Here is a 42244-nt window from a genome sequence, read left to right as displayed (position 1 = left end):
GGTCGGCGTCTCCGGCGCCCGGGTGGTCGGCGTCTCCGGCGCCTGGGTGGTCTCCGGCGTCTCCGGCGCCCGGGTGGTCGGCGGCGGCGTCGTTGTGGTCGAGGAGGGACCGGGCGGGGTGGTGACCGACGATCCCGGGGTCTGCGCCGAGGGAGGGGCACTCTGAGTGCTACCGGAGGCAGGGCCCGTGCCGGTCGGGTGACCTGGGGCGGTCGTGACCGGGGCCGTTGTCCCGGTGGTCGATTCCCCCGCCGAGGGGGCCGACGGACCGGACGTCCGGTCGACCGACTGCTCCCGGGCCGCCGCCGCCTGAGCCGGTGGGGCGGGATGGTCCTGCTCGCCCATCGTCGCCCGGGGCCGGACGACCACTGCGTCGTCGTCCGGGACCTGGTTGCCGTCCTGCACCACGAGGACGAACTCCACCACGGGCGCCGGTGCCGGTTCGATCACCGTCACCCGCTCGGGCGAGAAACCCGGCCACGGTGCCGACTCCGCCTCGTAGCTGGATGCGGGCTGGCCATCCGGCGGTCCCAAGGGGTTGCCGCAGGCGCACCTCACTTGCGGTGCCCCCCGCTCGTCGATGAGTACCGCCGTTCCGGCCTGCAGGATCGACTGGACGGGAACGGCACGGCCGCCCCGATAGTCGTGGTTGGTGACGGCCGTGTCAGTGCGGAGGGTCACGGGCGTGAGCCTTCCGAGGTAGGAACGGATGTCGTTGGGCTGAATCCCCTGGGCGTCCGCCCAGGCGCGCCCCGGCCCGGGGTGGGTCTCCAGGTACGTCGCCATCGCCACGGGATCGCAGACGTTGTTCCCGGTACCGCCGTAGATACCGGGGGTGTCCCCGGTCACGGTTCCGTGTGACGGCTGCACCGGGAGCTGCCCTGGGTCTGTGCTGCCGGAAGGCGGCGTGAAGGGATCTGGACCGGGTGAGGGAGCAGGCTCGGCCCGGACAACGGTGGTGCCGGACGAGCCGATGAGGAACACGGCCGTCACCACGGCCGTCAGAGCGAACACGAGGACGACCGCGCCGACCAGCAGGCCGAGCGCTCCCCCGGTGCTCACGAGCCGGCGTGGCGGTGGAGCCTCGCGCCAGGTCCTGGCACCGCGAGCACCACGTCCAGTGCGGTCTCCTGGCTGCCCACCGGAGTCGAGGAGCGGTACCGCTGCAGGCTCAGCCTCGCGAGCGGCCGGGACCGACGGATCGGGCTCGGTGGCGTTCGCGGGGCGGGGCTGGGCGGCGTATGGCACATCCTTCGGTGGAGGGGGTGGCAGCACGCCGGGGGACGGGCGGGTGCTCACTGGCTCGGCGCCAGGTGGAGCCGACGGTGAGCCGTTGCGCTGGGCGCGCCGCGCCTCGGCCTTCGCCACCCAGTCATGCTCGGCGACCACGATCCGCCGGCGGCCAGCCAGGACGGCCTCGAGATCCGTCTCGGATCTCCAGGCAGGGTCACAGCAGGCGCGCAGCCGTTCCGCGACCCGGTCCACCTCGGGGTCCTCGAGCGCGGCGAGCTGCCTCCAGGCGGCGGTGTCGAACGGGGCGGCGAAGTCCTCCCGGCTGAAGATCAGGTTGTCCTCGTTGTAGAGCTCCCAGGGCCGTGGGCTACGCGACAGCGCGAGAAGCGACAGGTAGATGACCAGGGCGGGGAACGTGTCCATCCATGGTCCCCACTGATCTCGTGTCCGCTGGTAGTTGCGGTGACCACTCTCCTGGGGCGGCTTCTTGCCCTCGAACGAGGGGATCCAGGCGCAGTCGAAGTCGACCAGCCGCAGGGTCCCGCGCTCGTCGACGAGAACGTTGCCGTGCTGGAGGTCGCCGTGCGCGAACCAAGCCGTCTGCATCCGCCCGATGAGGTCGCGCCACAACGCGGCGAGCGCTGCGATGGCCCCGAGGTTCCCTGTCTGCACGAGGTGGTCGGCGTACCGGTCGAGGGTGCGGCCCTCCACCCACTGCATCCGGATCGTCGGGTACCACTGCTCCCCGATCCGGATCGCCCGGTCCAGCCACTGCGCCGTCGCGACGTCGGGGCCGAGTCCGGCGTTCTGGAGGTGCCGCCCGAGCGCCGTGTACCGCTCCCTGGTCGATGCGTCCTCCCGGATGAAGAAGCGCAACGCCTGGTCCTCGCCGGACACCTGGGCCTTGAAGACGACCGCAGTGCTCCCCGATGCGGGCATCGGCACGCCGAGTAGCGGGTGCACGTAGAACCGGGCGTCCCGCAGGTCCTCGTCGGCGAAGGCGTACGCGGGGCGCTGGACGGCCCTCACGTAGTCGTCGGCGCTGGGGTAGTCCATCACAGGCACACCACCGTGCGATCCGGGGCGGACTCGGAGACGAGCACCCTCATCAGGGTCACGTCGTCGTTCCTCATGCAGCGGGCAGCCCTGCTGTCGGCGATGAACCGGGCGAAGGTGTCGGGGTGCCAGACGCTGGACAGGAAGCCCCAGACGCGGTCGTCCCCCTGGTGTTCCCGGGCGCGGACGATCCACTCGGCGAGCGCGTCCGTGACCAGGAACAGGTGGTCGCCCGCCTGGAGCCCGTACTCGGCGAACCTGATCCGCTCCATCATCACCGGGAGGGCGGCCGCCCCGGTGTGGACACCATCGGGATCGAGCCCGAAGTCACCGGCGCCGAGCGGCGGGAACTGGACAAGAAGGCGGCGCTGTCGGACGTGGAAGAGGACGACATCGCCGAGCGCGACGGCCCTCCACGAGGGGGCGGGCCCGTCGAGGTCCTCCAGCTCGCAGCCGAGCAGGGTGGCGAACGACCCCTGAGCGAACTTGCGTTCCTCGAAGATGCTGGCAAACGCGGGCGGGGCGGCCGCGACCCAGGCCTGCTGCACGGTCGCGAACCAGCGCAGCATCGATGCGGGGACCAGCTCCGGAGCGGCCCCGTCGTGGTCGATGAACGAGGTGACGAGATGCTCGACCCACCGGATGGAGTCGTAGGCCTCGGTGGCACCGTCGGCGACCACGAATCGGGGGTTGCGGCCGGACCGTTCGTCGCCGGGGTCCCCCGCGGCGCCGTCCTCCCACTCATGGGGAGCGCTGCCGTCCTTCTCCACCCAATAAGTCACCATCCGGGCGCGGAGCATGGGTCGACCCTCAGCGTCCCGGGATCTCGGCGACACGGGTCCCGATCTCGAGGAACTTCACCAGTGCCTCCAGGTCGGCGTTGAAGCACATCGCCCGGGCACCCGGCTGAACCGGGACTCCGGCTGCCTGGGCGTGACGCACCATTGGCGCCGGCAGGACGCTGCTCATGTCGAACAGTTGCGGCCCCGGCTCGGGGAAGGCGTGCCCGCTCGTCGGGAAGAAGGCCGGGTCCCCCTCGGAGGACAGGAACACGTTAAACAGCAGGGTGGGTCCGTCGACCGTCTCGACCGTGGTCAGCCGCTTGGCCCACTCGGTGAGGTCAGCTCCGTCGTAGGGGCTGTCGGTGACCAGGCCGTCGGTAATGTTGATGACGATGGGTGGGAACGAGTCCGGGTGGGCCTCGACCCACTCGAAGACGTGCGCCCCGGCGACCGCGATCGCCTCGCACATCGGAGTCCGGTAGCCGAACACCGGCTCCACCCAGATCGGCACTCTGGTGACCGCGGCCATGGCGTCCACCGACGGCTCCTCGAGGATCGCCAGCGGCGCGCTCGCGAGATCGGACAGCGGGATGATGCCTCGGCCGGTCAGCCTGCCGCCGAACGCGGACTCGACCCCCTCCCCGCCGGCCACCGGCGATGCCCCGTAACCGAGCACGAGAACGTGGAAGTAGTCACGAACCGCCCCGCCGACCTCCTTGGTGGACTTGATGCACAGGTCGAGCAGCAGGCGGTTGATCGCCCTGGCCGCACCATCGGCGAGCGTCATGCCCGAGTTCCGCCACTGCGCCCCCATTGACTCGGACCGGTCGAGCAGCACGACGATGCAGCCCGGGTTCTGACGCGAGAACGTCTGGTCGTACATCGGAGTCCTCCGGTCATCTTCCGGCGACGCCGGGTGCTTCGGTCCGCGCCCCGGTCGGGGATAGACGAGGGTTCACGCGCACTGCCGGCCACGGCTGATCCGGGTGCCAGTGCCAGCCGAGCCCGCAGGTCCGGCACTCGAATCCGTATCCGGGCGGAACGGCCTCCGCGTCGAGCTGGAAGCTTCCGCAGCGCGGGCACTGCGCGATGATCGACGACTGCAGGTATGTCTCCAGATCCGGCGGCGGGGCGTGCCCGGAGGCCGGAGCGGCGCCGGGTGCGTGCGCGGAGGGGTTGCCCCGGCCCCACCACTGGCCGCTGGGAACCGGGAGCGCCAGTTGCGCCTGCTCGCCGTTCGGCGCACGAGGCTCCGCGTCGAGGGGACTCGCAGCCGGGTGCTCGGCGGCCGGGTGTCGGCTGGCCGGCGGCTCCTCTGCCGAATATGCAGGAGCGGAGCGGCCCATCTGCTGCTCGTCGCCGTCCACCGAGCGCCCGTGGACCACGGCCGCGGATTGGTGCACCAGTTCCGCGTGGACCAGGATGATGCCCGCCAGCGCGATGAGCCCCAGTCCACCGAGCAGGATCGGCGCCGTGGGCAGCCACTCCGGGTGGCCGACGGTGACACCTGCGGCTCCGCCGACCACGGTCGCGACGACGGTGGCAGCGGGCAGTGCGACAGTGGCCAGCGGACGGCCCGGAGAAGAGGTCATCGGCTCCTCCCCGTGAGGAAGGTCAACGTCGCCGGCACTGCACGGGGATCGGACCAACCGCCTTGGCAGGCTGTTCGTTCGGCAGCCACTCCCGTGGCGGCAGCCACCAGATCCGGCGCGCCCGGGGGGACCGCCACCTCCCACCCGTCCGGGACGGTGATGCAGAGCAACCGGTCGACGAGCGGCTCGTCGACCGACTGCACGGGGGCCGGCGAGAGGGACGCTGGCGGGCGCACCGGCGCGAACGTGCGCGGGTCCTCCGCGACCGTCGCCAGTACCGTCCAGAGGACGTGATCCCTCACGGCCGGGTCCGTCGCCGTGACCGAGAAGGTGGGTCTGCCGTCAGTGGCCGCCGTGAACGACGGCGGCGTGGCTGCGGAGGTCGGCGCCGCACCCGGGGACGGCCCGGTCACCGCCAGCCTCGGGGGCCGGTCAACCAGCGAGCTGGTGCCCGCGCCGAGCAGGAAGGCCAGGACCAGGGCATACAGCGGCACCAGGTAGGGGTTCGTCACAGCCCGGGCGAGTGCCCGGCCACCGTCACGGGTGGCCGATCTCGCGGATGCGCTCATCTCTCAGCTCGCTGCAGAGGCGGTACAGGCGGTTGGCGAGGGTGATGCGCCTGCGGTCGATGAAGACCGACACGAGCAGCCCTTCCCGGATCCAGATGGCCAGGCCGCTCTTCACGAACCGGTAGGTCAGCCTCACCACGAGCGGCACGAGGAGCAACGCGATCGGGAGGACCAGCAAGGGGACGAGCAGCGACCCGCCCAGTCCGATCGTGTAGGTGAGCGCGGCGGCGAAGGTGACCAGGATCCACACCGTGGCAGGCAGGTACAGCTTCAGCCGCGACGGCTGGAAGATCACAGAACTGTTGACGTACTCCAGTGAGCCGTCCTGGTAGGTCACGGCACCGAAGAGCCCGATCCTCAGCGATGCGACGCGCTCGGTCGTGACCGCGGCGAAGCTGTGGGTACCGATCCCCCACATACCCATGACGCCCATGTAGCGCGTCTCGACGATCTGCTCCTGGGGCGGGACGAACTGCGCGAAGAGGATCTCCAACGCCCGCGGGTCGTCCGCCTTGGCACGGGCCATCACGCCCTCCGCGAGGGACGGCGACGCGGTCGCAGGGGACGGCGGTCGCCCCGGGCTGCCACCACCCGCCCCCGAGGTGGCGACCGAGGCAGCCGTGTACCCGCCTGCCGTGGAGGGAGGCGCCGCGCTGCGAGGTGGCGGGGTGGTTGCGCCGGGCGTCTGGCCGCCCGACGGTGACCCGAACTGCGGCCCCATTCCCCCGGGGGGTGTGCTGCTCTGCGAAGAGGAGTGCGAGCGCGCGGCACGGCCGAAGAACTCCGCGCCTGGTCGGTGATCGGTCATGAGCTGCTCCGCAGGTTGCCGGGCGTTCTGGGGTGAGGTCAGTGCGCCCAGGGACGGAAGATCGGACCGCTCCTGGTCAGGTCGTCCAGGGACACGGACCGGATCGACTCTTCCGGTTGGGCGCCGGAGACGGGAGCCGCGGTCGGGGGCGGGGGCGGGGTCACCGGGACGTCGAGCAATCCCGCCACCGTGCTCGGAAGCCGACCGAGCTGGGGTCGCAGCGGGCGCGCCGTGGCCTCGAACCACTGGATCGAGGAGAGGAAGAACGCGAGCGGCCCGGTCAGCTCCGCAGTCCGGTCGATGCGCACGGTCAGCATCGGCTTGCGCTCCCGCGACGCGAGCTCGACCTCGCGGTACACCTCCGGCGACGCGCAGGAGCGGACAGAGAAGACGACGACGAGGAGGCGGCTCCGCCGGATTCCGTCGACGATCGCAGTGGCCCACTCGCTGCCGACCGGGATGTCCCGGGGCGCGAGCCAGCACCGCAATCGCGCCGCCTCGAGCACCCGGACGATCTCCGCTGCCTGGGTCGCATCGGCACTGGCGTGTGAGATGAAGGCCGTGGGCGACTCCGGCCTCTCCCACCACCTGACCCGGGGAGGGGACACCTCGACGACCTCCTATGTGTGCCGACGGTGACGAGGTCACCGGTGAGTGACGAGGGAGCAACGGATCGGCAGGTGTGACATCAATGTGATGACGGCCCCACTGCTGCGACCTAGAGGCGTTGGTCCTGAGGACAGGAGCGCGTGGTCCTCGACTAGATACGGTGGAAAGGGGCGGACGTTACGAAAAGCGTCGCGGTGCCACGACTCCCCCGCGCATCAGCGCAAGCGGATCTGGCTACGAGCTGGCCGTGGTCGGACGCGACCCGATCGAGACGGTCCTCGCTGAGCTGGCTGTCCACCAGGGGATCGTTGGATCACCGGAGGTCGACGACCTCCCCGATGTGCGGCGGGTTGCGGTCGTGGTCGCGAAGCTCCTGGCTGACCACCAGGAAGCGTAGGGCCGTCGCCCGGGCGATGCGTGGCAGGCGGGACCGTGCCCGCTGGAGGCCTCGCGCGGGTCATGCTCGGCCCCTGAACACCACGGATCGGCCGTTCGGACTCCACGTGGACGACGCACACCGTCGCCGTCGTCCCCTCCGCCGCGCCGAGAGCGACTCGGGCGCGCAGGGCCGGGCGGCTGGACGTCCCGACCGGCGGGGCGGGCTCCTCGACCTCCGCGTCCAACCCGGCGGGGAGGTCGACGACGCTCCCCACCGGCTCGGCGAGCGGCAGCCGAGTGGCCAGATCGACCCGTAGGCCGCTGCTCCCGTCCGCGCGCGGCGCCACGACCGTGGCGTCCTCGAACCGGCCCGACCGGGTGCAGACGTCGTGGAGCACCTCCTCGTGGAGGACCTCCTGGAAGCCGAGGACGTCAGCGTCCATGCGGCGCAACTGGTCCGCGGTCCAGCCAGCCTCCTCGTCGTACTCGGCCTCGGAGTACGACTCCTCGGGCGAGTAGAAGCGCTCGCGGGTCGGGCGAGATCCATCAGGTTGATGGTGTCGACCTTGACATGCATCCTCCTGACCTCCTTGCACCGTCCAGGCTCCACCGGGCTGGCCGGCGCGGCGACGCTAGGAGTGCTCCCGTCACGCCGGCGTCACTGAAGTGTCACCGCGCCGGTCGAACACCAACACCTCCACCCAGCTGAGAAGAAGCCTCCATGACGACCACGCCCTTCACCGCGTCATGCAGGGCGCCGCGGTGGTCTGGCCGGACTGGCGCCACGCGGTCACCGAGGAGACCCAGCACGGGATCATGCAGTTGGTGGCCCCTGCCCCGTCGGCCGCAGGGGCATCTCGTTGATGGCGATTTTCGCTTTCCTCGTCCCGAACGGCGAGACCGCGGCGCCGTGGGTGCCGACCCATGAGCAGATGCGCCAGCGGGATTAGCCCGATGCTGCCGTAGCTACTGCCGCCCTCAGGAGCGGCACGGGCTGAAAGCCCCTTCGAGCCTGCCGACGTGGCGGCGGCCCGACGGCTCGCCGCCGGGGGCGGGGTCATCCTCGACCCGGCTCGCTGACCGACCCCAGGAGCATGGCCGGGGCCCTCGCACACCGCGGGACATCGGTTCCCGCCGGACCACCCGGCCCCAGGTCGGCCAGGAGCTGCTCGAACGGGGGTCGGACGATGTTCTCCTTGAACGCCGAGACGTCGTTGTCCTGGTAGTGCTCGGCGATCTTCCAGCCCCGCAGCTCGGCGAGGGCCTCGTCATCGGCGGCCTGGCGGGCGACGTCGCGAGCTCGTTCTTCCTTTGTCGACCGAGATGCGCGCGTAGGCGCCGACGGTGAGAACCAGAGCCGGAAACGCCTCCTTGAAGCAGCTCGGGCCGCGAGGGTGAAGGCTACTTCTCCCGAGCCTCGGCCGTCTTCCTGTCGTTGGCCTTTTGGATGGCGTCGACCAGCTCGGCCTTGCTCATCGTCGAGCGACCGGAGACGTCGAGCCGCCTGGCGACGTCCAGCAGGTGCGCCTTGGTGGCGTTGGCGTCGACGCCACCCTTCGTCTCGCGGTTCGTGTCCCGCCCGCCCTCGGCCTGCGCGTCGCTCGGGCCCTTGTGGTCCTTGGGCTCCCAGTGGTCGCCGACCTTCTCGTGGGTGTGCTTGACCGCGGCCCACGCGACCTGGTTGGCGCGCCGCTCGTCGTCGTAGGAGTCCATCGCCGAGTCGTGCGTCTTGGCGAAGGTGCGCTGCGCCTTCTCGTCCGACCGCTGCAGGGTGCTGGGGATCTCGTCCTGCCTGGCGTCTCCGCTCTTCGTGGTCTTCGGCATGCCGGGCCGGTACCCGCCGCCCGCGGGCGTCAGTCGCCGTCCCCCAGCCAGGTGACACCGTGCTCCTGGGAGGCCCGCTCGTAGGCCTCGCCGGGGGACGCCCCGGTGCGGCTGGTCTCGGCCAGCAGGCGGAAGAACCCCTCGAACCCGGCCGGGGAGGTCACGCACAGCAGCCGGCCGGTCCGCGGGACCACGCGCCGGTGGGCGTGCGGCACGCCGTGCGGCAGGAACACCGTCCCGCCCGGACCCACCGTGAACTCCTCGTCCCCGCACACGAACACGTGCTCGCCGTCGAGGACGTGGTAGAGCTCGTCGGTCTCCCGGTGGACGTGGCGGGAGGTGTCCAGGATCGGCGTCTCCTCCTCGAAGAGGGTGAACGCACCGCCGGTGGTGTCCGCGGACGCCCGGACGACGATCGTCGTCCCCCAGAACTCCAGGCGCTCGCCGCCGCCGTGGTGCTGCGCGAAGGGAGCGGCCATGCCGGGACGCTACGCCGGGTTGCCCCCCTCGTCAGCGCGCGGCGGCGCGGCACCTGGAGAGCGCCCCCAGCCCGTCCTGGTCGCTCGCTGGCGCGCTCGCCGAGGTGTTCCCGGTCCTCTTCGTCAGGCCTGGGCGAAGCGGGCCCAGTGGGCGCGCTCGGCGTCGGTCAGCGGCCGGCTGGCGTCGGCGGCGAAGTCGAAGGCCACCATCACGACGTCGGCGCGGATGGCGACCGCGTCGTCCTGGAGCAGCTCCTGCCGGACGGTGAGCGACTTCGTGCCCAGCCGCGTCACCGTGCTGCGCACGCACAGCCGCTCACCGGTCCGGTGGTACAGCTGGCGCAGGTAGTCGACCTCCAGCCGGGCCAGGATGATCCCGCGGTCGCCCCCGGCCCCCTCGGCCATGGCCAGCCGCGCGAACTCGAGCAGACTGAGCGCCCGCGCGTGGTTGACGTGGCCGAGGGAGTCCGGATCCGACCAGCGCAGCTGGACGGTGTGCTCGTGCGCGGTGCTCAGGGCAGGTCCGCGGTGTCGGCGGACTGCCGGTGGCCGCCCTGGGCGTCGTCCGGGTCCGGGTGGATGGTCCGCTCCTCGGACTCGGCCAGGATCACCTCGGCGGCGACCTCCTCCATGCCGCTGCCGTGGATCTCCTCCTCCTCGGGCAGCAGCTCGGCTCGCGTCTGCACGTTGTGCTCAGTGACGTTGGCCAGCGCCTCGGGGCTGGGCTCCTTCTGCGTGGTCATCTCAGAACCGCTGCTGCTCGGTGCCGATGCCGAGGGCGCGGGCGACGTCCTGCACGTTGGCGAACTGCTCGCCGGACGGCAGCCGTCGCAGGTCGGACAGCACGCGGTCGGCGGCGTTGCCCTCCTGGGCCTTGGCCACGAGCGCGTCCTTGTCGGCCGGCCACACCTCCTTGCCAAGGGCCTCGGCGAGCGCGGCGCGGCGCTCGACGTCGCCGGTGGAGGTGCCGGGAGAGGTCGCGGGCTGATGCGGGTCGGTCATGTCGGTCTCCCTGGTCACTGAGCCGTGGGCGTGGAGTCGTCGGTGTAACGAAGGATCGCGGCGACCGGGATGTCGCCGGGCATCGCCGCCCGGGGGACGACGACGACGCCGGCCGCGCTCGCCACCGCGGCGGCGAGCAGCGCTCCCTCGCCGGGGACGACGGTGCCGTGGGTGCCCAGCGCGTCCATGTCGTGCTGGTCGACGCCGAGCTCGAGCGGCGAGCTCCCGACGAGCAGCGTGTCGTCGGGGTCCTGCTGGTCGGCGAGGACCAGGGTCTCGACCTGTCCCTTGCGCAGCGCCTCGACCACCGCGGCCTTGCCCGTCACGGCCAGGCCGTGGGCGCCGGCCGAGGCCAGCTTCTCGACCGCGTCGGCCTCCTCGCGGGCCTCGTGCTCCGCGACGAGCGCGGCGGCCCGCTGGTCGACCGGCTCGCGGTCGGCCCCGGCAGCGCGGCCGCCCTCGTCCATGGAGACGACCAGGTCCGACCAGAGACCACTGGCGCGGTCAGTCAGGATCTGCCGGGCCCGGATGTCGCCGGCGACGAGGACGAAGGCCGGGTGCAGCCGGCGCACCAGCGAGGCGATGCGCTCGGCGACGTTGTCGGCGTTGTGGACCCACTTGTTCTCGGCGTTGTGCTGGTACCGGTGGTGCGCCCAGCCGCCGCCCTGGAACTTGTGGATCTGGAAGCTGTCGCCCTCGACCTCGTCCTCGATCTCGGGTCGCCCGGCGAGGGTGGCCACCGAGATGTCGGCGCCCACCCGGTCGGTGACGACGACGACGTGCGGCACGCGCCCGGGCAGCTGCCGCAGGATCGGGAGCAGGTCCGGGGTCGGCGACCAGCTGGCGACCTCCTGCCGCGGCGAGTCGACCAGCGGCTGGTCCAGGACGACGGAGCCGTCGGCGGCGACGACGAGGGCCCGGCCCCGCAGCCTCGCGATCTCCCTACCCTGGTTGGCCTCGAGCAGCCGGCCGCGGACCGCCTCGACGACCGCCTCCGGCGCGCCCTGCCCGGTGAGCTCCTCGGCGATGCCCCGGACCCGCAGCTCCAGCTCGGTGTCGGCGTTCTCGGTGGTGTGCGTGACGTCGGCGCACACCGTGGCGTAGGGCCCGGAGGCGGTGAAGACCGGCGCCAGGAAGGACACGTCCATGGGTGTGGGACCACTCCTCGATCGCTGTGCGGCTCAGGGCTGGCGGGGCCCGCAACCCGGGCCGTCCCGCCTCCGCCGCCTACCCACCGGCCGTGCCCTCACACCCGGTGTCGATGGGCCGGGGCGGGGGTAGGCGGTCGGCCATGACCGAGCACGACCGACTGCCGCTGCCCGACTACGACCACCTCCCCGTGGAGGGGCTGGCGTCGCGGATCCGCACGCTCGACGCCACCGGCCTGCAGACGCTGCTGGAGTACGAGCGCGCGCACGCCGACCGGCTGCAGGTGGTGACGATCATGGAGAACCGCCTCACCGCGCTGCGCGAGGGCGCCCAGCCCTCCGGCGGCGACCCCGCAGCCGCGGCCGCCGACGACCCGGTCCACGCCGCGGGCGGGTCGAAGGTGTCCGAGGCGACGACCGGCCCGGTGATCAACCCGCCGTCCCAGGGCGACCCGACCAACCCGGCGCAGCCGCGCAGCACCGGCTGACGCCTCCGCGAGATCTGCACACTGGTGGCCATCGGAGCCCTGATGGCCACCAGTGTGCAGATCTCGCGCGGCGGGTCACCCCCCGCCGAACGCCGCCGCGATGTCGAGGACCGCGGGGCCGAGCAGCACGATGAACAGCGTCGGCAGGATGCACAGGATCAGCGGGAAGATGACCTTCACCGGGATCTGCATGGCCTTCTCCTCGGCCCGCTGCCGGCGCTTGAGCCGCATCTCCGCCGCCTGGGTGCGCAGCACGTCGGCGATCGAGACGCCGTACGCGTCGGCCTGCACCACCGCGCGGATGAAGCGGCGCAGGTCCGGCACCGCCGTCCGCTCGGCCAGCGCCAGGTAGGCCTCGCGGCGGGGCTGGCCGACGGCGATGTCCTGCAGTGTGCGCACCAGCTCCTCGGCGAGCGCGCCGCGGCCGTTGCGCCCGGCCCGCGCCATCGCCGCCTCGAAGCCGAGCCCGGCCTCCACCGCGATGGTCATCTGGTCGAGCGTGTCGGCGAGCTCGAGCGCGATCGCCTGCTGGCGCTCCTGCCCGCGGCTGTACAGCAGCAGCTCGGGGACGACGTAGGCCACGCCGGTCACGACCAGGGCCAGCGCCCCCGTCAGCAGCCCGGGGTCGGCCGTGACCACCAGCAGCCCGAGCGCCCCGGCGACGAGGGCGAGCACCAGCTTGGCCGCGACCAGCCGGGGCACCGGCCACTCGGCCGGGCGCCCCGCGGCGCCGGCCAGCCGGTTGAGCCGGGCCACCGTGCCGGCCGGGGTCAGCGCCGCGGCCAGCCGCGCCAGCAGCCGGGCTCGCGGCCGGCCGCGAGCCACGCCGGGCAGCTCCAGGCCGCGGGTCAGGTTGGCGCGGGCACGGGCGGCGGCGTCCTGCGGGCGGGCCAGCAGCGCCCAGCCCAGCAGCGGGACGGCGAGGGCGACCGCCAGCGCGGCCGCGAGCACGGGAGTCGGCAGCATCAGAACCGGATCGCCACGGTCTTCTTGAGCCACAGCCCGCCGACGGTCAGCAGCACGACGACGGCCGCGATCATCAGGTAGCCGGCCAGGCCCTCGGTGAAGCCGGCCAGGTAGGCGGGGTTGGTCACCGACAGGAAGCCGACGATGCCGAAGGGCAGCGTCATCAGCACGACCGCCGACAGCTTGCCCTCGGCCGACAGCGCCTTGACCTGACGGCGGATGGCGTTGCGCTCCCGGATGGTGTGCCCGACGGTGTCGAGGACCTCGGCCAGGTTGCCGCCGACCTCCCGGTGGATGCCGATGGCCTGGGCGACCCACCGGAAGTCGTCGCTGCCCATCCGCTCGGCCACCTCGTCGAGGGCGTCGCCGAGGTCGCGGCCCACCCGGGTCTCGTTGACGATGCGGGCGAACTCCTCCGCCGTCGGCGCTGCGGCCTCCTGCGACACCGAGTCCACCGCGCGCAGCAGGCTGTGCCCGGCGCGCAGGCTCGACGCCATCAGCTGCAGCGAGTCGTCGAGCTGGTCGGCGAAGGCCGCCTGCCGTCGTCCCCGCCGCAGTCCCAGCACCACCTTGGTGCCCAGCGGCGCCAGCGTCGCCAGCCCCAGCGCGAGCAGCACGCCGCCGACCAGCAGCCCCAGCGCCCCGAGGACGACGGTGGCCAGGCCCACCAGCAGGACGACGTCGGGCAGCGCCGTCGCCACCCCCGCCCGCTCCAGCGCGGCCGTGCCGCGGGCCACCCAGCCCCGCCGGGCCAGTGCCCGCTCCACCGCTGCGCCCGCGACGGCCGACGCGCCGGCCAGCGCGGACGCCGGCGGCGCCCCCGTGGGGTCCAGGCGGGACAGCGGCACCCGTCGCGGCCCGGCCGGGAGGACGACGAGGGCGAGCAGCAGCAGCCCGCCGGTGACCGCGAGCAGCCCGGCGGCCAGCAGCATCAGGACCACCCCCGCCGCGGCTCGACGGTGCCGAACACCCGCGGCGAGACCCGGATGCCCAGCTCGTCGAAGCGGTCGGTGAACCGCGGCCGCACCCCGGTGGGCACCGGCTTGCCGAGGAAGCGGCCCGCGGCGTCGACGCCCGCGGAGTAGTCGAAGAGGAACGCGTCCTGCAGCGTGACCGTCTCCCCCTCCATGCCCTGCACCTCGGTCACGTGGGTGACCCGGCGGGTGCCGTCGCGCAGCCGGGACAGCTGGACGACGACGTCGACGGCCGAGGCGATCTGCTCGCGGATGGCGCGCAGCGGCAGGTCCATGCCGGCCATCAGCACGAGGGTCTCCAGCCGGGCGATCGCGTCACGCGGGGAGTTGGCGTGCACCGTCGACAGCGACCCGTCGTGGCCGGTGTTCATCGCCTGGAGCATGTCGAGGGACTCCCCGCCGCGGCACTCCCCGACCACGATCCGGTCGGGGCGCATCCGCAGCGAGTTGCGCACCAGGTCGCGGATGGTGATCGCGCCCCGGCCCTCGATGTTGGGCGGGCGGGACTCCAGCCGGACCACGTGGTCCTGCTGCAGCTGCAGCTCGACGGCGTCCTCGATGGTGACGATCCGCTCGCCCTCGGGGATGAACGAGGACAGCACGTTGAGCAGCGTCGTCTTCCCGGTGCCGGTGCCGCCGGAGACGATGACGTTGAGCCGGGCCTCCACGCAGGCGCGCAGCAGCTCGGCCATCTCCGGCGACAGCGAGCCGAACGCGATGAGGTCGTCGACGGTGAACGGGTCCTTGGAGAACTTCCGGATGGTCAGCGTCGAGCCGCTGAACGCGAGCGGCGGGATGATCGCGTTGACGCGGGAGCCGTCGGCGAGGCGGGCGTCGACCAGCGGCGAGGACTCGTCGATCCGCCGTCCCACCCGCGAGACGATCCGGTCGATCACCCGGCGCAGGTGCTCCTCGGAGGTGAACCGGGCGGCGGTGCGGACCAGCCGGCCGCCCTGCTCGACGTACACCGCGTCCGGGCCGTTGCACATGATCTCGGTGACGGTCGGGTCGTCGAGCAGCCGCTGCAGCGGGCCGTAGCCGAGCACGTCGTCGGCGAGCTCGGCGGTCAGCCGCGCCCGCTCGTCGGCCGACAGCGGGACCCGCTCCTCCTCGACCACCTCGTCGAGCTCCCCGAGGACGACGGCGCGCAGCTGCTCCTCGGACAGCGACGGGTCGTTCATCCGGTTGCCCATGCGCTCGAACAGCGCCTTGGCGACCCGGTCCTTGAGCCGGGTGAGCGCGTCGGTCGGCGGGACGGGTGGGGTCGAGGCCAGGGCCGGGGTCACCGGCCGGGGCTGGGGCACGACGGACGGCGCGGCGGGGACCTCGGGCGCGGGGGTCCGCCCCTGGGCCGCGGCGAGCCGGGAGGCGAGGTTCACGACGCCGCCCGGAGCGCAGAGGCGGAGGTCACGACGCCGCCCGGTGCCTGGCGCGGTAGCGACCGGGCCGCACGATCGGGGTGGCGGCGAAGCGGGCCACCAGCCGGCGCAGCTCCTTGACCGCCGGGTCTCGCCGGCCGGAGGCCAGGATCGGCACGCCCTGGTTGGTCGTCGGCGGCACCGCGGCCGAGCGCGGCACGACGACGTCCACCCCGGTGCCGATCGCCGTCTCCACGTCGCGGACCGACAGCCCGCCCTTGACGTCGGCGAAGTTCATCACCACGTGCCGGCCGGCCGGGATCATGCACAGCTCGCGCAGCACGTCGAGCTCCTTGCGCAGCCCGCGGACGCCGGGGACGTCCATGCTGCTGAGCATCACCACGTCGGTGGCGCGGTCGAGCGCGGCGAGGGTCTGCTCCGACAACCCGGGCGCGGTGTCGACGACGACGTAGCGGAACTCCCGGGACAACGAGGTCAGCAGCCGGCTGACGTCGGCGGCGCTGACGGTGTCGCCGGCCGCCGGGGAGTCCGCCCCGCACACCGCGTACAGGCCGCTGGGGTGCTGGGTGAGGAAGGTCTTGAGGACCATCGTGTCCTCCACGGCCGCGCCGTGGACCACGTCGGGCAGCGCGTACTCGGGCACCAGGCCGAGCGCGGAGGCCACGTCGCCGAACTGGACGTCGAGGTCGACCAGCACCGTCGACTGCGGCGCGGACGCGGTGAGCCCGATCGCCAGGTTCGAGGCCACCGTCGTCTTGCCCACCCCGCCCTTCGGCGAGGCCACGGTGATGACCCGGCCGGTGTAGCGGGCGGTCTCCTCGACCGGGCGCAGCACCCGCCGCCGTCCGGCCGCGGCGGCGCCGGCGCGCTCGACGGCCTCCCGGATGGTGAGGACGTCGGCGGACGGCGAGAGCAGGTCGCGGATGCCGGAGCGCATCGCCGCCTGCCACATCTGCGGCGAGGCCTCGGCCATGAGCACCACGGTGATCCCGGGGCTCTGCACGTCGAGCCGGGAGGCCAGCGCGAGCACCGCGTCCGGCGCCGCGGCCGGCCCGATCAGCAGGACGTCGGGCAGCTCGCCGTCGACCAGCTGCTCGAACAGCCGCGCCGGGTCGGCGGGCAGCCGGCCGGGCGGCAGCACGTGCACGTCGCCGTCAGTCGCCTCCTTGACGCGCAGGACGAGCTCCTCGTCGGCTGCGCCGAGAACCACGCGACTCATGACCAGTCCTTCTCGTAGACGTTCTCGGGGGTGACGATCTCGGTGCCGGTGGGATCGACGCCCTCCGGCTCGAGGGAGAGCCAGACGGTGCCGTGTTCCATCGCGAAGACGACCGCCTCGGCCGCCTCGGGCCGCAGCCCGAGGGTCACCATCAGGCTGGCCGACGGCGCCGCACCGCCGGCGGCGGTGTCGGTCGTCTGGCCGTCGGGGACGGGGGACGGGGCGCCCTGCACCTGGGTGACGAGGACCCTGCTCAGCAGGACGTGCGTCCTGCCCTCGAGGGAGACGTGGACGCCGACGGTGTCCCCGGCCGCCAGCCGGCCGCCGACCGCGCGCTGCGGTTCGAGCAGGATGCTCACCTCGGACGCGCCGTCCGGCGGGGCCACCGTGCCGGGCACGGTGAGGTCCGCCGGGGCGGCGAAGCGGGCGGCCAGCAGCTGCTCGCCCGGCTGCAGGTCGCTAGTGGCGACCTGCCCGGCGAGCGCGTCGAGGTCGGGAACCCCACCCGGGACGACGGCCTTGACCGGCAGCCGCTCGGTGCGGACCAGGCCGGCCAGGTCCTCCCCCGGCGTCCCCTCGGCGACCGGCTGGTCGACCACGAGGACGTCCACGGTCTCCACCCCGGCGAGGGCACGGGCGTCGGCACCGCGCACGTAGGCCAGCAGGACCACGGCGCCGGTGGCGGCGAGGAGCAGCGCCGCGAGGGCGGCGAGCAGTCGGCGTCTCACGAGGGGCCCCTATCGGACGAGTCGGAGGACCCAGGCGCCCAGCTGCGGCGCGGTCGGGTCGTAGTCGAAGGCCTCGCCGAGGTCGACGAAGCGGGTGAAGTAGCCGGTGACGCACCGGGCGCTGCCGTTGCCCTTGCCACAGGCGTCCTTGTCGGTGCTGAACTGGCCGCCGAGGTGGTAGCCGGTCAACCGGAAGGCGGCGTAGCCGTAGACCCGGTACCAGGCGTTGCTGCCGGTGCCGCCGTACTGGTCGAAGATCGGCAGCAGCACCGTGCGGCCCACCCAGGAGGCGAAGTCGGCGGCCGAGCACTGCGCGGGCGGGGTGTTGCCGGTCGAGGAGTACGAGCGCTCGTCGCGGGCGCTCGTGGCGCGGCACTCGCCGGGGTCGCTGACCAGGTACCCGAAGCCGCCCGGCACGAAGTTGTCCGACGGCCCGGTGCAGTCCTGGATCGTGGCCGAGGACTTGGTCAGGAAGACGGTCCGCTCGGTGGTGCCCGAGGGCAGTCCGCCCCCGGTCTGCTGGGAGAACTCGCACCACGAGAAGGTCAGTGGCAGGACGGCGGTGCCTCCGCTGGGGCCGCCCCAGGCCACCGTGGCGGTGGCCGAGACGACGGTCGCGTCGTGCCCGATCACCGGGGCGAACCAGTGCTCCTGCGGGGTCCGCCCGGAGACGGTGACGCGGTGCGGGTTCGAGGCCAGGACCGGCGGGGCGGCGCTGGCGTCGCCGAGGTTGGCGTCGACCATGCCCTGCGCGGTCGCCCGCATGTCGCCGCAGGCGCCCTTGGCGCAGTCGGCGGCGACCGCGAGCGCCGCCGCGTCGGCCGCGACCTGCAGCCGGGCCCGCTCCGCGTACAGGGCGCCGACGTCGACGGCGATCGCGGTGAACCCGAGGACCGGCACGAGCAGCAGCGCGAGCAGCACCGCCGAGGCGCCGTGCTCGCCGGCCAGCCGGCGGCGTTCGGTAGCCGGGTCCTGCTTCAGCCGTTGCACCGCATGACCCCCGTCCCGGTCAGGTCGATGTCCGCGCCGAAGAAGCCGGTGAGGAACGGCATCGGGTAGGCGATGGTCACCCGCACGTTCGCGGGAGGCGTGCTCGTCGCCGGACAGGCGGCCGGCGTGACGGTGATCTGCGCGTTCGTGATCGCCGGGTCGAGCGTGGGGGCGGCGTCGCGGACGGCGGTGCGCGCCGCGGCCGGGTCGTTCTGCAGCGCCATGACGCGGGCACCCTCGCGGGCGGCGGCGGACAGCGTGCCCTGCACCTGGAACGCGTGCCCGAACTCGGCGATGCCGAGCACCAGCACGAGCAGCAGCGGCACGATCATCGCGAACTCCACGGCACTGGCGCCGTGCTCGTCGCGCAGTCGGGTGCGCACCGGTCCCCCACCTCCTCTCCCGTCGTCGTGGCCGTTGTGCGGCGCGGCGCAGCGGCCCCGGGGGACGGGGCCGCTGCGCCGTGGAGGTGTGCGGGCTTATTCGGTGACGGTGCCGCCGAGGCTGGTGACGATCGACCGGAAGAGCTCGTCGAGGCGACCGCCGAGGGCGATCACGGCGGCGATGATGACGACGGCGATCAGGCCGACCATGAGGCCGTACTCGACGGCGGTCGCACCCTTCTCCTCGCGCTTGAGGCGCTCCTCGACGAACGAGTAGAGGGTGACGATGGTGGCCAGCGGGTTGGTCACGAGGTTCAGCACGGGGACTCCCTGGGGGACGGTGCCGGCCGGTCCGGGTCGGGCGACCCGACGTCGCGGCACTTGCCAGGGGATGTCGTGCCGGCGGCTCGCCGGCTTGAGGTCCGGCCACTCCGTCGGCGGACACCGTCCACCCGCCCGGGTGACCGGGCGCCCGCTGACGTCACCCTCCGTGACCGCCCACGCCTGTCCACGCGGGGCGACGGGTCAGGGCAGCAGCGCGGTCCCGCCGATGACGAGCGCGGCGCCGGCGAGCATGGCCGGGCCGAAGGGCAGCTCACCGCGCAGCCCGATCCGCCGCGTCGCCAGCAGGGACAGGGCGACGGCCGCCTGCACGACGAAGCCGGCGAGCGCGCCCAGGACGACCGCCGCCCAGCCGAGCCAGCCCAGGTAGAGGCCGAGCAGCGCGGCCAGCTTCACGTCCCCCATCCCCAGGCCCCCGGGTGAGACCAGGGCGAGCGCGAGGTAGGCGGCGAACAGGGCCGCGGCGCCCAGCGCCGCCCGCAGCAGCTGGTCCCAGGCGCTGTCGACGAGGGCCGGGAGGAGCAGCAGCACGACCCCGCCGGTGAGCGCGGGCAGCACCACGCGGTTGGGCAGCAGCCGGTGCTGCAGGTCGACCACGGTGAGCAGCACGCCCGCGACGGCGAGGAGCAGGAAGGCCGGCAGCGCCCAGGAGAGCCCGGCGCCCAGCACGGTGAGCGCCGTGAGCAGCCCGGTGCCGACCTCGACCACCGGTGGCCGGACGGCGACGGGGCCGGGCCCGAGGAGCTCCCGGACACCGGCGCCCGGCGGCCACGGGAACCGGCCGGCGGCGCGGTTCACCAGCCGCCCCGCGGCCGCTCCGGAGAGCAGGGCGGCAACGGCGAGGGCGGCGAGCACGGGGCGACGATGACACGGCCGGGCCCCCGCACGCGGGACCGCCACCGGTTCGGGGGACGGCGCGAGCCGCCGCGGCGCCGGGACAGGAGCTCCTCCCCGTCCCGGCGCCGTGGGTGACAGCGGGCTCAGCGCCCCGTGGTCAATTCGAACGAGCTGACCCGGACCGCCGTCGCCGCCGTCGCGCTGCCGGGTCGGTAGGCCGCGATCCCGACCGCACCGGGTGCCTGCAGCGCCGCGGTGGCGTCGGTGCGCACCAGCTGCGGAGCCGCGGGCTCCGCGGTGCCGGACGCCCACACCGTGGCGGCGACGTCGGTGGTGCCGGCGCCGGAGGTCCGCACCCGCACCTCCAGGCGCATCCCGGGCGTGTAGGTCAGGCCCGGGACGACGACCTCGCCGCCCGGCCAGCTCTCCACGCCCGCGGCCAGCCGGGACAGCGTCAGCGACACCCGCCCGTCGGCCAGCACCTTCACCAGCACCCGGTACTCGTTGCCCGCCGAGATTCGCCGCCCGGTGACGTACACGTAGGTGCCGGTACCGGTGGGCATCGAGCTGAGCGCGAACGAGGTGCGCAGGTCGGCAGAGGTCGACGACACCGCTCCCAGGTAGGCGCCGGTGTTGTTGCCGGCGGCCGGCAGCGCGAGCTCCGCCGTCCCGGGCCGCACAGACAGCCGCGTCGCGCCGGCCGAGGCGGTCCACGCGCCGCCGAGGTCCGCGGTGCCCCAGCCGCCGGTCGTCGTCCGGTTGAAGGCGTCGCGGGCCAGCGCACCCGCCGGCGGCGCGCTGACGGTCACCTGCTGCGAGGAGCTGCCGGAGGCGCCGTCGTCGTCGGTCACCGTCAGGGTCACCGTGTACGTGCCCGGTGCCGCGTAGGTGTGCGGCGCGGTGGCACCGGTCGCCGTCCCGCCGTCGCCGAAGGTCCAGGCGTGGGAGGTGACGGAGCCGTCGGTGTCCACCGAGCCGCGGCCGTCGACCGCCACGGTCGTCCCGCTGGTGGCCACGGTGAACGCCGCCGCCGGCGGCCGGTTGGCCGCGGGCGCGGTCACGGTGACCTGGCGCGAGGTGGTGCCGGTGCGGCCGCCGTCGTCGGTGACGGTCAGCGTGACGGTGTAGGTGCCGGCCGCCGCGTAGGTGTGCGAGGCGGTGGCGCCGGAGCCGGCGGCGGTGCCGTCGCCCCAGTTCCAGGAGTGCGCGGCGACCCGGCCACCGGGGTCGGTCGAGCCGCTGCCGTCGACCGACACGGTCAGGTCGATCGGGGCTGCGGTGAACGAGGCGGTCGGCGCGGTGTCGGTCGGCCGGCCGGTCGTGCCCAGGCTGTGGTGGCTGGCGACCCGGTCCGCGGCGAGGACGGTCGGGTAGAGGGCCACCTCGTCGACCAGCCCGGAGACGTACTCGGCGCCGGCCCAGGTGCGGTCGCCGCCGACCCGCCAGTAGCCGAAGTTGTGCTGGCCACGGGTGCCGTCGGCGCGGGACCCGACCAGCGTGCCGTCCACGTACAGCTGCATGCCGGTGCGGCCCATGGTGGCCACGACGTGGTGCCAGCGGCCGTCGTTGTACGCCGCGGGCGAGGTGAGCAGCCGGGTCTCCAGCGGCCAGGCGCCGAAGTTCACCCGCCCGGCGGTGTCCATGTAGACCAGCCGGTCGTGGTGGACGCTGCTGCCGGTCCGCAGGTTGCCGAAGCCGAGGAAGCGGCCGCCGAGCCTCGTCGTGGTGTTGAACCAGAACTCGGCGCTGAAGGTCTGCGGCGCCGCGGTGGGCGTGGTGGTGGCCAGGTAGCCGGTGGTCGTGCCGTTGAGCCGGACGGCGCCGTCGGGGTCACCGGCGACCGCGCCGGGCGCCCGGGTCACTCCGGCGAAGGCCTGCAGGTCGTTGCCGCCGGACCGGTCGAAGCCGGTCGCGCTGGAGCCCTCGCCCAGCGGCCAGTAGGACGTCGCGCCGTCGGCCACGACCGCGCTCGAGTAGGCCCGGGCGGTGCTGCCGGTGGTCGGCACCTGCACCGACACCGTGGGCATCGTGGCGGTGTTCCCGGCCGGGTCGGTGGCGGTGACCCGGTAGGAGTGCGCGCCGGCGGTCAGGCCGGTGTCGGTCCAGCCGAGCATGGGCCGGTCCCACCACTGCGACGGGCGGGTGAGCGTGGCGGCCGGCGTGGTGCCGCCGTCCCGGTACACCCGGTAGGTCAGGTGCTCGTTGTCCAGGTCGCTCGCGGCCCGCCAGGCCACGCGCACCGTGCCGGCACCGAGGACGGCGGCGGTCGGCGTGGACCCGGCGGCGTCCGGCCCCACCCGGTTCGGTGCGATCGACGGCAACGCGTAGCGGACCAGGCCCTGCTGCGCGACGCCGTTGACCGTGGGGAACTCGCCGCCGTAGACGACGTAGCGGCCGTTGCCGCTCACGCTCCAGCCGGCCTGCGCCTGCCCGGTGGCGGTGCCGGCGGCCATGGTGGGGAACCAGGGCAGCACGGACGGTGCCGGCTGCCGCTGCCAGGTCGGGTGGTGCAGGTTGCCGACCGTGCCGGTGACCGCCGTGCTGACCGCCGTCGCCCGCTTCCAGACCCGCTGCGTCTGCTCGGGGAAGCTGCCGATGTTGTCGCAGTCGTGCGCGTGGTGGGCCTGGTAGAGCGCGCCCCCCATCGGGTGGCTGGCGTAGGAGTCGCCCCAGCAGTCGTTGATCCACCGCACCCGGCCGCCGTTGACCTCGGCCGCGAAGGAGCCCTCGAGGTTGCCCGGGCCGAAGAAGTTGTAGGCGGTGCCGTAGACCGTCGTCCCGTCGGTGGACACGCTCCAGATCGCCGAGTTCACGCCCTGGTTGGTGATCTGCTGGTTGATCGCGAAGGGCCGGGTGACGCTGGTGAACGCGTCGATCGCCGCGACGCCGGTCGCCCGGACGCCGTTCATGGTGTCGAAGCGGCCGGAGACGACGAGCTGGGTGTTGCCGTTGGTGAGGACCATCGAGAGGACCTCGTTGGTCAGCGTCCGGTTGCCGTCGGTGTTGCCGGCGGTGCTGCCGTAGCCGGGCACCGGCGCCCAGTTGGTCAGCGAGCCGTCGGCGGCGGTGACGACGGCCAGCCGGGTGCGGCTCACGGCACCGACGGCGGTGACGTTGCCGCCGAAGTAGACGAAGTCGTTGGTCGCGGCGATGGCGCGCACCTGGCCCTGCACGGCGGGCCGCCAGGTGGCGACCAGCTCACCGGCCGGGGTGAGGGCGGCGATGCGGCTGCGGGGCTGCCCGTTGACCTGGGTGAAGTCGCCACCGACGTAGATGCGGGAGCCGTCCGGCGAGGCGGTGACGGTGAGCGCCTGCCCGTTGAGCGACGGCGCGAAGGAGGTGATCAGCGCGCCGGTGCGGATGTCGTAGGCCAGGACGTTGTTGCGGGGCACCTCGCCGACGCCGGGCGCCGCGCCCGCGGGACGCGCAGAGGTGAACCGGCCCGCGACGTAGACGACGTCGCCGACGACGACCTGCGACCACGCCACGCCGTTGATCTGCACGGTGGGCAACGGGTCGGCGGTGACCGTGACCGGCGTGGCCGGGTCGGCCGGGTCGATGGGCGCGGAGTCCGCGAGCGCGCCGGTCGCCGGCAGCACCGCCACTCCGGCGCCGAGCAGGAGCGTGCTGACGAACCCGGCCAGGAGCCTTCTCGCGTGCATGGTTGTTCCCCCGTCGTTCCCCGTGAGCCGGCCTCCCCCGGCCGGTGGGCGAACACTAAGCGTGACGACGAGGGGGTGCCCAGAGGGTCTCACCCCACACGATCCGGTGGTGAGCAGCCTGTTCTCCCGAGAGATCCAGCCTCTTCGTAACTCTTTGTGAGGTTGCGCGGCTCATCGGGACACCCGACCGGGTGGCGGCGCGGGCCCGGCCCGGCACGCGCGAGGGCCCCCGCCGGCCGCGCACTGCGGTCCGGCGGGGGCCCCGAGGGGTGGGCCGGCTCAGCCGGCCGGGCGCACCTCCAGTGCGGCCACCCGGACGGCGACCGGCGCGGTCGCGGTGCCCGAGCTGTAGGCGGCCAGCCCGACCGAGCCGGGCGCCTGCAGCGCCGCGGTGGTGTCGGTGCGGACCAGCTGCGGCGTGGCCGGCTCGCCCGCGCCGTCGGCCCAGACCGACCCCGTCACGCTGGTCGTGCCGGTCCCCGAGACGCGGACCCGCACGTGGAGCTTCGTCCCGGCCGTGTACGTCAGCCCGGGAACGGCGACCTCGCCACCGGGCCAGGCCTCCGTGCCGCCGGCCAGCCGCGAGAGCACCAGCGACACCTGGCCGGCCGAGCCGACCTTGACCGCCACGCGGTACTCGTTGCCCGCCGAGACCCGCCGGCCGGTGACGTACACGTACGTGCCCCCGCCGGTCGGCACCGAGCCGAGCGAGAACGACGTCCGCACGTCGGCCGAGGTCTGCGACACCGACCCCAGGTGGGAGCCGGTGTTGTTCCCCGGTCCCACGGTGAGCGTCGCCGTCCCCGGGGTGACCGACTGGCGGGTCGCGCCGGCCGAGGCCGTCCACGCGCCGCCGACGTCGGCGGTGCCCAGCCCGCCCGAGACCGTGCGCCCGAAGGCGTCGGCCGCGATCACCGCCGGGTCCACCGGGCCCGGCGGCGGGGTGTCGGCGGCGACGGTGACCGTGCGGCTCGTCGTCGCCGTGGCGCCGTCGTCGTCGGTCACGGTGAGCGTCACCGGGTAGGTGCCGGCCGCCGCGTAGGTGTGCGTCGCGGTCACGCCGGTCGCCGTCCCGCCGTCCCCGAAGGTCCAGGCGTACGTGGTCACCGTGCCGTCGGGGTCGGCGGAGCCCGACCCGTCCACGCTCACCGACAGCCCGCCGGCCGTGGCGGTGGCGGCGGCGGTCGGCGCCCGGTTCGGCGCCGGCGGCTCCGTGCCGCCGCTGCCCGGCGCGGTGACCGTGAACCCGGTGACGCGGACGGCGGTCGCCGCGGTCGCGCTGCTCGGCCTGTAGACGGCCAGCCCGACCGAGCCGGACGCCTGCAGCGCCGCGGTGGTGTCGGTGCGGACCAGCTGCGGCGTGGCCGGCTCGGCGGTGCCGTCGGCCCACACGGCCGCGGTGACCTCCGTCGGGCCGGTGCCGGTCACCTGCACGCGGGTGTGCAGCGTCGTGCCGGCGCGGTAGGTCAGCCCGGGGACGACGACCTCGCCGCCCGGCCAGCCCTCCACGCCCCCGGCCACCCGGGACAGCGTCAGCGACACCCGCCCGTCGGCCAGCACCTTCACCAGCACCCGGTACTCGTTGCCCGCGGACACCCGCCGGCCGGAGACGTACACGTACGTCCCCCCGCCGGTCGGCATCGAGCTGAGCGTGAACGAGGTGCGCACGTCGGCGCCGGTCTGGGCGACCTGGCCGAGGTACGCGCCGGTGTTGTTGCCGGCGGCCGGCAGCGACAGGGTCGCCGTCCCCGGGGTGACCGACAGCCGCGTGGCGCCGGCCGAGGCCGTCCACGCGCCGCCGACGTCGGCGGTGCCCAGGCCGCCGGAGACCGTGCGGCCGAAGGCGTCCGAGGCGATCGCCGCGGAGCCGGCCGGCGGCGGCGGCGCGGTGAGGGTCACCTGCTGCGAGGTGCTCGCGGTGGCGCCGTCGTCGTCGGTGACCGTAACCGTGACCCGGTAGGTGCCGGCGGTCGCGTAGGTGTGCGACGCCGTCGTCCCGGTGCCGGTGGCCCCGTCGCCGAAGTCCCACGCCACCGAGCGGACCGTGCCGTCGGGGTCGGTCGACGCCGCGGCGTCGACCGCGACCGTCAGGTCGTCGGGGGTGGCGGTGAAGCGCGCGGTCGGCGCGGCGTTGGGCGCCGGGGCGCCGGTGGCGGTCGCGTGGTGGGCCGTCACCTGCTCGGGGGTGAGCGGCGCCGGGTAGACCGCGACCTCGTCGAGCGAGCCGGCCAGCGACGCGTTTGCCGGGGCGCTGGGCCAGCCGGTCAGCGAGCCGCTGCCGAGGTGCCAGTACCCGGCCAGCCCGGCGTTGGCCGTGGTGAACGTCGGCTCGCTCGCCACGCGGGCGCCGTCGACGTACAGCGTCGCGCCGCCGGTGCCCACGGTGGCGACCACGTGGTGCCACGCGCCGTCGGTCACCGCACCCGGGCTGCGGACGGTCCGGTAGGTCGTCCCCCGCTTGGTGCCGAAGGTGAGCCGCCCGTCGGCGTCGACGTAGAGCGAGCGGTCGACCGTGGTGGCCGCGCCCGCGGGGTTCGTCGCCGCTGCCGTGGGCGAGTCGCTGTACTGGGCGACGAGGCCGCCGGACGTGGTGCGCACCCACGCCTCGACGCTGAACGCGTTGGCGGGGGTCGGGACGGTCGCGGCGCGGGTCGACGCGATGCCCGTCGCCGTCCCGTTCGTGGTCACCGCGGCGTCGCCGCCGACGGCACCCGCGGTGCCCCGGGTGACCCCGGCGCCCGTCGTCAGGTTCGTGGTGCCGGCGTGGTCGAGGGCCGTGGTGCCCGACGGCTCACCGAGCCGCCAGTACTGGTCAGGGGCGTCGGCCAGGACCCGGTTGGCGTAGGCGCTGGGAGCCGACGCGACCGTGACCGTGTTCGACGGCGAGCTGGTAACCGTGTTGCCGAACGGGTCGATGACGACGACCCGGTAGGACGCCGTGGAGCCGGCGGGCCGGGGGTCGGTGAAGGTCAGCTCCGGCAGGTCCCACCAGGAGGAGGTGGCGGTGACGGTGTGGACGGGCGTCGTCCCGCCGTCGCGGAGGACCTGGTAGGTCAGCTCGGCGTTGTCCATGTCCCACGTGGCGGGCCAGGTGACGGTGACCTGGCCGGCCGTGGTCGAGGTGGCGTTGGGCCGCAGCGCGGCCGCCGACGCCTCGGGACCCCGGTCGTTGGGCGCCAGCGCGGAGACGGCGTAGCGGACCAGGCCCTGCTGGGCGACGCCGTTGACCCGCGGGAACTCGCCGCCGAAGACGACGTACTGGCTGTTGCCGCTCACCGACCAGCCGGCCTGCAGCTGGCCGGTCACCTGGCCGGCGGACATGGTCGGGAACCACGGCAGCAGCGTCGGGGCGGGCTGACCGCGCAGGTTGGTGTTGCGCAGCGACGGGTCCGTGGTGGTGCCGGTGGCAGTGGTGGTAACCGCGGTCGCGAACTTGTTCACCCGGGGGTTCTGCTCCGGGAAGCCGGCGATGGGCGCGCACTGGTGGGCGTGGGTGGCGATGTACAGGACGCCGCCCACCGGGAAGCTCGAGTAGGAGTCGCCGTGGCAGCCGTTGACGGCGATGACCGCGCCGCCGTCGGCCCGCGCGGCGAAGGAGCCCTCGAAGTTGCCCGGCCCGAAGTAGTCGTAGCCGGTGCCGTACACCGCGGTGCCGTCGGTGGAGAGGCTGTACACCGCGGAGTTGACGCCCTGGTTGGTGATCAGCTGGTTGATCGCGAAGGGCCGGGTCGCGCCGGTGGCCGCGTCGAGGGCGCCGACACCGGTGGCCTTGGCGCCGTTGAGGGTGTCGAACCGGCCGGAGGCCACCACCTGGCTGCCGCCGCCGGTGACGACCAGGGCCATCACCTCGCTGCTGGTGGCCGTGTTGCCGTCGCGGTTGCCGGCCGCCGAGCCGGGGCCGGGCACGGGTGCCCAGGGCAGCAGGCCACCGTCGGAGGCCCGGACCGCGGCCAGCTGGCTGCGGCTGACGCCACCGAGGGCGGAGAAGTTGCCGCCGAGGTAGACGGTGTCGTTCGTGGCGGCCAGCGCCCGCACCTGCGAGCTGACGCTGGGCGCGAAGGACGACACGAGCGCCCCGGTCGCGGTGTCGTACGCGGCCACGCGGTTGCGGACCTGGCCGTTGGCGCGGGTGAAGTCGCCGCCGACGTAGAGCCGCCGGCCGTCCGGGGACGCCGCGAGGGTCAGCGCCTGGGCGTTGAGGTCGGGGGCGAAGGACGTGATGAGCGCACCGGTGCGGACGTCGTAGGCGAGCAGGTTGTTGCGCACCGTCTCCTGGGTGCCGGCCGCGGCGCCCGCCGGGCGGGCGGTGGTGAACCGCCCGGCTGCGTAGACGGTGTTGCCGACGACGACCTGAGACCAGACGACGCCGTTCACCTGCACCGTGGGCAGCGCGTCGGCGGCGACGGTGGCCGGCTCACCGGGAGGGACCGGGCGGGTGTCGGCGGCCGCGGTGCCGGGGACGGCGAGACCGAGCAGCGCGAGGCCGGCGGTCAGCAGGCCGGCGACGGCCGTCGACCCTGCCTTCCGCCGGCGTCGGCGCCGGTCGTGCGGCGGCACGGGAACTGAGGACATGCGGGGTCTCCGGGAGCTCGTGGGCACGGACGGCCGTCCCGTAGGTGTCTCGCACGAGCTAGATCCCCCGACCGGTGACTGGCGGGTGTAACCGACCACGCAGCGTGATCACGGGTCAAGGCGTCCACACGCACAGGAGCCGTGGTCCACCTGATCGTGTGCACGCGAGGGTCGGCCGCGCCCCCGTCAGCGCGCCGCGGCGGCCGTGGGGGCTGGACGAGATCGAGGGCGTCACCAGCCACGAGTACGCGCCCGGCTCCCATCGGCCGGCGACGGCCCGGCTTCTGTCGGATCGACCGGCGACGGGTCAGTAGGGCGGGGGTTCGGTGACCGCGGTCAGCCCGCTGGGGGTGGAGACGGTCAGGGTGCCGTCCGGGGCCATGGCGTAGGTCCAGCCCGGCGCCTGGTGCTTGCCGCGGTGGTCGGCCGTGCAGAAGCCGGCCAGGTTGGCCGCGGCGCTCTCAAGTTCGAGTGGCCGACAACGCAAGGGGAAAGCGCAGGTCAGGAAGCTGACAACGTACCGATGGAGGACACCGGCGCTCTGGTATCAGAAGAGCGCCAACCGAACGGCGTTGGCACCTGGGAGGTCGCCGTCCGGGACGTGGGCACGGCGCTCAGCGGCACACCCGTCGCTCTCAGGGTGACGACGAGCGCGACCTCGAGGACGTCGAGCAGGGCCAGAGCCAGCAGCGCGCCGGCCAGTACTCGCACATCCCGGTCGCGGTGTCAGCGGTGCGGGGCGGCCCGCTCCGGTGGCGCCCCCTCCGCGCGGGACGGCGCCCCGTGCGCCGACCCGGTCGGCCCGGGCAGCCGCAGGCTGACCAACAGCGCGAGCAGCGGCAGCGGGAGGAGGGCGGCCACCGACCACGAGAGGCCGTGCGCGTCGGCCAGCACCCCGAACAGCGGTGTCACGGCGCCGCCGGCCGAGACGGCCAGGCCGAGGGTGACGCCGGAGGCCGTGCCGACCCGGTTGGGCAGCAGTTCCTGCCCGAGGGTGGTCTGCACGGAGAAGGGCAGGTACAGCCCCACCCCGAGCACGACGGCGGCGGCGAGGGCCCAGGGCCAGGACGGCGCGGCCACGAGCAGGACCAGGCCGGGGACGGCGAGCGCATAGCCCAGCCGGATGGCCGGCACACGGCCCCGCCGGTCGGCCAGCCAGCCGCCGGCGAGGGTGCCGACCGCCCCGACGGCGAGGAACGTCGCCAGCGCCGCGGAGCCGGCAGAGGCGGGGACGCCGAAGCGGTCGATGACGTACAGCGCGACCAGCGACGAGACCCCGAAGTACAGGACCGAGCGGATCACCACCAGCCCGGTCAGCCAGCCGAACGACCGCCAGTCGTCGTCCCGCCGCGGCGCCTCCCCGGCCGCGACGGCGGGACGCGGGCGGGCGCGGGCCCGGCGGCCGAGGGCCAGCAGGAGCGCGGCCATCGCGAGGGCCGGCAGCGCCAGCAGCGGCGTCCCCGCCACGCCGTACGCCAGCAGCACCGGCGTCACCACGACCGGGCCGAGGGCGAGACCGGCGTTGCCGCCGACGGCGAACCAGCTCATCCCCTGCGCCGACGCACCGGCCGCGGCACGGGCCGCCCGGGCCGCGGCCGGGTGGTAGGCGGCCACGCCGAGGCCGGAGAGGGCGACCGCCGCCCACGTCTCCCAGTAGGTGTCGCCGAGGCCCGCCAGTCCGATGCCCACCCCGGCGACCAGCAGGCCCACCGCGGGCAGCCAGGACAGGGGCCGGCGGTCGGCCAGGACGCCGAAGGCCGGCTGCACCACCGACGAGAGCACGGTGGCGGCGAGGGTGACGCCGGTGACGGCGGCGTAGGAGTACCCCCGCTCCAGCACCAGGAACGGCAGCAGCGCGGGCACCGCCCCCTGGTACAGGTCGTCCACGACGTGGCTGCCGGTCAGCAGGGCGAGCGCGCGGCGGTCGGGTACCCGCCCGTCCGGAGCCGGTCGGTCGCCTCGCTGCTCGCTCCGCACCAGGCGACCGTGGCCGCGCCGCCGCCAGCCGTCAACCGGCCCGGATCAGTGCACGCCGGCGGGGGCGGGCTCCTCCGGCACGTCGGTCAGCTCCCACGGCCGGACGACGGCCACGAGCACCACAATGGCGAGCAGCAGTGCGACCACGATGACGGTGCCCATCGCCGCGGCGTCGTTGCCGAGCAGGCCCACGACCGGGGAGACCGCGGCGCCCACGCCGAACTGCACGGCGCCCAGCATCGCAGCGGCCGAGCCGGCCGACTCCCCGTGCCGGGACAGCGCGAGCGCGGGGGCGTTGGGCAGCGCGAGGCCGGAGGCGAACAACATCGCCCACAGCGGGACGACGACCGCGACCAGCCCGCCGGTGCCGGTGGCGGCGAGGACGAGCAGCGCCGCGCCGGCGAGCGCGCCGACGACGGTGCCGGTGACCAGCACCTGCGCGGGCGACCAGCGGCGCAGCACCACCGGGTTGAGCTGGGTGGCCGCGATGAGCCAGAACGCGCCAGCGCCGAACAGCAGGCCGAACTGCTGCTCGTCGAGGCCGAACTGCCGCTGGAACACGAACGACGATCCGGAGACGTAGCTGAACAGCCCGGCCATCGTCAGCCCGGCGACGAGCACCAGGCCGACGAACGTGCGGTCGCGCAGCAGCCCGCGGTAGGTGCGCAGCGTGCCGGAGACGCCGCGGGCGCTGCGCCGGGACGGCGGCAGCGTCTCGCGCAGCGCGAACCAGCCGACGGCGAGCAGCAGCAGGCCGTAGACCGCGAGGACGGCGAAGATGCCCCGCCAGCTCGTGAACCGCAGCAGCTCCCCGCCGAGCGTGGGGGCCAGCACCGGCGCCGCGCCGAGCACGAGGAACAGCCGGGACAGCATCGTGGCCGCCGCCCGGCCGGTGAACAGGTCGCGGACGACCGCCATCGCGACCACCGCGCCGGCCGCCGTCCCCACCCCCTGCAGCAGGCGCAGCACGCCGAGCACCTCGATGCTCGGGGCGACCAGCACCAGCAGCGAGGCCACCACGTACAGCGCCGTGCCGGCCAGCAGCGGTCCGCGCCGGCCGAACGCGTCGGAGAGCGGGCCGAGGACGAGCTGGCCGATCGCCAGGCCGATGAGCGTGCCGGTGAGGGTCAGCTGGACCATCGCCGACGTCGTCCCCAGCTCGGCGGCGATGGTGGGCAGCGCCGGCAGATACATGTCGATCGTCAGCGGCCCGACGGCGACGAACGCGCCGAGGAGGAGGGCGAGCAGCGCCCGGTTGGGCGGCACGGCCGCCTCGGGCGTCGGTGCGAGCGTCGCGGTCGCGGCGCGGTCCTGCAGGTCTGTCACGTCTCTCCCCGTCGTCGTCCGGGCGGTCGGCGGTGCGGCCCGGCCACCTCAGGGGCCAAGGCGGCACCGCCGCCGTCCATTCCGCGACGTGGCGCACGCCGCTCAGACCCCCAGCGGCTCCCGGGCGGCGGCGACGGCCCGGCGGGCGTCCTCGGCCACCAGGTCGGCGTTGACCTGCGCGCCGGCGAACGCGCCCGCGGCCGCGGCGGCGCCGACCTGCGCGGCCAGGTCGGTGACGTTCCCGGCCAGCCACACCCCGGGGACGGCGCTGCGCCCGGCCGCATCGGCGACCAGGTGCTCCCCCATCCCCGACGGGTGCGGCGCCGGCGTCAGGCCGAGCCCGGCGAGGAACCCGGCGCGGGCCACCATCCGCGACTGGACGGTGACCGCCGCGCGCTCGACCACGGTGCCGTCGGCCAGCCGGACCCCGACGACGCGGTCGCCGGCGGCCCCGATCGCCGCCACCTCGCCGGTCACGACGGGGATGCCCAGGGCGACCAGCTGCTCGGCCTGCTCGCCGTCGGGCGCCGGCTGGGTGTGCGCGAACAGCACGACGTCGGCGCTCAGCTGGCGGAACAGCAGCGCCTGGTGCACCGCCATCGGCCCGCAGGCCAGCACGCCGATGGCCTGGTCGCGGACCTCCCAGCCGTGGCAGTACGGGCAGTGCAGCACGTCGCGGCCCCAGCGCTCGCGCAGCCCGGGGACGTCGGGCAGCTCGTCGACCAGCCCGGTGGTGACCAGCAGCCGGCGGGCTCGCACCGTCCGCCCGTCGGCCAGCCCCACCGTGAAGCCGTCGCCGTCCCGCTCGGCGCCGACGACCTCGCCCTCGATGACGGAGCCGCCGTAGGAGCGGACCTCGGCGCGCCCGCGCTCGAGCACCTCACCGGGTGGCATGCCCTCGCGGGCCAGCAGGCCGTGCACGCCCGCCGCCGGCGCGTTGCGGGGCGCCCCCGCGTCGACCACGACCACGGACCGCCGCGAGCGGGCCAGCAGCAGCGCCCCGTTCAGCCCCGCGGCGCCCCCGCCGACCACCACGACGTCGTACCCGTCCCTCAGCTCACCGGTCACCGTGACCACCTCCGCGCCCACGGTGCGACGGCCGGTGCTCGTCCGGCAAGGATCGTTGCCGGTCCGGCAAAGCCTCCGAGCCGGCGCGTCAGGTGCCGCAGAAGGTGCGATAGGGGCCAGTGCCACCCGGCGCCGGGGCCGCGTAGCGCTCGAGCCCCGGACGCTCGTCGTAGGGACGGGCCAGCACCTCGAGCAGCCGCTGTAGCGGGGTCAGGTCGCCGGCGGTGGCCGCATCCAGCGCCTCCTCGACCAGGTGGTTGCGCGGGGTGTACACGGGGTTGGCCCGGTCCATCGCCTCGGAGTCCGGCCCGAGGGCGCGCCACCGCTCGAGCCAGGCGTCGAACCGGGCGAGGTCCAGGACGACGCGTCGTGCGGGCTCGGCGTCGCCGCGGGCCGCGGTGCCGAGAGCCCGGAGGAACGACGTGAGGTCGACCCGGCTCTCCTGCATGAGGGCGAGCAGCTCCTCGACCAGCGCGGTGGTCACCTCGTCGTCCAGCCCCTCGGGCAGACCGAGCTTGGCGCGCATCCCCGCCGTCCACGCGGCGTTGTACTGCGGGCGGAAGCGCTCGAGCGCCGACACGGCGAGGGCGACCGCCTGCTCCTGGTCGTCGGAGACCAGCGGCAGCAGCGCCTCGGCGAACCGGGCGAGGTTCCACTCGGCCACGATCGGCTGGTTGCCGTAGGCGTAGCGGCCGCCGGTGTCGATCGAGCTGAAGACGGTGGCGGGGTCGAAGGCGTCCAGGAACGCGCAGGGACCGTAGTCGATGGTCTCGCCGGAGATCGTCGTGTTGTCGGTGTTCATGACCCCGTGCACGAAGCCGACCAGCATCCACCTCGTCACCAGCGAGGCCTGGACGGCGACGACGGCCTCGAACAGCGCCAGGTGGGGGTTCTCAGCATCGGCCGAGGCTGGGTGGTGACGGGCGATCGCGTGGTCGGCGAGGCGGCGCAGCAGGTCGACGTCCCCGGTGGCGCGGGCGTACTGGAAGCTGCCCACCCGCAGGTGGCTGCTCGCCACCCGCGCCAGGACGGCGCCGGGCAGCAGGGTCTCGCGGCGCACCGGGCGGCCGGTCGCCACCACGGCCAGCGAGCGTGTGGTGGGGATGCCGAGGGCGTGCAGCGCCTCGCTGACCACGTACTCGCGCAGCATCGGGCCGACGGCGGCCAGCCCGTCGCCGCCCCGGGAGAAGGGGGTGCGGCCCGACCCCTTGAGGTGCAGGTCGCGCAACCGGCCCTCGACGTCGGTCAGCTCCCCGAGCAGCAGCGCGCGGCCGTCGCCCAGGCGCGGCACGAACCCGCCGAACTGGTGCCCGGCGTAGGCCTGCGCGACCGGCCGCGCGCCGTCGGGCACGGCGTTCCCGACCAGCAGGCGCACGCCCTCGGGGCTGCGCAGCGCGTCGGGGTCGAGGCCCAGCTCGGCGGCCAGCGCGTCGTTCAGCACGAGCAGCCGCGGGTCCGGGACCTCGGCGGCCTGCCACGGGACCGCCATCTCCGGCAGCTCGCGGGCGAAGCGGTCGTCGAACGAAACGGTGGTCGCGGGCGCGGCGGTCACAGGGAGCACAGCACGCCGGGGTCCGCAGCTGTTCCCGCTCACCTCGTGCGGGCGGCGGACCTGTCGGCCCGATGGCGGCGAACGTCCCTGTAGGGCAACCCTCATCCGGGGCCGTGCACGACGAGGCGCCCGTCACGGAGATGGCGATCTCAGGCTGACCAGGCGACGGGCTCTGCCTCACGTCCGGGCTGCTCCAGACGAACGGCACTCCGACCCCACGTGCACCACCGGACCCCACCGCCCCGTGCACGGCTGGAGGAACCAGGGCGTGCCATTAGCATTCGACGCACCAGCGACCGGTCAGTCAGCCCCCGGGACCAGCGGCATGCGTGACGAGCGCGCTATGGGGGCGCGGTCGAGACGCGGGTGAGGCCATCAAGCTCTTCCGCCCCTGGGCCCACCCTCAGATCAGCGACAGGGAAAGTCATGTGGTTGCCAGTCCTCGCTGCCGTGATCGGTGCGTCCATGGGAGCGCTCGGCGCATATCTCCTGGGGCGCGCTCGGCCGTCCTTCGCTCTCGACGCCATAGAGATGACCGCCTCGTTCCCCTCCAATGCGACCGTCAGGCCGGATGACGCCGTGGAGAAGTGGGCCAAGACGTACTGGAAGGGCACGATCCCGCTGTCAGGGATCAGCGAGATCACGACCGAGCGTGAGTACGTCGAGGCCCTCCAAGGCACTCAGCGCTTCCTCACGACGGAGTTGGACATCAAGGTGCCGACGCTGCGGCAGACCGCTGCTGCCATCAGGTCCGCGGTGGCTCTGCAGGACTTCCGCGAGGTCGAGGCGATATGGACGAGACACGACGACCTCATCTTCGAAGCACTGGCTGTCCCCTTCATGAAGGGCATGATCACGGACGTGCCCGTCCTCGAGCCGGAGGGCCCACAGAAGGAGACGGATGACCCACAGGAGAAGCCGACACTCCCCAACGGTCGTCGGCTGTCCTGTCCAGCCGGCGAGAAGGAGAGCCTGATCCTGCTCACTGAGAACTTCAACCGGGACATCGGTTTCCCGCTGTGGCGGGCGTCGTCCGTACAGCGCCCGGCCCTCCGGCGCTTCGCCACAGGGATCGCTGTGGCGATCGCACGGAAGGACCAGAAGGTCATCCTGCGCATCACCGAACACTTGGCGGACTCAGCCCGCTACAGGGAAAGGGTCGCCAAGGAGTTCGCGACCGTGGTGGACGAAGCCCTGAGACCGTTCATGCGCTTCGTCGCCAAGGGTGTCATGACGAACAGCGGACGCAGCTCCTACTCGCTGCACCGAAAAGCCAATCTGTTCGTGCGCATGCGCGGGCACGCGACCGCACACGGACCGACGCCCAACGACCTCGATCTGCGGATGAGGATCGAGCTGCCTGATGTCGAGGGGGACGCCGCGAATCGCGACTCCCCGGTCCTCGTCGAAGCCGGTGCAGCGATAAGGTTCACCGCCGTCGCACACGAGCCCGCCGTCCGGATCGAGCGCGAGGAGGACGTGCGCAAGGCCTTCGAGGGCGGCAGCGTCAAGGCATACCTCACGGTGGGCTCCACCGGGATTCGCAATGGGAAGATCAAGGTCGCCCGGACCCCGGAGATCCTGTTCCGCGACATCGAGCAGTCCCTCGAACTGGGACCCAAGCGCCGCAAGCTTTTCGCGATCCGCGCGTGAGTCGCAGTCGGGATCGAGCGTCGGGCGAGTCGGCACCGGGCGGACAGGTCTGAAAGGCCGGCGAACGGCTGCGCGCTGTCGGGCACGGCGCCGGTCCCGGCGGAGTCGAGGACCTGGCCGGCCGCGCCCGGCGCCGGACCGCGCGGCCGCCGGCCGGAGGCTGGACCGGCCCGCGGGTCCAGGCCCCGATCGACCGACCGCGGCTGCCTCAGGGCACCCACTCTCGGGCCGGACGCCCACCCAGCCGCACCGCCTATAGTCCAGCCCGCCTACTCCGCGGGACGACGCCGGGGACACCCCCGCGCGGCTCGGCCGGCGGACGACGCGGGAGGTGACGTGCCGCACTCCACCATCGCGCTGCTGCGGGTCACCACCTGGCTGATGCTGGCGCTCGGCGCGGTCTACGGGGTCACCCTCGTCCCCGGGGTGCGGTCGGCGCCGGGCTACCGGGCGGCGCTCGACTGGTGGCTGAACATGACCGTCGACGCCCTGGTGGTCCTCGTGCTCGCGCTGCGCGTCGCGGCCGACCGCCAGGACCGGGCCTCCTGGCTGTTCATGACCGTTGGGTTGGTGGCGGCCTTCGCCGCGAGCATCACGTACTTCGCCTATTACCAGCACCTCGACCCGATCCCGAGCCCCTCCTGGGCGGATGCGGGCTGGGTGCTCTTCTACACCCTGCTCGCCGTCGGCCTGGTCCTGAGGCTGCGCGCCCGGGCGCGCAGGTTGCCGTTCAGCCTCTCGCTCGACGGGCTTATCGCCGGCCTGACCGTTGCCGCGCTGGCCGAGACCTACGTCCCCGGAGCGGCCGTGCCCTTCGGGGCCGACAGCCTCGAGCCGCTGACAGCCGCCTACCCGATCACCGACCTGCTCCTCCTCGCCCTGGCCGTCGCCGCGCTCGCGATACTCCGGACCGGCGCCGGCTGGTCGTGGTGGCTGCTGTGCGCGTCGTTCGTGACCTTCTTCGTGACCGACGCGATCTACGCGGACCTGGTGGCGAGGGATGCCTACGTCGGAGGCGAGCCGGTCGACCTGGGCTGGCTCCTGGCCCGCCTGCTGCTGGCCGGGGCGGCGCTGGCCTCCCTGCGCCGGACGGAGTCGCGGCCCGTGGACTTGGAGGGGGTCAGCGTCCTGGCCCTGCCCGGTGTCTGCGGTCTCGCCGTCCTCGGGCTGTTGTTCCACGGCAGCCATTCCGACATCAGCGCCTTCGCCTCGATCATGGCGCTGACTGCCGGCGTGCTCATGGTCGGGCGCACGGCCCTCACCTTCCGGGAGCTGCGGGTGCTGACCGAGGCCCGCCAGCGGGCGCTGGCCGAACGCCTGGTCGAGGCCCAGGACGACGAGCGGGCCCGCATCGCCGCCGACGTCCACGACGACTCCATCCAGGCGCTGGCAGCCGTCGACCTGCGCCTGGGTGCGCTCCGCAACCGGTTGCGCGACCGCGCCCCCGAGGAGGCCGCCGGGGTCGAGACCGTGATGGAGGCCGTCCACGGGGCGAGCGTCCGGCTGCGCCACCTGCTGTTCGAGCTGGAGACGCCTGTCCTCGACGCGTCCCTGGCCGACGGGCTGCAGGACGCCGCCGCCCAGCTCTTCGAGGACAGCGACGTCGTGTGGTCGGTCGAGGAGCACGGGCAGGCCCCCCTCCCCCAGCAGGTGCGGGTGTCCGCGTACCGGATCGCCCGCGAGGCGCTGGCCAACGCCCGCAAGCACGCCCGAGCCCGCCACGTGACCGTGACCGTCGACGCGACCGGGCGCGGCGTGGAGGTGCACGTCGTGGACGACGGTATCGGGGTGGACGCCACGGCGTCGGCGCACTCGGGTCGCCGTCACTCCGGCGTGGTGGCGATGCGCGACCGAGCGCTGGCGTCGGGCGGGTGGTGGCGCTCCCGGCCCGGTCCGGGCGGCGTCGGCACCGCCGTGTCGTTCTCGCTCCCCGTCCCCGCCGGCGGCGGCCCCTCAGCCGGGGAGCAGCCGCCGGAGCACGTCGGCCGCGCCGGGCACGCCCACGACGAGGTGGCCCTGCACGCAGCTGCGCAGCAGCACGGGGAGGTCGCCGGCGACGGTGCCCTTGAGCAGGTAGGCGGACCCGCCGGCGGCCAGCACCCGCGTCCACGTCGCCGGGTCCGCCTGCGCTGACAGGCCGGCGACGACCGGCCGGTGCGGCAGCGCGACCAGCCGCCGGACCAGGACGGGTCCGCCGCCGGGCATCCGCACGTCGGTCACCACGAGAGTCGCGCGGGAGTCCCGGGCGACCGTCACCGCGTCGTCGCCGTTGGCCGCCTCGCCGACGACGCGGAAGTCCGGCTCCTGGTCGAGCAGCCCCGCGACGGCGGACCCGACCCGCCGGTCGTCGTCGGCGATGACGACGGTGATCTCGCCGCGCGCTGGGGTCGCCACAGGAGCACGCTGGCCCACGCCTCGACGGATGTCGCGATGCCTGTGCACCACTCGTCTAGTGCAGCCGTACCAGGCGCCACCCTCCGCGGCGCGTGTCAGACTCCGAACGTGACGGGGTCGGGCACGCAGGACGGGCCCCCGCCGGACACGGTCCGGGTCCTGGTCGTGGACGACCACCAGATGTTCGCGGCGAGTCTGGCGCAGGCCCTGCAGTCCGAGTCCGACCTGCTCGTCGTCGGACAGGGGACGTCGATCAGCGAGGCGCGGGCCCTGATGGCGTCGACCACCCCGGACGTCGTCCTCCTGGACCACCGGCTGCCCGACGGCGACGGCGTGGGCGCGATCGCGGAGCTCCACGGCATCCGGCCCTCCGCGAAGATCGTCGTCCTGACCGCCACGACCTCCGACCGGCTCCTCGTCGCCGCGATGGAGGCCGGCGCCGCCGGCTTCATCGCCAAGACACAGCGGCTCGACGACGTGATCGACGGCGTGCGGGCCGCGGCCCAGGGCGAGTCCGTGGTCAGCGCCAAGCTGCTCACCCGGCTCCTGCCACGCCTGCGCCGGCAGGGCGGCGGCAGCCGCGCCGAACTGACCGAGCGGGAGCGCGAGATCCTCGACCTGCTGGCGAGGGGGCTGTCCAACGCCGACATCGCCCAGCACCTGACGATCAGCGTGCACACCGTCCGCAACCACGTCGCCAACCTGTCTGCCAAACTCGGCGCGCACTCGAAGCTCGAGGCGCTCTCGATCGCCGTCCGGGAGGGCCTGGTCGGCGGCGGCTGACCGCCTCCCCGCGATCGGCCCGCACCGCTCGGGCGGGCAAGCGGGCGGGCGCTTAGTGCATGGGCACCATGCGGTTGGCACGGCTGCACCTGGTGGCCGTACCGCGCCCTCGCTCAGGGTGGGGAGTACCCGGTCCGCAGCCGCGCCGGGTCGCCCCGAGCACAGGAGCAACCACGTGGCCAGGGCCCAGCACCCGGCGGATGCGCCGGCCGCTGCCGACGAGGACGCCGCACCACCGGGCACGGCCACCACCGCCCCCGGCCCCGGCCGGGCTCGGGCGGCGCTGTTCTCGTGCTCGCCGTCCGGGACGGTGCTGACCGCCGGGACGGAGCTCGCCCGGCTGACCGGCCGGCCGCTCGGTGCGCTGTCCGGCGTCCCGGCGCACGAGCTCTTCCACCCGTCCTCCTCCGACCTGCTGCGGTACGTCCTGCGGACGGCGCGGGGTGGCGCCGCGTCCGGGGCCGCGACCTTCCGGCTCCGGCACGCCGACGGGTCGTCCACCGACCTGCCCACGTGCTGGTCGGTGCTGGCGGGCGCGAGCCCGGACGCCACCCAGCTGGTGTTCGTCCGCGCCGACGGGGCGGTCGCGGACCTGACCTACGGCCCGCGGGCCCGGTCGCGGGCCGGCGCGCTGCCGGACGGGGCGGTGCACCTGCCCGACCGCGGCCGGCTCCTCGCCGGGCTGACGTGCGCCCTGGACCGGGCCGAGCACTCGACCGCCGTCCTGGTCGTCGACCTGGACGGCTTCCGGATGGTCAACGCCTCGCGCGGGCACGACGTCGGCGACCAGCTGCTGGCCGGGGTCGGCGCGCGGCTGCGGGCTGGGGTGTCGCCCGACGCCACCGTCGCCCGCTGCGGCGACGACGAGTTCCTGGTGGTCTGCGAGGACACCGCCGAGGACCAGGCGCACGCCCTGGCGCACCGGCTGCTCGACGTGGTGGCCGAGCCCTTCCCCGTCGGCGACGCCGCCGTGACCGTCACGGCGTCCATCGGGGTCGCCGTCGCGCCTGCCGAGCCGGGGGTGCCGGCGCTGGAGCTGCTGCGCCACGCGGACACGGCCCTGCACGCCGGGAAGAGCGCCGGCCGCGGCCGGGTGCACGTGTTCGAGCGGACGCCGGACGAGGACCTGGAGCACCGGTACGAGCTGGCCACCGACCTCCGGGCAGCGCTGGCCGACGAGGCGGTGCACCTGGAGTACCAGCCCATCGTGGACCTGCGGTCGGGGGCCGTCGTCGGCCTGGAGGCGCTGGCCCGTTGGACGCACCCCGCGCACGGCCCGGTGGCACCCAGCAGCTTCGTGACCGTCGCGGAGCTCAGCGGCCTGGCGCCCGAGCTCGACCGGCGGGTTCTCCGGCGGGCCCTGGTCGACGCGGCCCGGCTGCGCCGGGAGCAGGTCGTGCCCGAGGACGCCTACGTCGCCGTCAACCTGTCGGCCGCCAGCCTGACCGACGCCACCCTCCTCGACGACCTCGTCCGCTGGACCGAGGAGACCGGCCTGCCCCCCACCCGGCTGGTCCTCGAGATCACCGAGACGGCGATCATGCAGAACACCGACGTCGCGGTGGCCCTGCTCCGCGGCCTGCGGGACCACGGGGTCCGGGTCGCCATGGACGACTTCGGCACCGGCTACAGCTCGCTGGCCTACCTCCGCGACCTGCCCATCTCCGCGCTGAAGATCGACCGGAGCTTCGTCGCGGACATCGCAGGGCAGCGGGACGCCCTGGCCATCGTCGCGTGGATCGTCGACCTCGCCCGGGCCGTGGGGGTCGCCGTCGTCGCCGAGGGCGTCGAGACCACCGAGCAGGTGGCCCTGCTCCAGGGGCTCGGCTGCGTCACAGCACAGGGCTGGCTCTGGGGTCCCGCCGTTCCGGTGTCCACGCTGCTGGGCCGGCGGACGTGGACCCGCCCGCTCACGACGAGGGCGGCCCCGGTCGCCGCCACGAGGACGACGGGGCGCGACGCCGGCGTCTCGTCCAGCGTCCAGCGGTTGCTCGAGCTGCACCGGAACGGCGCGTCCGCGACGACCATCGCGGCCACGCTGAACGCCGAGCGGCTCTGCACCCCGACCGGCGTGCGCTGGCACGGCGCCGGCGTCGCCCGGGTCCTGGCCCACCAGATCCGTCGGTGCGCCGGGCTCCCGGACGCCGCCGCGGGCCCGCGTCGCCCGGCGTGGCGCCGGGAGTCGGCGGGCCGGGCGCCGTCCTGACCCTCGTCGCGGCACGGGGCGTCAACCGAGTGGCATGGAGGCATCAGATGGAACCGAGCGAGTGGGTGACCTGGGAGGACTGTCCGCACTGCCGGCGGCCGGCGGCCGTCGGCTGGATGGGCGCGCGGCCCACCGAGTTCGACTGTCCGCGCGGCTGCCGCCTCAGCGCGGAGCAGGTCCACGCCCTCGCCGCCAGGCGTGGACGACCGCCGGTCGACGGGCTGGTACGAGGCGTCTCCTAGTGGCCTCTCACGGCCGGCGGCCGCCCGTGCCCTGACGGGAGGTGTGGCGGCACGGGGATGGGGGTCGCCCACACCGCGGGAGCGGATCCAGGGGACGTCCTCCGACGTCCACCGGCGGGGAAGCGGGACAGCGGCCGCGGCCGACGGGTGCAGGGTCAGCCCTGAGGACGGTCCAGGGCCTGCCTGCTGGTCCGGGCGGGGCCTTCCGGCGAACCCTCGGTCGTGTTCCTCTCCACCCGACGGAGGCCCCCATGTCCAGCACCGTGTCCTGGGTGCGGCAGCACCGGCTGATCAGCTTCTTCTCCCTCGCCTACGCGGTGTCGTGGACGCCCTGGGCGTTCGACGCGGCCGGGATGTCACTGGGCACGCCCTTCTTCCCCGGGCGGTCCGCTCGTCGCGGCGCTCGTCGTCATCGCGGTCGCCGACGGTCGCCGGGGGTTCCGGCAGCTCGGCTCGCGGCTGGTCCGGTGGCGGGTCGGCTGGGTCTGGTACGCCGTCGCGCTCGGCCTGCCCGTCCTGCTGGTGCTCGCGACCGGTGTCGTCATGTCGGCGCTCGGCGCTCCTGCACCCGATCTGTCGGCGATCGTCTGGACGGACGTGGCCCTGGTGCTGGCGTTCCGCATGGTCAACCCGACCGACAGTGCGCTGGGTGAGGAGCCCGGCTTCCGCGGCTACGCCCTGCCGCTCCTGCAGGACCGGCTGTCGCCGCTGGCGTCGGCCGGAGTGCTGGGTGTCCTGACCGCCGGCTGGCACATCCCGTTGGTCGCGCTCGGGAACCTCGGCTGGATCGGGGTGCCCTCGACCGTCGTGATCACCTTCCTCTACGTCTGGCTGTTCAACCGCACCGGCGGCAGCCTGCTGATGGCCATGCTCTTCCACGCCAGCCAGGGCGCCCTGACCTTCGGCATGCTCGGCTCCACCGGCGCCTACGCGGACCGCGCCGGCTACGTGTACTTCGCCGTCCTCGTGGTCGCCGTGGGAGCCGTGGTGGGGCTGGACCGCGCGATCTGGCGCCGGGCACCG

At 74.2% G+C, this 42244-nt stretch carries 34 protein-coding genes and 2 pseudogenes; 6 read left to right on the top strand and 30 right to left on the bottom strand.

Going from position 1 to position 42244, the window contains the following annotated elements; all coding sequences use genetic code 11:
• The 13 genes and pseudogenes from BLW63_RS26775 to BLW63_RS10365 form a co-directional block, all read right to left on the bottom strand.
• Nucleotides 1-1863: DUF6777 domain-containing protein (locus BLW63_RS26775; protein WP_342028704.1), on the bottom strand; the 1863-nt coding region annotated here is incomplete at its 3' end.
• A gap of 425 nt (nucleotides 1864-2288) precedes the next feature.
• Nucleotides 2289-3089, bottom strand: a complete 801-nt coding sequence (locus BLW63_RS10435) for a hypothetical protein (protein ID WP_091155055.1) — start codon at nucleotides 3087-3089, stop codon at nucleotides 2289-2291.
• A gap of 10 nt (nucleotides 3090-3099) precedes the next feature.
• Nucleotides 3100-3954, bottom strand: a complete 855-nt coding sequence (locus tag BLW63_RS10430; RefSeq protein WP_091155051.1) for a hypothetical protein — start codon at nucleotides 3952-3954, stop codon at nucleotides 3100-3102.
• Nucleotides 3955-3967: 13 nt separating this feature from the next.
• Entirely contained in the window at nucleotides 3968-4597 is a 630-nt protein-coding gene (locus BLW63_RS10425; protein ID WP_139263518.1) for a hypothetical protein, read from the bottom strand.
• Between the two features lie 603 nt (nucleotides 4598-5200).
• Complete coding sequence (locus BLW63_RS10415; RefSeq protein ID WP_091155040.1) at nucleotides 5201-5758, bottom strand: hypothetical protein; 558 nt, start codon at nucleotides 5756-5758, stop codon at nucleotides 5201-5203.
• A 320-nt stretch (nucleotides 5759-6078) separates the two neighbouring features.
• Nucleotides 6079-6648 (bottom strand): toll/interleukin-1 receptor domain-containing protein, encoded by a 570-nt coding sequence (locus tag BLW63_RS10410; protein ID WP_091155036.1) that lies wholly within the window; start codon nucleotides 6646-6648, stop codon nucleotides 6079-6081.
• Between the two features lie 1436 nt (nucleotides 6649-8084).
• Nucleotides 8085-8333 (bottom strand): annotated as a pseudogene (locus tag BLW63_RS28930) (recombinase family protein); the annotation flags it as partial.
• 95 nt (nucleotides 8334-8428) lie between these two features.
• Nucleotides 8429-8851, bottom strand: coding sequence for a ChaB family protein (locus tag BLW63_RS27890; protein ID WP_091155025.1), 423 nt, complete (start codon nucleotides 8849-8851; stop codon nucleotides 8429-8431).
• 29 nt (nucleotides 8852-8880) lie between these two features.
• Nucleotides 8881-9330, bottom strand: coding sequence for a cupin domain-containing protein (locus BLW63_RS10385; protein WP_091155021.1), 450 nt, complete (start codon nucleotides 9328-9330; stop codon nucleotides 8881-8883).
• Nucleotides 9331-9453: 123 nt separating this feature from the next.
• The gene (locus tag BLW63_RS10380; RefSeq protein ID WP_280140514.1) at nucleotides 9454-9816 is read right to left on the bottom strand and encodes an acyl-CoA thioesterase; all 363 of its coding nucleotides are present in this window, start codon (nucleotides 9814-9816) and stop codon (nucleotides 9454-9456) included.
• Between the two features lie 26 nt (nucleotides 9817-9842).
• Nucleotides 9843-10073 (bottom strand): hypothetical protein, encoded by a 231-nt coding sequence (locus BLW63_RS10375; protein ID WP_091155014.1) that lies wholly within the window; start codon nucleotides 10071-10073, stop codon nucleotides 9843-9845.
• A 1-nt stretch (nucleotide 10074) separates the two neighbouring features.
• Nucleotides 10075-10332, bottom strand: a complete 258-nt coding sequence (locus BLW63_RS10370) for a DUF2795 domain-containing protein (RefSeq protein ID WP_091156112.1) — start codon at nucleotides 10330-10332, stop codon at nucleotides 10075-10077.
• Nucleotides 10333-10346: 14 nt separating this feature from the next.
• Entirely contained in the window at nucleotides 10347-11480 is a 1134-nt protein-coding gene (locus BLW63_RS10365; protein ID WP_091155010.1) for a baeRF2 domain-containing protein, read from the bottom strand.
• A 143-nt stretch (nucleotides 11481-11623) separates the two neighbouring features.
• Here BLW63_RS10365 and BLW63_RS10360 point away from each other — a divergent pair, with 143 nt between their 5' ends.
• Nucleotides 11624-11968 carry a DUF8129 domain-containing protein gene (locus BLW63_RS10360; protein ID WP_091155006.1) on the top strand — a complete coding sequence of 115 codons (345 nt, stop codon included), beginning with the start codon at nucleotides 11624-11626 and terminating at the stop codon, nucleotides 11966-11968.
• Between the two features lie 75 nt (nucleotides 11969-12043).
• Here the strand turns inward: BLW63_RS10360 and BLW63_RS10355 are convergent, their stop codons facing one another.
• The 16 genes from BLW63_RS10355 to BLW63_RS10280 form a co-directional block, all read right to left on the bottom strand.
• A complete protein-coding gene (locus tag BLW63_RS10355; RefSeq protein ID WP_091155003.1) occupies nucleotides 12044-12934 on the bottom strand; it encodes a type II secretion system F family protein in 891 nt (296 codons plus the stop codon).
• The gene (locus BLW63_RS10350; RefSeq protein WP_091156108.1) at nucleotides 12934-13866 is read right to left on the bottom strand and encodes a type II secretion system F family protein; all 933 of its coding nucleotides are present in this window, start codon (nucleotides 13864-13866) and stop codon (nucleotides 12934-12936) included. The genes BLW63_RS10355 and BLW63_RS10350 overlap by 1 nt, the downstream gene beginning before the upstream one ends.
• Entirely contained in the window at nucleotides 13866-15287 is a 1422-nt protein-coding gene (locus tag BLW63_RS10345; RefSeq protein WP_091154999.1) for a TadA family conjugal transfer-associated ATPase, read from the bottom strand. Before BLW63_RS10345 ends, BLW63_RS10350 begins: the two co-directional genes overlap by 1 nt.
• Before the next feature lie 28 nt (nucleotides 15288-15315).
• The gene (locus BLW63_RS10340; protein WP_091154995.1) at nucleotides 15316-16506 is read right to left on the bottom strand and encodes a CpaE/TadZ family protein; all 1191 of its coding nucleotides are present in this window, start codon (nucleotides 16504-16506) and stop codon (nucleotides 15316-15318) included.
• Complete coding sequence (gene cpaB, locus BLW63_RS10335) at nucleotides 16503-17234, bottom strand: Flp pilus assembly protein CpaB (protein WP_091154990.1); 732 nt, start codon at nucleotides 17232-17234, stop codon at nucleotides 16503-16505. The genes BLW63_RS10340 and cpaB overlap by 4 nt, the downstream gene beginning before the upstream one ends.
• A gap of 9 nt (nucleotides 17235-17243) precedes the next feature.
• Nucleotides 17244-18224, bottom strand: a complete 981-nt coding sequence (locus BLW63_RS10330) for a pilus assembly protein TadG-related protein (RefSeq protein WP_244522491.1) — start codon at nucleotides 18222-18224, stop codon at nucleotides 17244-17246.
• Nucleotides 18212-18607 (bottom strand): TadE/TadG family type IV pilus assembly protein, encoded by a 396-nt coding sequence (locus BLW63_RS10325; RefSeq protein ID WP_091154987.1) that lies wholly within the window; start codon nucleotides 18605-18607, stop codon nucleotides 18212-18214. Before BLW63_RS10325 ends, BLW63_RS10330 begins: the two co-directional genes overlap by 13 nt.
• A gap of 96 nt (nucleotides 18608-18703) precedes the next feature.
• Complete coding sequence (locus BLW63_RS10320; protein WP_091154984.1) at nucleotides 18704-18928, bottom strand: Flp family type IVb pilin; 225 nt, start codon at nucleotides 18926-18928, stop codon at nucleotides 18704-18706.
• A 204-nt stretch (nucleotides 18929-19132) separates the two neighbouring features.
• A complete protein-coding gene (locus BLW63_RS10315; protein ID WP_091154980.1) occupies nucleotides 19133-19804 on the bottom strand; it encodes a prepilin peptidase in 672 nt (223 codons plus the stop codon).
• 125 nt (nucleotides 19805-19929) lie between these two features.
• Nucleotides 19930-23448, bottom strand: coding sequence for a PKD domain-containing protein (locus BLW63_RS10310; RefSeq protein ID WP_091154975.1), 3519 nt, complete (start codon nucleotides 23446-23448; stop codon nucleotides 19930-19932).
• Between the two features lie 279 nt (nucleotides 23449-23727).
• The gene (locus tag BLW63_RS10305; RefSeq protein ID WP_091154972.1) at nucleotides 23728-28020 is read right to left on the bottom strand and encodes a PKD domain-containing protein; all 4293 of its coding nucleotides are present in this window, start codon (nucleotides 28018-28020) and stop codon (nucleotides 23728-23730) included.
• Nucleotides 28021-28327: 307 nt separating this feature from the next.
• Nucleotides 28328-28507: a hypothetical protein gene (locus BLW63_RS10300; RefSeq protein WP_091154969.1), complete on the bottom strand. Its 180-nt coding sequence runs from the start codon at nucleotides 28505-28507 to the stop codon at nucleotides 28328-28330.
• Nucleotides 28508-28746: 239 nt separating this feature from the next.
• Entirely contained in the window at nucleotides 28747-29997 is a 1251-nt protein-coding gene (locus tag BLW63_RS10295; protein WP_091154966.1) for an MFS transporter, read from the bottom strand.
• A 45-nt stretch (nucleotides 29998-30042) separates the two neighbouring features.
• Nucleotides 30043-31323, bottom strand: a complete 1281-nt coding sequence (locus BLW63_RS10290) for a multidrug effflux MFS transporter (protein ID WP_091154963.1) — start codon at nucleotides 31321-31323, stop codon at nucleotides 30043-30045.
• Nucleotides 31324-31425: 102 nt separating this feature from the next.
• The gene (locus tag BLW63_RS10285; protein WP_091156102.1) at nucleotides 31426-32391 is read right to left on the bottom strand and encodes an NAD(P)/FAD-dependent oxidoreductase; all 966 of its coding nucleotides are present in this window, start codon (nucleotides 32389-32391) and stop codon (nucleotides 31426-31428) included.
• 88 nt (nucleotides 32392-32479) lie between these two features.
• A complete protein-coding gene (locus tag BLW63_RS10280; protein WP_091154960.1) occupies nucleotides 32480-33943 on the bottom strand; it encodes a protein adenylyltransferase SelO in 1464 nt (487 codons plus the stop codon).
• Between the two features lie 465 nt (nucleotides 33944-34408).
• On the opposite strand from BLW63_RS10280, the gene BLW63_RS10275 reads away from it, so the two are divergent.
• Both BLW63_RS10275 and BLW63_RS28770 read left to right on the top strand, forming a co-directional pair.
• The gene (locus tag BLW63_RS10275; protein WP_170856724.1) at nucleotides 34409-35596 is read left to right on the top strand and encodes a hypothetical protein; all 1188 of its coding nucleotides are present in this window, start codon (nucleotides 34409-34411) and stop codon (nucleotides 35594-35596) included.
• A 381-nt stretch (nucleotides 35597-35977) separates the two neighbouring features.
• Nucleotides 35978-37522, top strand: a pseudogene (locus tag BLW63_RS28770) (sensor histidine kinase); the annotation flags it as partial.
• Between the two features lie 27 nt (nucleotides 37523-37549).
• Here BLW63_RS28770 and BLW63_RS27880 read toward each other — a convergent pair.
• Nucleotides 37550-37990, bottom strand: a complete 441-nt coding sequence (locus BLW63_RS27880) for a response regulator (protein ID WP_244522490.1) — start codon at nucleotides 37988-37990, stop codon at nucleotides 37550-37552.
• Nucleotides 37991-38098: 108 nt separating this feature from the next.
• Between BLW63_RS27880 and BLW63_RS10260 the strand changes: the two genes are divergently transcribed.
• The 3 genes from BLW63_RS10260 to BLW63_RS10245 all read left to right on the top strand — a co-directional run.
• Nucleotides 38099-38773, top strand: coding sequence for a response regulator (locus BLW63_RS10260; protein WP_170856723.1), 675 nt, complete (start codon nucleotides 38099-38101; stop codon nucleotides 38771-38773).
• A 175-nt stretch (nucleotides 38774-38948) separates the two neighbouring features.
• On the top strand, nucleotides 38949-40979 hold the full coding sequence (locus BLW63_RS10255; RefSeq protein WP_139263514.1) for a putative bifunctional diguanylate cyclase/phosphodiesterase: 2031 nt from the start codon (nucleotides 38949-38951) through the stop codon (nucleotides 40977-40979).
• A gap of 764 nt (nucleotides 40980-41743) precedes the next feature.
• Nucleotides 41744-42244: CPBP family intramembrane glutamic endopeptidase (locus tag BLW63_RS10245; protein WP_139263513.1), on the top strand; the 501-nt coding region annotated here is incomplete at its 3' end.

Origin of the sequence: Geodermatophilus africanus (genome assembly GCF_900107105.1) — a bacterium.
GTDB lineage: Bacteria > Actinomycetota > Actinomycetes > Mycobacteriales > Geodermatophilaceae > Geodermatophilus > Geodermatophilus africanus.
Note: the sequence above shows the minus strand (reverse complement) of the source record. Positions and strands in the feature narration are given on the sequence as shown.

Coding starts and splice junctions, on each gene's coding strand:
- BLW63_RS10415 (WP_091155040.1), bottom strand. CDS start 5,758: ATGGCCCGTGCCAAGGCGGACGACCCGCGGGCGTTGGAGATCCTCTTC.
- BLW63_RS10305 (WP_091154972.1), bottom strand. CDS start 28,020: ATGTCCTCAGTTCCCGTGCCGCCGCACGACCGGCGCCGACGCCGGCGG.
- BLW63_RS10355 (WP_091155003.1), bottom strand. CDS start 12,934: ATGCTGCCGACTCCCGTGCTCGCGGCCGCGCTGGCGGTCGCCCTCGCC.
- BLW63_RS10385 (WP_091155021.1), bottom strand. CDS start 9,330: ATGGCCGCTCCCTTCGCGCAGCACCACGGCGGCGGCGAGCGCCTGGAG.
- BLW63_RS10350 (WP_091156108.1), bottom strand. CDS start 13,866: ATGCTGCTGGCCGCCGGGCTGCTCGCGGTCACCGGCGGGCTGCTGCTG.
- BLW63_RS10340 (WP_091154995.1), bottom strand. CDS start 16,506: ATGAGTCGCGTGGTTCTCGGCGCAGCCGACGAGGAGCTCGTCCTGCGC.
- BLW63_RS10430 (WP_091155051.1), bottom strand. CDS start 3,954: ATGTACGACCAGACGTTCTCGCGTCAGAACCCGGGCTGCATCGTCGTG.
- BLW63_RS10310 (WP_091154975.1), bottom strand. CDS start 23,448: ATGCACGCGAGAAGGCTCCTGGCCGGGTTCGTCAGCACGCTCCTGCTC.
- BLW63_RS10435 (WP_091155055.1), bottom strand. CDS start 3,089: ATGCTCCGCGCCCGGATGGTGACTTATTGGGTGGAGAAGGACGGCAGC.
- BLW63_RS10375 (WP_091155014.1), bottom strand. CDS start 10,073: ATGACCACGCAGAAGGAGCCCAGCCCCGAGGCGCTGGCCAACGTCACT.
- BLW63_RS10365 (WP_091155010.1), bottom strand. CDS start 11,480: ATGGACGTGTCCTTCCTGGCGCCGGTCTTCACCGCCTCCGGGCCCTAC.
- BLW63_RS27890 (WP_091155025.1), bottom strand. CDS start 8,851: ATGCCGAAGACCACGAAGAGCGGAGACGCCAGGCAGGACGAGATCCCC.
- BLW63_RS10370 (WP_091156112.1), bottom strand. CDS start 10,332: ATGACCGACCCGCATCAGCCCGCGACCTCTCCCGGCACCTCCACCGGC.
- BLW63_RS10360 (WP_091155006.1), top strand. CDS start 11,624: ATGACCGAGCACGACCGACTGCCGCTGCCCGACTACGACCACCTCCCC.
- BLW63_RS10275 (WP_170856724.1), top strand. CDS start 34,409: ATGGGAGCGCTCGGCGCATATCTCCTGGGGCGCGCTCGGCCGTCCTTC.